The sequence below is a fragment of the Pseudomonas sp. D(2018) genome (assembly GCF_005502555.1).
In the GTDB taxonomy this organism is placed as follows: Bacteria; Pseudomonadota; Gammaproteobacteria; order Pseudomonadales; family Pseudomonadaceae; genus Metapseudomonas; species Metapseudomonas resinovorans.
The window spans coordinates 1-49,049 of record NZ_SCOK01000042.1; the positions used below are offsets into that span (position 1 = coordinate 1).

The following is a 49,049-nucleotide window of genomic DNA, read 5'->3' on the forward strand; positions in this document are numbered from 1 at the left end:
GACGGCAAGTTCAGCTACGGCACCCACACCATCTTCATCGGCCGGATTGTGGCGATCCACAACAGCGCGGAGATCAGCCCGCTGGTCTACCTCGACGGCGCCTACACCACCACCGCGCCGGCCTTGGCCGCTGCTTGCTGAGGACGTGATCAACGTCAGCGAGCGGCGTATCGACAACTGAGGTTCCCGGACTGACAACCGGGAGCTGCTGCCCGACTGGGCGGGTTTGAGCGAAATTGTCTGTGCCTTTTGACCCGGCTTCGGCCGGGTTTTTTCGTTGCACGCCCCCAACCGCTATTGGCCCGATTCCCCGCTCATGCCAGGGACGCGACGCTGTTGAGCAGGGTCTTCACCAGTTGTGCCTGGCGGGTTGCACCGGTCTTGGCGAAGACACCGCGCAGGTGGGCGCGTACGGTGTTGCGCGAGACGCCCAGGCGCTCGGCGCTCTCGTCCAGGGTCAGTCCGTCCATCATCAGCAGGGCCACCTCGGTTTCCGTGCGGGTCAGATGGAACAGGCTGCGCAGCAAGCGTCGCGAGGCCTGGGGCGAGTCGCCGGGATTGCGGATGAACACCGCGACAGCTGGTCGCCGGGTGTTGCCCTGGCCCTCGTAATTGAGCGCGATGGGGCGCAGCAGCACATTCAGCGGCACTTCCCCGGTGGGGCGTGCCAGGGTGAGCACTTCAATGCAGTCGGCTCGGCCGAGTTGGTGCTGCTGGAGCACCGCCAGTATGGCCTTCTGCAGGTTGCGATTGTCCTTGCCGGCGAAGGCCAGCAGTTTCTCCTGTCGGCATTCGAGGCCGTCGTGGGTGGCGAACAGCCGCTGTGCCGCCTGGTTGCTGCGCATCACCTTGCCTGATTCGTCGAGGATCACCGTGCCCACGAGCAGGCGGTCGATGGTGGCTGCATAAAGGAGCCGCTCCGAATCCAGCTCGTCGGCTGCCGAATGCAGGTCGACGGCTTGTTGCAGGTGGGGGCGAAGCAGGCGGATCAGGGCAATTTCGTCGGTGTCGAAGTCCTTGCCGCCGTGCCCGCGGCAGGCGAACAAGGCGCAGTCCATGCCGGAAGCGGTGCGCATGTTAGCCACCAGGACATAGCGCAGGTCCAGCGGCTTCAGGTAGTTGCGGTAGAAGTCGTGGGCCTGCCAGGTGTCGCTGCCCATGACTTCGTCAGCACTGGCAACCTGATCGGCCGGCCAGTGGAGGAAGGGGCAGATCGCGTAGTAGTGCTCGCTGTAGGATGGTTCGCCCGGCAGGTGTGGGCCGTGGATCGAGGCGTTGACGATCAACCCCGGCCGTTCGTGAGCCGGATTGCGCAGGACCAGGGTAAGGAAACTGGCGTCCAGGCGCAGTCGCAGCGCTTCCAGCAAGCCGGCCCAGGGCGTGGGCTCCAGCGGGCCACGATAGGTCAGCGCCAGCAGTTCGCTCAGTTCGCGGGCGCCGATGCCCGCCAGGTCGTCGGCGTGTTCGAGGATGTGCATCCGCGCCTCGCTTGTTGTGGTTGTCGGGCTGGATGGGGCGAGTATTGGCCGCACGAGCTGTGGATAAATCGTCCGTTCGGCCTAGGCTCCGGGACCGTCGGCCCGCTCCCCGGATGACATCCTGGGATGGGGCCGACGGCTGCCGGAGTTGCCGGTCAGAGTGCCAGCAGGTACGCGACGATGCGCTCGGCGGCTTCTTCTGCCGATTCGCGGCGGGTGTCGATGTGAAGGTCCGGCGCCAGCGGCGGCTCATAGGGTGAGTCGATGCCGGTGAAGTTCTTCAGCTCGCCACGCCGGGCCTTCTGATAAAGGCCCTTGGGGTCGCGCCGTTCCGCCAGTTCCAGCGGCGTGTCGATGAAGATCTCCAGGAACGCGTTTTCCCCGGCCCGGCTGCGGGCCAGTTCCCGCTCGGCGCGGAATGGCGAAATGAAGGACACCAAGGTGATCAGTCCGGCATCCAGCATCAGCCGCGCCACCTCGGCCACCCGACGAATGTTCTCCACCCGGTCTGCCTCGCTGAAACCCAGGTCGCGGTTCAATCCATGGCGCACGTTGTCGCCGTCGAGCAGGTAGGTGTGTCGGCCCAGTGCGTGCAGCCTGCGCTCCACCAGATTGGCGATGGTCGACTTGCCGGCTCCGGACAGCCCGGTAAACCAGAGGACGCGAGGCGTCTGGCCCTTGAGCTCGGCCCGCGCCCGCGCGTCGATATCGATGGCCTGCCAGTGCACGTTCTGCGCCCGGCGCAGGGCGAAGTGCAGCATGCCGGCGCCCACGGTCTGGTTGGTCAACCGGTCGATGACGATGAAACCGCCGGTGTCACGGTTGTTCGTGTAGGGATCGAAGGCGATCGGTTGGTCCAGCCCGAGGTTGCACACGCCGATCTCGTTCAGCTCCAGGGTCCTGGCCGCCAATTGCTCCAGGCTGTTGATGTCGACCTTGTGCTTGAGGTTGGCGCAGCTCATGCCCAGCGTGCGGCAACCGATTTTCATCAGGTAGGGGCGACCGGGCAGCAGCGGTTCCTCGGCCATCCAGACCAGGGTGGCCTCGAACTGGTCGGCCACCTCCGCCGCAGCATCGGCGAGGGTAATCAGGTCGCCGCGACTGATGTCGATCTCGTCTTCCAGGGTCAGGGTCACGGCCTGGCCACAGGCCGCTTCCTGCTGCGGGCCCGCCAGGCCGAAGATGCCGCTCACCCGGCTCTGCTTGCCCGCGGGCAGCACGCGGATGCGTTCGCCGACGCGGATGCTGCCGGCGGCCACGTTGCCGGCATAGCCGCGAAAGTCGAGATTCGGACGGTTCACCCATTGCACCGGCAGGCGGAAGGGCAAGTGGCTGGCGCGGTCGTGATCCAGGGGAACGCTTTCCAGATGCTGCAGCAGGCTGGGTCCCTGGTACCAGGGCATGTCGGCGCTACGCTCGAGCAGGTTGTCGCCCTTGAGCGCCGAGAGTGGGATGCACTGGATATCGGTCAGGCCGAGCTTTTCGGCGAAGGTGCGGTAGTCGGCTTCGATGCGTCGGAAGACTGCTTCCGAATAGTCCATCAGGTCCATCTTGTTCACCGCCACCAGCACCTTTCGGATACCCAGCAGGGACACGAGGAAGCTGTGCCGGCGTGTCTGCGGCAGCAGGCCCTGGCGGGCGTCGATGAGGATCACCGCCAGGTCAGCGGTGGAGGCGCCGGTGACCATGTTGCGGGTGTACTGCTCGTGGCCGGGGGTGTCGGCGACGATGAACTTGCGCTTGTCGGTGGCGAAGAATCGGTAGGCGACGTCGATGGTGATGCCTTGCTCGCGCTCGGCGGCCAGGCCGTCCACCAGCAGGGCGAAGTCCAGGTCACCGCCCTGGGTACCGAGCTTCTTCGAGTCCGTTTCCAGTTGGCCGAGCTGGTCTTCAAAGAGCACCTTGGTCTCGTAGAGCAGGCGCCCGATCAGGGTGCTCTTGCCGTCGTCGACGCTGCCGCAGGTGATGAAGCGCAGCAGGTCCTTGCGCTGTTGCTGCTGCAGGTATTGGTCCAGGTTGGGGATGGCGCTCATCAGAAGTACCCTTCTTGCTTCTTTTTCTCCATGGAACCGGCCGAATCGGAGTCGATCAGCCGGCCCTGGCGTTCCGAGGTTCGGCTCACCAGCATTTCCTGGATGATTGCCGTGAGGCTGTTGGCCTCGCTGTCGATGGCGCCGGTCAGGGGATAGCAACCCAGGGTGCGGAAGCGCACTTTGCGCAGTTCGGGCATTTCGCCGGGGCGCAGCGGCAGGCGCTCGTCGTCCACCATGATCAGGGTGCCGTCGCGCTGCACCACCGGGCGCTCGCGGGCGAAGTATAGCGACACGATGGGGACCTGCTCCAGGTAGATGTATTGCCAGATGTCCAGCTCGGTCCAGTTCGACAGCGGGAACACCCGCAGGCTCTCGCCCTTGCGCTTGCGCGTGTTGTACAGGCGCCAGAGCTCCGGGCGCTGCTGCTTGGGGTCCCAGCGGTGTTGCTCGGAACGGATCGAGAACACCCGTTCCTTGGCGCGCGACTTCTCTTCGTCGCGCCGCGCGCCGCCGAACGCCGCGTCGAAACCGTGGAGGTCCAGCGCCTGCTTGAGGCCCTGGGTTTTCCAGATGTCAGTGTGCAGGGCCGAGCCATGGGTGAAGGGGTTGATGCCGCGCTCGACGCCTTCCGGGTTGACGTGCACCAGCAACTCCAAGCCCAGGCGTTGGGCGGTCTGGTCGCGGAAGGCGATCATCTCGCGGAACTTCCAGGTGGTGTCCACGTGGAGCAGGGGAAAGGGCGGTTTGCCCGGAGCGAAAGCCTTCATCGCCAGGTGCAGCATCACCGCGCTGTCCTTGCCGATGGAGTAGAGCATCACCGGGTTTTCACACTCGGCGACCACTTCGCGGATGATCTGGACGCTTTCCGCTTCCAGCCGTTCTAGGTGAGTGAGCATTGCTTGCCTCCGTTGGATGGAGCCGGCGCCGCATGGTGCGGGCCGGCTTTTTTCCACGGTAGGGAATGCGTTGCTGCGGGTTCTTCGTCCAACCGGACAAGGTTTCAGCGGTTGGCGGCGAACAGGGCTTCGGCCCGTGCCTTCACCGCCAGTGCGACGGCATCGAAACCCTGCTTGACCCAGGGACCGTGCAGCGCCATCACCTGATCGGCAGTGGGACCGAGGAACAGGTCGGTGGTGTGGTAGCGGCAACTGTCCGTTCCGGTGGCTTCGATGATCTGCTCGCGGCGCGCGGCGTCCGGGTTGTCGGCGCTGGCGTGCATCTCCCAGGCCAGCAGGCGGGGCGGCTCGAAGCTGGCCAGTTGCTCGACCACGTGCACCCGCTCGCCCGGGCGGGCCGGGTCGGGCAGGTACAGGTTAACCGGCTCGCCCAGGCGCAGGCTGGACTCCACCTTCACGGTGAAGGGGTTCCATTCGGGATAGCGCGCCAGGTCCACCAGCACTGACCAGACCAGTTCGGCAGGGGCGGCGATGTCCACGGTCAGCGACCGCACCAGGTTCTTCTCTTCAGGCATCGGGGACTCCTCGAGTCTCAGGCGGTGCCGCACTGCGCGGCGCCGGTGCGGCTGATGCTCCCAGCGTACTGGTCCGGACTCCTCGTCCGGGCGGACTAGGTAGCGGTCCAACCGGCGGACGTCTGACCGCTTCCCGTCGAACGTCGAGCCGATTATTAGTCCGCCCAGACGAAGAATCGGTCATGCCGCTCTCCCTAAGGTTTGTGCAGCGGCGGGCATTCCGCCGGACCCGAGGAGACCGACATGGCGACAGATGGAATCGAACAGCAGGTGCTGACCGGGCAGGTCTGGAACGACTTCTGCGACAGGCTCAGGCACGCCGGTGAACAGATACTGCGGGACGAGGCGCCCGTCGACGCGCAGACCCGCGCCGAGGGCTTCCGCTACCTCACCCGCTTGCTGCGCATCGCCCTGGAAATGCACCTGGAGTTCGCCGACCCGGACTTCCCCGGCTTCTTCTCGCCGTCCCACGAGACGGCCAAGATCGGCGCCGACAACCCGGACAATCTTTACCAGTACGCGCGCCTCAACGGCCAGCGGTCGTACCGCGTCAGCGGCCGGCGCGGCAGCGTGGCGTACCTCAGTTTCGGTACTCAGAAGGGTGGCTACGAAAGCGACGGCAAAATGATCCAGACCGGTTTCATTGATGCCAGCCAGTTGCAGCTGGAGGCCGACGGCAGCTTCGAACTCATCCTCAGCCAGGAACGCCCCGCCAGCGGCAACTGGCTGCGTCTGGAGGCGCAGAGCAATGCGCTGATCGTGCGCCAGACCTTCCTTGACCGCACCCGTGAGCAGCCCGCGCAGTTGCACATCGAGCGCCTGGACCGCCGCCAGCAGCCGGAACCCCTGAGTGCCGCGCGTCTGCACCAGAGCCTGGGGCGTGCGGCGAGCTTCGTCGAGAACACCGCGCGGCTCTTTGCAGACTGGGCACAGGGTTACCAGGCGCGGCCCAACCGGTTGCCGCTGGCGGATCAGGCCCTGTGCCAGGCCGTGGGCGGTGATCCGAACATCATCTACTACCACGGCTACTGGGCCCTGGCAGACGACGAGGCGCTGCTGATCGAGGTCGAGCAGGTGCCCGACTGCAACTTCTGGAATCTGCAGATCAACAACTACTGGATGGAGTCGCTGGACTACCGCTACCACCGCATCTGCCTGAACAAGCACTCGGCGCGCCTGGACGGCAGAGGGGGCGTGCGCCTGGTGCTCAGCCATCGCGATCCCGGTCTGCCGAACTGGCTGGAAACCGCCGGGCATGCCGAGGGCACCTATTGCCTGCGCTGGGTAGGCGCTGAGTGTCCGGTCCATCCCACCACCCGCGTGGTCAAGCTCGACCACCTCAAGGAGCTGCAATGAGCGACCCGATGATTGCGACCGACGCCTTCGCACCCAACAGCCTGCTGGCCGAAGCCAGTGCCCGCGCCGGCGGCCTCGACGACTTCGGCCCCGGTGACTTCCGCGAGGCGCTTCGGGTCCTGCAGCGTGCCTTGCACGACGAAGCGTGCCTCTCCGCGCAAGGCCGAGCCCTGCTCAGGGAGAAGCTGGTAGCGCAGTTGGTCAACCGCCTGGTGATCGAGGACCACTGCAGGCGTTTTCCGGAAATTCTCCAGCAACCGATCGACGATCCGCTGGTGATCGTCGGCCTGCCGCGCACCGGTACCACCCTGTTGCAGCGTCTGCTGGCGGTGGACCCGCAATTCAGCAAGGCGCAGTGGTGGGAAACCCGCTACCCCGCGCCGCTACCCGGGGAGCTGCTGGAACAGCCCGCCGAGCGGATCGGCAGGGCGAGGGCGGAGGTTTGCGCGATGGTCGAGTTCGTGCCGCAGATCCTCGCCATCCACCCGCTGGACGCCGAGCAGCCGGACGAGGAGTTCATGCTCATGGAGCATTCCTTCCTGTGTGCCATGGACTCCTACGTCAATGTGCCGGCCTACACGGCCTGGCTCGATCGCCAGGACCAGACCCAGGTGTATGCCTACCTGAAGAAGATGCTGCAGTTCCTGCAATGGCAGCAGACGCGTCGCGGCATCGCGCCTGGGCGCCGCTGGCTGCTGAAGAGCCCGCAGCACCTGCACACCCTCGAACTGCTGTTCAAGGTCTTCCCGCGCGCTCAGGTGGTCCTTACCCATCGCGAACCGGGCAAGACCATCCCCTCGCTCGCCAGCTTCATCTACACGCTCTGGCAGATCTACAGCGACCAGGCCGATCCGGCGCAGGTGGGCGAACAGTGGAACGGCCGCATGGCCCGTGCCCTGCGGCACAGCCTGGAGGTCCGCGACGGGCTGCCGGACGAGGCCTTTCTGGACGTGTACTTCGAGGACACGGTGAGCGATCCGCTGGCGGTAGTGGCGCGCATCTACCGTTTCGCCGGGCTGGAACTGGCGCCCGGCGTCCGCGCGGCCATGGCGGATTGGCTGGTGGACAACGGCCGCGACAAGCGTGCCGTGCACCAGTACGACGCGGCTGCCTTCGGCCTCGACGAGGCTCGCCTGCTACGCGACTACGCCCAGTACCGTGCCCGCTACCTGGCGGGCTGATGCATCCCGAACGACAACAAGAACAAGAGGACAGGAACATGTTGCTGAATGACAAGGTGGTGATGATTTCCGGCATTGGCCCCGGCATGGGGATCAAGCTGGCCCTGGAGGCGGCCCGAGCAGGGGCTCGCGCGGTGGCCATCTGCGCCCGCAACGAGGCGCGTCTGCGCCAGGCCGAGGCGAGCATCCAGGCGCTGGGCACTGACTGCCAGGTGCTGTGGAAGTCCACCGATGTGAGTGATGCAGCGGCATGCCGGGCCTTCGCCGAAGCCACGGTGGAGCGCTTCGGGCGCATCGACGCGCTGATCAACAGCGCCTACGCCCACGGTGGTTTCGACACACTTGAAAGCTGTAGCGATGCCAATCTGCAGGAGGCGCTGGACGTCAATTTGTTCGGTTCGCTGAACCTGACGCGCGCTGTGCTGCCACGGATGAAGGCCCAGGGCTCCGGTGCCATCGTCATGGTCAGCACCCTGGGCGTGCACCAGCCCTACGCCGGCGGTGGTGCCTACGCGATCTCCAAGGGCAGTTTGGCGGCGGCGGTGCGATACCTGGCCCACGAGCTGGCCGGGTATGGCCTGCGGGTCAACGGCCTGGCCTGTGGCTGGATGTGGGGCGAGCCGGTGCAGGCGCATGTACGTGATGCCGCTGCCGCGCGGGGTGTCAGTGAGGAGCAGGTGCGTGCGGAGTTCAGTGCGGGTATTCCCGGTGGGCGTATGCCGGGCGACGAGGAATGCGCCCGTGCGGCGTTGTTCCTGGCATCCGATTTCGCCAGCGCCATCAACGGCGCACAACTGGACGCCAACGGCGGTGAACTGATGCGCTGAGCGCGGGGGAGACGGACATGCTTGATCACTGTGCCTTCAATGGCGATGCCGACGGCCTCTGCGCCCTGCAGCAGCTGCGTCTGGGTGGGGAGTTGGCGGCGGACGTGCGCCTGGTCAGCGGAGTGAAGCGCGACATCGACCTGCTGCGGCGGGTGCAGGCCGGGCCCGGTGAACGGGTGACGGTGCTCGACATTTCCTTTGATCAGAACCGCGCCGATGCGGCGCGGCTTCTCACGGCGGGCGCCGGGCTGCGTTACTTCGATCACCACTTTGCCGGCGATCTGCCGGAGCACCCGGCATTCGAGCCCTTCATCGATGTGGCGGCGGATGTCTGCACTAGCTTGCTGGTGGATCGTTTCCTCCAGGGGCGCTTCCACCGCTGGGCGGTGGCTGCGGCCTTCGGTGACGGCATGCCAGGGCCGGCGCGGGCCTTGGCCGAACGTCATGGGGTGGCGCAAGAGGATCTGGCGGCGCTTGAAGAGCTGGGCCTGCTGCTGAACTACAACGCCTATGGCGACCATCTTGCCGACCTTCATTTCGATCCGGTGGCGCTGGCGGCGGAGCTGCTGCCCTATGACGATCCACTGGCGTTCGTCCGGCTCAGCCCCAGCTTCGCCCGTTTACGCGAAGGCCACGCCGCCGATATGGCGGCAGCGGCCAGCCTGGAACCGTGGCGCGTGGGGGAGGGGGCGTCGCTATACCGGCTGCCTGCGAAGCCCTGGGCGCGGCGGGTCAGCGGCGTGCTGGCCAACCAGCTCGCTGCTCGCGATCCGCAACGCGCACTCGGTCTGCTGAGCGCCAGGGCCGATGGCGACTGGACCTTCAGCCTGCGTGTGCCGGCCAACGCCAGCCTGGAGGCGGATGCCTTCTGCCGGGGCTTTGCAACGGGGGGAGGGCGCAAGCGCGCGGCTGGCATCAACCGCTTGCCGGGGCAGGCGCTGGAAGGCTTTGCCAGGCGGCTGCTCGACAGTTATCCACACGCCGCTCCCTAGGTTGGCGCTGCTTCGCAAGAGGGCGTGCCCTGCATGGAACTGGGTCTCGCGCTGACGGGCCTCTCTCAGGCGGGCATTGGCGTGGAAATCAGCGCAGGCTCACATGCCGGCTGATCAAGGCGCGCAACGCGGCCGGCTTGACCGGCTTGGCCAGGTAGTCCAGGCCGGCGGCGTGGATTTCGGCCACCAGTTCGGCGCGGCCGTCGGCACTGATCACCACGCCGGGCAGCGGCTCGCCAAGGCGGGTCCGCAGCCAGGCCATGAGCTCGGTACCGGTTTCCCCTTCGTCCAGGTGGTAGTCCACCAGTGCCAACTGCGGGCGCACGTCCTCGGATAGCAGGTGCTCGCATTCCAGGCGGTTGCGAGCGGTCCAGACCTGGCAGCCCCAGCGTGACAACAGGCTGTGCATGCCGGTGAGGATGCTGTCTTCGTTGTCGATGCACAGCACCTGGGTGCCGTTGAGGGCCTGGCCATTGGCTTCGGCCTGCTTCTGCACCACCGGCGAGGGTTGCTGGACGCGGGCCAGCGGCACGGTGACGCTGAACACGCTGCCCTTGCCGGGCCAGGAACGCACTTCCAGGGTGTGGCCGAGTACGCGGCACAGTCCATCGGCAATGGCCAGGCCGAGCCCGAGGCCTTTCTCGGCGCGGGTCTGGTGGCTGTCGAGGCGCTTGAACTCTTCGAATATCACCTTGCGCTTGTCTTCCGGGATGCCCGGGCCGCGGTCCCAGACTTCCAGCCTCAGGCTGTCGCCGTCGCGCCGCACCCCCAGCAGCACACGCCCCCTGGCATAGCGGAAGGCGTTGGTGAGGAAGTTCTGCAGCACCCGACGCAGCAGCTTCATGTCGCTTTCCACCCGCAGTTTGCTGCCGCGCAGGCGGAAGTCCATGCCCTGTTCCTGAGCCTGCGCCTTGAATTCGGCGCCGAGGGTGTCGAACAGCGAGGCCAGGGGGAAGGCCGTGCGGTCGGGGGTGACGCGGCCGCTTTCCAGGCGCGAGATGTCGAGCAGGTCGGTGATCAGGTCTTCGGCCGAACGCAGCGAGCTGTCGAGGTGGTTGACCAGCTCGCGGGCTTCACGGGGCAGGGCGTCCTGCTGGTGGCCGAGGGCGGCGGAGAACAGGCGCGCGGCGTTCAGCGGCTGCATCAGGTCGTGGCTGACGGCGGCGAGGAAGCGCGTCTTGGACTGGTTGGCCGACTCTGCCGTGCCCTTGGCCTCGATCAGCGCCTGGTTGAGCTGGGAGAGTTCCAGGGTCCGCTCGGTGACCCGCTGTTCCAGGCCTTCGTTGGCATCCTTGAGGGCCTGTGCAGCCTGGCGATAGGCGGTGATGTCGGTGAAGCTCATGACGAAGCCGCCGCCGGGCATAGGATTGCCGATCAGCTCGATGACCCGGCCGTTGGGGAACAGGCGCTCGGAGGTGTGCGGCGTGCCCTGGCGCATCCAGAACAGACGGCGGGCGACATGCGACTCCACTTCGCCCGGCCCACACAGGCCGCGTTCTGCGTTGTAGCGGATGATGTCGGCGATCGGCCGGCCGACGCTGATCAGGCCGTCCGGATAGTCGAACAGCTCCAGGTAGCGGCGGTTCCAGGCCACCAGGCGCAAGGACTGGTCCACCACGCTGATGCCCTGGGTGATGTTCTCGATGGCGCCTTGCAGCAGGGCGCGGTTGAACTGCAGCACCTCGGAGGCTTCGTCGGCGATGCGCACCACGTCCTCCACCTGCATTTCGCGGCCTTCGATGGCCGCCTTCACCACCGCCCGCGCTGAAGAGGCGCCCAGCACGCCGGCGAGCAGGCGCTCGGTGTGGGTGATCCAGTCCTGGTTGGCGTTCTGCGCCGGGTTGAAGCTGATGCCCAGGCGATAGGCGAAGCGGATAAAGCTTTGCCGCGCGCGTTCTTCGCCGACGAAGCGCGACGCCAGCATCAGCAAGTCGTCGACCTGCACCGCCAGCAGGGTGCGCGAGGCAGCGCGTGCGGAGACTTGCTGGCCGACGAAGCGGCTGGCCTGCCAGTGTTCGGAGACGCGGGTACGGGAGAACACGGACACCCAGGCGAAGAGGAGCCAGTTGCCGGCCAGTGACAGCACCACGCCCTGGGTCAGGGGCTCGATGGGCAGATCCAGTGGATTGGCCATCAGCCAGGCGAGGCCGGGGAAGTTCTCCAGCGGCCAGCCCAGGCCACGGGCAATCACCGGCAGCACCAGGGTATAGGCCCAGAGTGCGGCGCCGGCGGCGAGGCCGGCGAACACGCCGCGACGGTTGGCCTGCTTCCAGAACAGTGCGCCGATCATCGCCGGGCCAAGCTGGGCGATGGAGGCGAAGGCGATCTGGCCGATGGTTGCCAGGCTGGCGGTGGAGCCCAGCAGGCGGTAGCTGACGTAACCCAGCAGGATGATCACGACGATGCTGACCCGGCGTACCGAGAGCATCCAGTGGCGGAACACCTCGAAGGGGCGTTCTGCGTTCTGCCGGCGCAACAGCCAGGGCAGCAGCATGTCGTTGGAGACCATGGTCGAGAGCGCTACGGCTTCGACGATCACCATGCCGGTGGCGGCCGAGGCACCGCCGATGAAGGCCAGTAGCGCCAGGGCCGGATGGGCCTCGGCGAGCGGCAGGCTGATGACGAAGGAGTCCGGGATCACGCCGCTGGGCAGCAGCATCTGTCCGGCCAGGGCGATGGGCACCACGAACAGCGCAGCCAGGGCCAGGTAGATGGGGAAGACCCAGCGCGCCTGGCGCAGGTCGCGTGGTTCGATGTTTTCGACCACGGTGACGTGGAACTGCCGGGGCAGGCAGATGATCGCGAGCATGGCGACCCCGGTCTGCACCAGCAGCGAGGACCAGTCCATGGATTGCGACCAGTAGTGCTCCAGTTGCGGGGCACTGCGGGCGCGGGTGAACAGGTCGTCGAAACCGTCGAACAGGCCGAAAGTGACGTAGGCGCCCACCGCAAGGAAGGCCAGCAACTTGACCAGGGACTCGAAGGCGATCGCCAGCACCATGCCGCGGTGGTGCTCGGTGGCGTCGAGGTTGCGGGTGCCGAAGAGGATGGTGAACAGCGCCAGGACCAGCGACACGATCAGCGCTGTGTCCTGGGCACGGGTGCCGGAGGATTCGGCGCCTGAGCCGATCAGCAGGTTCACCCCGAGGACGATGCCCTTGAGCTGCAGGGCGATGTAGGGCAACACGCTGACCAGGCAGATCAGCGCCACCACCACCGCCAGGGCCTGGGATTTGCCGTAGCGCGCGGCGATGAAGTCGGCGATGGAGGTGATGTTCTCCTGCTTGCTGATCAGCACCATCTTCTGCACCACCCAGGGCGCCACCAGCAGGAGCAGGATGGGGCCGAGGTAGATGGGCAGGAAGTTCCAGACTTGTCCGGCGGCCTGGCCGACGGCGCCGAAGAAGGTCCAGCTGGTGCAGTAGACCGCCAGGGACAGGCTGTAGACCCAGGCGCGCATGCGCGGCGACAGTGGCGCGCTGCGGCGGTCGCCATAGAACGCGATGGCGAAGAGGACGGCCATGTAGAGAAAGGCGACCGTGGCGATCAGCCCGCTGGACAGCGACATTGCAACTCCGGAGGGTACGGTGGCGGTGAGGACCCGCCGTAATTCGACTTCCAGCAGTTTCGCACCAAAGCCGGCAATTCGTCAGGCCGCTGCGACCAAGGTCGCAGGCGCTCTTGAGCCCCCGTCCGGGGGCTGCTAGCGTGCTCTATTGCCCGCGCTGTTTCGTTTGTCTGGCGCGGGCCCCTGCATGGCACTTCCGCTTGGCGTGACGTTCTCATCCGGCAGGGTTCTTTCGCCTGAGGAGGCGCAGATGTTCAATCCACAACCGGTCACCCTGCAGCGCGGCGCCCTGCGCCTCGATCCGCTGACGGAGGCCGATGTCCCGGCGCTGGTGACCCTGGCTGACGCAAACCGCGAAGCCCTCGTCTATATGAATGGTCCACTCCGTCCGGACTGGTATCGCCAGGGCTTGGCCGCCCAACGGGAAGGGCAGGCGGTGGTTTTCGCCATCCGCCTGGGCGACAACCTGGTGGGCACCACCCGCTTTGCCGACTTCATGCCCAATCTGCCGGCCGCCGAAATTGGTTGGACCTGGCTCGCTGCCGGCGAGCACGGCAAGGGGCTGAACGCGTCGATCAAGTACCTGATGCTGCGCCACGCCTTCGAGGAGTGGCGGCTGGTGCGGGTGCAACTGAAGACCGCTGCCAGCAATCTGCGCTCGCAGGGTGCCATCGAGAAACTCGGTGCCCAGCGCGAGGGAGTGCTGCGCAATCATCGCCGCCTGGCGGACGGCCGTCTCGACGACAGCGTGCTCTATAGCATCACCGACCACGACTGGCCGGAGGTGAAGCAACGACTGGAGGCGCTGTTCAGCGCATAGGCCATGGGCGAACAGCGGGAAGACGCGCATTTCTGGCAGGCGGGCCATCTGGAGGGCTTGGAGCTGCTGTCCGCGCGATACATCGACCATCGCTTCGCTCCCCATGTGCATGACGGCTATGTAATCGCCGTGGTCGAGGCGGGTGCCGAGCGCTACCGCTACCGTGGCGCCGACCACCTGGCCGGCGCTGGGAGCCTGGCGTTGATCAATCCGGATGAGGTGCATACCGGCTCCAAGGGGCATGACGAGGGTTGGCGCTATCGGGTGTTCTACCCTGATGTTGCCCTGGTCCGCAGCGCGCTGGACGAGCTCGAGCTGCCGCTGGCGGGAATGCCGGCCTTTATCGGCAGCGTGCACCAGGACCCTGACCTGGTGCGGATGTTCACTCATCTGCATCAACTGCTTGAAAGCGATGCCAGTGCCCTGCAGCAACAGACCTCCTGGCGCGAGGCTCTGCTGGCGCTGTTCCGTCGTCATGCCAGGTTGCCAGAGCCCGGTACACCCGGACGCGAACCCCAGGCCGTGCTGCGGGCCAAGAACCTGCTGCGCGAGCGCCTGGCCGAGCCGCCCTCCCTGGAGGAGCTGGCCGCCGAGGTCCGGCTCTCGCCCTTCCATTTCGCTCGAACCTTCCGCCGCGCCACCGGCATGCCGCCGCATGCCTGGCTCAAACAGCAGCGCCTGGACCATGCCCGTGCCTTGCTCAAGGCGGGCTGCGCGCCGGCTGGCGTTGCGGCGCAACTGGGCTTCTCCGACCAGAGTCACCTGACCCGCCAGTTCAAGCAGGCTTATGGCGTAGGCCCCGGCGAATATCGCAACGCCTGCGCAAGATCGTTCAAGACCCATTGATGGCCTGGCGCTAATCTCCCGGGACAAGGAGGCCCCATGTCCCGTACCACTGAGTTCATCCACGGCGCCCGAGACATCGTCCCGATGATCGTTGGCGCCATTCCGTTCGGCATCATCTTCGGCACCCTCGCCGCTGGCGCCGGCCTGTCCGCCTGGCAGACGCTGGGCATGTCGCTGCTAGTGTTCGCCGGTTCGTCCCAATTCATCGCGATTACCCTGCTCAGCGGCGGCGCCGGGGCGGCGGTGGTGCTGTTGACGACCTTCGTGGTCAACCTGCGCCACGCCCTCTACAGCGCCACCCTGCAGCCCTTCGTGCGCCACCTGCCGGCCCGCTGGCGGATGCCGCTGGCCTTCTGGCTGACGGACGAAGCCTTTGCCGTGGTTCAACACCGCTATGCCGAGCAGGACGCGTCGCCGCACAAGCACTGGTACTTCCTGGGGGCGGCCCTGGCCATGTACCTGAACTGGCAGCTCTGCACTTTGGTAGGCGTGCTCTTCGGCCAGGCGGTGCCCAACCTCGCGGCATGGGGGCTGGACTTCGCAATGCTCGCCACCTTCATCGGCATCGTCGTGCCCATGCTGCGCAACAAGCCGCAAGTCGCTGCCGCGCTGGTAGCGGGCGCGGTGGCGCTGGCCTGCCAGGGCCTGCCCTACAAGCTGGGCCTGATGGCCGCCGCCCTCAGTGGCATTGCCGTGGGTGTGGTGCTGGAGCGTCGCTATCGACTCGATCTGATGGGGGAGGGCATCTCATGCAAACCTGGAGCTTGATCCTTGGCATGGCGGCGATCACTTTCGCCATCCGCTACAGCCTGTTCGCCTGGCCAAACCTGAGCTTCCCGCCTCTGGTGCGCCAGGGCCTGCACTACGTGCCGACCGCCGTGCTCACCGCCATCGTGGTGCCGGGCATGCTGATGCCCGACGGCCAGCACTTCCACCTTGCCCTGGACAACGCCTACCTGCTGGCGGGCCTGGGGGCGATATTGATCGCCGCCCTGAGTCGCCACCTGCTGGCGACCATCCTCGGTGGCCTGGTGCTGTTCTTCCTGCTGCGCTGGGCGCTGGGGCAACTGCCGATCTGAATCGCACGTAGGATGCGGGAACGGACCTACCGGCTTCGTGCGCTGGCTTTCGCGGAAATGGTGCAAACATCTTTCTGGTGAATGTGGCTTTCGGCCAGTGTCTTGCTGTCCAATCAGCGACGTGTGCCTTGAGCGCACGAGGCTATTCCACTGCCAACCACCAGGTACCAAGGAAGATGAGCCAACACTCGCAATTCGCCCTGCTGGGCACACGGCGGTTCCTGCCGTTCTTCGTGACCCAGCTGCTCGGCGCCTTCAATGACAACATCTTCAAGCAGTCGCTGATCCTCGCGATCCTCTACAAACTCGCCATTTCCGGCGACAAGAGCGTTTTCACAAACCTCTGCACGCTGCTGTTCATCCTGCCGTTCTTCCTCTTCTCTGCCCTCGGTGGCCAGTTCGGCGAGAAGTTCGCCAAGGATGCACTGATTCGCGCCATCAAGCTGGCCGAGGTGGCCATCATGGCGGTGGGCGCCCTGGGGTTTTTCTTCGACAGCTTGCCGCTGCTGTTCCTGGCGCTGTTCGCGATGGGCACCCATTCGGCGCTGTTCGGCCCGGTGAAGTATTCGATCCTGCCGCAGGTGCTGCGAGAGGATGAGCTGGTGGGGGGCAACGCCCTGGTGGAAATGGGCACTTTCCTGGCCATCCTCGCCGGTACCATCAGCGCTGGCCTCATGATGTCCGCCGAGCGCTACGAGCCGATCGTCGCCTGCGCCATCGTCCTTACCGCGAGCCTGGGATACCTGGCCAGCCGCGGAATTCCCCGGGCGGCGGCAGCCCTGCCGGGACTTGCGCTTGACTGGAACATCTTCCGCCAGTCCTGGCAGATCATGCGCCTGGGTCTTGGTCAGCGGCCGTCGGTATCGCGCTCGCTGGTGGGCAACTCCTGGTTCTGGTTCCTTGGTGCCGTTTACCTGACGCAGATTCCGGCCTATTCCAAGGAGTTGCTGCACGGTGACGAGAGCGTCGTGACCCTGATCCTCACCGTATTCTCGGTGGGCATTGCGCTGGGCTCGATGCTCTGTGAGCGGCTTTCGGGCGGAAAGGTGGAAATCGGTCTGGTGCCCTTCGGCTCCATCGGCCTGACCCTGTTCGGCTTGCTGCTCTGGTGGCATTCCGGCGAGTTCCCGCAGGGCGCAGTCCCCCATGACTGGCTGGCGCTGCTGGGCCACGGCCAGGCCTGGCTGATCCTCGCCGACATCCTCGGCATCGGCCTGTTCGGAGGTTTCTACATCGTGCCGCTATATGCGTTGATCCAGTCGCGTACGGCGGAGAACGAGCGGGCACGGGTGATTGCCGCGAACAACATCCTCAATGCGCTGTTCATGGTGGTCTCGGCCATCGCCTCGATCCTTTTCCTCAGCGTCGCCGGGCTGTCGATCCCGGAGCTGTTCCTGGTGGTGTCGCTGATGAACATCGCGGTGAATAGCTACATCTTCAAGATCGTGCCGGAGTTCACCATGCGCTTCCTGGTCTGGCTGCTCGGCCATTCCATGTACCGCGTGGAGCACAAGGGCCTGGAGGCGATCCCGGAGGAAGGTCCGGCGGTGCTGGTGTGCAATCACGTGTCCTTCGTCGATGCCCTGCTGATCGGCGGGGCGGTGCGGCGGCCGGTGCGCTTTGTCATGTATTACAAGATCTACCAGCTGCCGGTGCTGAATTTCGTTTTCCGCACCGCTGGCACCGTGCCCATCGCTGCGCGGCATGAAGACCTGCTGGTCTACGACGCAGCCTTCAAGCGCATCGCCGAGTACCTGCGCAACGGCGAGGTGGTGTGCATCTTCCCCGAAGGCAAACTGACCTCCGACGGTGAGCTGAATGAGTTCAAGAGCGGCATAGAGCGCATTCTGGAAGAGAACCCGGTGCCGGTGATTCCCATGGCGTTGCAGGGGCTTTGGGGCAGCTTCTTCAGCCGCGACCCGGCCAAGGGTTTGTTCCGGCGTTTCTGGTCACGCATTTGCTTGGTGGCGGGTGCCCCGTTGTCACCGGAGCGGGTCGACCGCCAGACCCTGCAGCTGCAGGTGGCCGAGCTCCGAGGTGATGCCCGGTGAATAGAAAAAGCCGCGCATTGCGCGGCTTTTTCATTTCGGGTGTCAGTGGCTGAGCTTGAGGCCGATCAAGCCACAAACGATCAGCGCGACGCTGAGCAGACGCACCAGCGCCATGGACTCGCCGAACAGGATGACACCGGCGATCACGGTGCCAACTGCGCCGACGCCGGTCCAGATGGCATAGGCCGTGCCCAGGGGCAGTTCTTTCATGGCCAGGCCGAGAAGGCCCAGGCTGACGAGCATCGCGGCAACAGTGAGGGCTGTGGGAAGAGGCTTGCTGAAACCGTCGGTGTACTTCAGGCCGACGGCCCAACCCACCTCGAACAGGCCGGCGAAGAAGAGAATGATCCAGGACATGTGACCTCCAGAGAGACGACAGATTGAGCTGGGGCCGTCCCCGGTGAGCACTCGCAGAGTGGTAAGGTCGTCCTTACGCTGCGCAATATTTTGCACATCCTGGCCGACCGGACAAGTCCGGTCGGCGGAGTGGCTCGGGAATTACTGCTGATCGGCCCGGGAGCCGTCGTCCATGCGCCGATAGATCGCGGCGAGCAGGGAGCCTGAGAGGTTGTGCCAGACACTGAACAGTGCGCTGGGGACCGCCGCCAGGGGCGAGAAGTGTGCACTGGCCAGCGCAGCGCCAAGGCCGGAGTTCTGCATGCCGACTTCGATGGAAAGCGTCTTGCGCTGGGCCAGCGGCAGTCCGAATACACGCCCGGCCAGGTAACCCAGGGTCAGGCCGAGGCCGTTGTGCAGGACCACCACTGCCATGATCAGCAGGCCGGATTCGGCGATCTTCGCCTGGCTGGCGGCCACTACCGCAGCAACGATGGCGACAATGCTGACCACCGATACCAGTGGCAGCACTTCGACTGCAGCACGCACACGCTCGCCCAGCAGGCGCTGGGCTACCAGGCCGAGGGCGATGGGCAGCAGTACAACCTGCAGGATGGACATGAACAGGGCGCTGAACTGCACCGGCAACCAGGCCGAGGCCAGCAGCCAGATCAGGGCGGGCGTCACCAGGGGGGCGAGGAGGGTGGTCACCGCAGTGATCGCCACCGACAGCGCAACGTCCCCGCGGGAGAACCAGGTCATCACGTTGGAGGCGGTACCGCCCGGGCAGCAACCCACTAGGATGACTCCGACGGCAATCTCCGGCGGTAACTGCAGCAGTTTGCAGAGTAGCCAGGCCAGGCCCGGCATGATGATGAACTGGGCGACCACACCGATCATCACCCGCATCGGACGCCGCGCCACTTCGCGGAAGTCTTCGGTCTTCAGGGTCAGGCCCATGCCAAACATGATCAGCCCGAGCAGGGGGACGATCCACGAGGTCAACGGCAGGAACCAGGCCGGCAGGTAGAAGGCCAGCACGGCAAACAGCAGAATCCACAGGGCAAATGTGTTGCCGACAAAGCGGCTGAGGGCAGCGAGGACGCGCATGGTCATTCCTTGGCCTTATCGTGGAAGCGCCGGCTCGGGGCCGGCGCTCGGGAGGGTCAGACGCCCTGCGGAATCTCTTCGCCGCCCAGGGCCTCGAAGAGCTGGGGGATGAACTCCACCAGGGTCAGCATCATCAGGGTGAAGCTTGCGTCGAGCTGGCTGAGTGCGTCGTCGCCGCCGTCCTGTTCGGCCTTCTCCTGCAGCAGGTCCTCGAAGCGCAGGCGCTTGATCACCAGTTTGTCGTCGAGGATGAAGGACAGCTTGTCCTGCCAGGCCAGGGACAGTTGGGTGACCAGCTTGCCGGAGGTCAGGTGCAGCTGGATCTCGTCGCTGGTCAGGTCCTGGCGCTTGCAGCGCACCACACCGCCTTCTTCGTCGGTGTCGCGCAGTTCGCACTCGTCCAGTACGTAGAAATCGCTGGCGGCTTCCTGGGTCTTGACCCAAGTGGTGAGCGTGGCGGTGGGGGCGATCTTCACCGAAGCCGGACGCACGGGCAGCGAGCCGATGGCTTCACGCAGGGTGGATAGCAGGTCTTCGGCGCGCTTCGGGCTGGAGGCGTCGACCAGGATCAGGCCCTGGGCCGGGGCTATGGCGGCAAAAGTGGCCGACTTGCGGATGAAGGCACGCGGCAGGAACGTCTGGACGATCTCGTCTTTCAGTTGATCGCGCTCCTTCTTGTAGACCTTGCGCATCTGCTCGGTCTCGATCTGGTCGACCTTTTCTTTCAGCGCATCGCGCACCACGCTGCCGGGGAGAATGCGCTCTTCCTTGCGCGCGGCCACCAAGAGGAAGCCTTCGCTGACATGAACCAGCGGCGCATCCGCGCCTTTGCCGAAGGGCGCCACGAATCCGTAGGTGGTCAGCTCCTGGCTGGCACATGGCCGGGCCGGCTTGGTAGCCAGCGCGGCTTCCAGCGCCTCGGCATCAATATTCAGATCCTGGGTGAGGCGATAGACAAGCAGGTTGCGAAACCACATAGGGGAAAACCTCTGGACACAAAGGGCGCATTATTCTCATCGGGAGGCGTTGGGCTCAACCCTGAGCTAAGCCTTTGGAAGGCCTGAGAATTTTTTTTCAAAAGGGACTTGCCAGGGTCCCGATACCTCTCTAGAATGCGCCCCACTTCGAGAGTGAAGGGTGATTAGCTCAGCCGGGAGAGCATCTGCCTTACAAGCAGAGGGTCGGCGGTTCGATCCCGTCATCACCCACCATCTCGCAGTTACGCGCAGCGGTAGTTCAGTCGGTTAGAATACCGGCCTGTCACGCCGGGGGTCGCGGGTTCGAGTCCCGTCCGCTGCGCCATATTCAAAGCCCTCAGGTGACACCTGGGGGCTTTTCATTTAGTGTGCGGACCCTCGTGGGACGTATCCGGGTGATTAGCTCAGCCGGGAGAGCATCTGCCTTACAAGCAGAGGGTCGGCGGTTCGATCCCGTCATCACCCACCATTTTTGTGGTTACGCGCAGCGGTAGTTCAGTCGGTTAGAATACCGGCCTGTCACGCCGGGGGTCGCGGGTTCGAGTCCCGTCCGCTGCGCCATATAAAAGCCCTCAGGTAGCAATGCCTGGGGGCTTTTTCTTTGTCTGGTCGAAAGGTCCTACAGCACTGTCATCATTGCTTACGTGACGCGGCGCAAGACGCTGAACTTATTGCCAAACCCCTGTTCTCATTGCCCATAGCCACTCCTCGCGGCGGCCTGCTAAGCTCGCCGCTCCATCGTATTGCCATCACGGCGACAGACAAGGATTCAGCATGAAACAACATCGGTTGGCGGCCGCTGTGGCCCTGGTGGGCCTGGTTCTCGCGGGCTGCGATTCGCAGACCAGCGTTGAACTCAAGACTCCGGCCCAGAAAGCCTCCTACGGTATCGGCCTGAACATGGGCAAGAGCCTGGCTCAGGAAGGCATGGATGACCTTGATCCCAAGGCCGTTGCGCAAGGTATCGAAGACGCCATCGGCAAGAAGGAGCAGCGCCTGAAGGACGAAGAGCTGGTTGAAGCCTTTGCCTTCCTGCAGAAGCGTGCCGAAGAGCGCATGACTGCGCTGAATGCCGAGAACGCCAAAGCCGGCAAGAAATTCCTCGAAGACAACGGCAAGCGCGAAGGCGTGGTGACCACCGCTTCTGGCCTGCAGTACGAGATCGTGAAGAAGGCCGAAGGTGCGCAGCCCAAAGCCACCGACGTAGTGACCGTTCACTACGAAGGCAAGCTGACCGATGGCACCGTATTCGACAGCTCCGTCCAGCGTGGCAGCCCCATCGACCTGCCGGTCAACGGCGTGATCCCGGGTTGGGTCGAAGGCCTGCAACTGATGCATGTGGGCGAAAAGGTCAAACTCTTTATCCCCAGCGAGCTGGCCTACGGCGAGCAGAGCCCGAGCCCGGCCATTCCGGCCAACTCGGTGCTGGTGTTCGACCTGGAACTAATCAGTATCAAGGATCCGGCTGCCGCCGAGCAGCAGTAAGCGGCAGTTGGTTCCCTAGAAACGCCCCGTCTCGACGGGGCGTTTTCGCTTCCGTCGCCGGTCCCGCTCGAACCGAGAGCCGACCTTTCGGTCACAACGGGAGTGGGGTGGTGGGAAAGTGTTACGGTTATGCACATGACCGGGTAACCATGCCCGTACCGAGTGCGACCTGCGGTCGCATTGCGGACCGCCAGGTCAAATGCTTGATTTTGCTGGTCTTTTGGCACTGGGTAAAATTTGCCCGATCTGTCGCGGAGCCGCATGATATGGGCGTTTTCCCCTCTCTGTGGAAAACTGTTCACAAGGTTATCCACAGATTTCGTGGATAACCGCGCCAAGCCCTCTAGGCCAAGCTTCTGCCGAGGAGTACCGATGAAAGCACCTTGGAATTTCCAGCGTTACCTGACCCTGGCACAACGTTTCCTGGCCGGTGGGCGATTGCCGTCACTGCTGTTGGCTGCATCCCGCAAGAGCTCGAGCCAGAGCGGTCGTCTTGGCGCGGTGAAAGATGACTTGCGACTGTTACTGTCCCTGGCCAATGCCTGGCTGCGTGGTGAGTACCGGCAGATCAACCCCAAGGCATTCCTCGCGGTGGTGGGGGCATTGCTCTACTTTGTCACGCCTCTCGATGCGCTTCCGGACTGGCTGGTTGGCATGGGCTTCGTCGACGACCTGGCGGTGCTGGCCTGGGTCCTGAAGACCTGGGGTGGCGAGTTGGACGCCTTCCGGGCATGGCGCGAGAAGCAGTCACCGGAAGTGCAGGCGGTCCTGGAGCGATTGCCGGCCCCGGACTCTCAGCGGTCCTGAAGCCCGGCGCGCTGCTGTTCGCCTTGCAGCAGTGATTCGAGTTCGCCGCTGTCCCGCAGGCTCCGCAGCGCAGCATCCAAGTGTTCGGCTGCTACTGGCAGCTGGTTGCCATAGGCGCAATGCAAACGATAGCGCTCCACTACCCAGGGGCTGAACACCAGCGGTACGTCAGGGCGCGCGGCCAATTCATAGGCGAGGGCACGGCGCATGTCGATGACGGCATCCAGCCGCTTGTGGCTCAGCAGGTTCAGGCGAGTGTCCAGGTCGCGCACGTCCTTGCGTTCCACGTCGTGGTTCGCGAAGGCTTCCATCAACGGCATGCTGTAGGCGTAACCCAAGCTGGTGCCCAGCACCTTGCCCTTGAGATCGGTCAGACCGTTGATCGCTGGGCTGTCGCGGTGCTGGAGAAGGACGTCTTCTTCTTCGAACAACGGTGGCGACCAGTGATAGGCCGGAGCGTCGACCATCCACTCGGGGTTGGAGTTGCAGATCAGATGGATGCGCCCGTTCTTCAGGGATTCCTCGATGCGTTTGTTCGGTGTTTCGACGAAGCTCACCGAAACAGACAGATCCTCGGCAATTCGTTCGCCGAGGCGACGGATGAAGCCGCCGAGCAGGACATGTTCGCTCACCTGAACGTAAGGCATGCCATCAGCCGGGCCGAAGCCCCAGCGCAGCTCTTCGGCCCGCAGCAGGCCGGGCCAGAGGCTGGCGAGTATCCAGAAAACCACATGAAAATGCCGCGTCACGTACCTTCCCCCGCCTGGTGGACGCAGTATAGTTCACCCTCTGCGGGCCCTTGGCCTGATAATATGGCCGCCTGCATGGAGGTGCTGAAGCAGTCGGCACTGCGTTCCACGGGGAGCTTCAATGAGTGTGCAAGTGATCATGCGTGACGGCCAGGCGGAGTACGCAGTACTGCCCTGGGCCGAGTACCAGGCGCTACTGCGCGCCGCCGGCCAGGCCACCACTGAAACGGCCGCCGAGCCTGCCAGGACGGCGATCGGCCAAATGAAGTCGCTGCGCGAAGCCCAGGGACAGAGCCTGGAGCAACTGGCCCGTGCGGTGGGCATCAGCCCCCACTACCTCGGGCTGATCGAGAGCGGCGAGCGTGAGCCTGATGAAGCCATCAAGCGCGGTCTGGCGCGTGCCCTCGGGGTTTCCGGCTGGGAGTCCGGATCTTGAGTCTGCGAATCAGCCGCCAGCACTGGCAAGCCCTGTTGAATGAACTGGAAGACGCACGCCGTCAGCGGCATCTGCTGACCTACCGGGCGTTGATCGAACGTCTGCAATTGCCGTCCCCGGCCATGCAGACCCTCACTGCGGCCCTTGAGCATCTGGCTGCCCTCGATGCCCGCGCCGAGCGTCCGCTGCGTAGTTCCCTGGTCATCAGCCAGGGTGCCAGCCGCTTGCCGCGCACCGGCTTCTTCGAGTGCGTCGAGCGCCTGGGGCGCTTCGCCGGTCCTCCGGATGGCATCGCAGCGGCCTCCTGGCATGCCTCCGAAGTGGCTCGGGTGTTCGAGTTCAGCTACCCCGAGGAACAGTGATGTTCTGGAAGCTGAGAGCGCGGATTGGCTATCAGGCGGCGCGCTGGCTGATACGCTTTCCGAAACTGGCCGCCCAACCCCGTGCCTGGCAGTGGATGCAGGGCCAGTACGCACGAATGGCTGCCTTGGGCGATGTGCCTGCGCAGAGCTTCTACGGTCACTTGCTGCTGCACCGTGGGCATGGTTTCGGTGCGCGGGAGGAGGGTATTCGCCTACTGCGCCAGGCGGCTCAGGCTGGTGATGGCAAGTCCGCCTACCAACTGGGCGTGCTGAGCCTGGCTGGTGACGCCCGCCAGGCACCGGATGCCGCCGACGCCGCGCGCTGGTGGGGCCTGGCCGCCGATGCCGGCCATCCTCTGGCCGCGCGCAAACTGGCCGATCTCTATCGCGATGGCGGACCGGGTCTCGAGCCGGATTCCGACGCTGCCCAGCGTGCCGCCCGGCGCGCGGGTGAACTTGGCCTCTGACTTGCCGCCGAGCTGAGCCACACCGGCAGCATCCCTGGACCCTTCAAACCGCTTCGATGATGTGCAGGCTGTAGCCGGGCATGGCCTTGGCGTGGCGTTTGGCTTCCGACGCGAGCCCCGCCAGCTGCGAGGCGTCCAGTTGGTTGCAATCCTCGGGTTTGAGGGTCACCACACCGATGGATAGCGACAGCAGGGGAAATTCTTCGCGCTGGCCTTGGCGGTTGTGGGCGACGAAGCACCCCGCCTGCAAGTGGTCGTTGCGGTAGAAACGTCGGCACTGGCCCTGGAAGTCTTCCAGCAAGTAACTGAGTCGGACGCGCCAGTCGTCCGACCCCAGTACCAGCAAGAAGTCATCGCCGCCTATATGGCCGACGAAATCCCGCGCCGGGTCCACCCGTTCGCTCAGGCACTGGGCCAGGCAAAGCAGCACTTCGTCACCCTTGGCGTAACCGTAGAGGTCGTTGAAGGGTTTGAAACTGTCGATGTCCACGTAGCAGATCACCGCTTGGCGGCGTTGCTGCAGCAACCGCGTCAGGCACTGCTGGATGGGTACGTTACCCGGCAGCAAGGTGAGCGGGTTGGCATGTCGGGCCTGCTGGATCTTCAGCTCAGTGATCAGTTTGAGCACATCGATAACTCGTCCCAGCCCCCGATAGCGGCCGTCGAGGATGAGGATGAAGTCTTCTTCAATGCGCTGTCTGGCACGGCTGGTGATCAGGCGACTGACCTGTTGCAGGGATTGCCCCATTTCCACTGCGAGGAAATCCGTGCTCATCAGCCGGTTCACGGATTTGCGGGTGAACAGGTCGGTGGCGAAGGGGCGGAGCAAGGCTTCCGAAAGCAGGTGGCGATGGACGATTCCGACCGGTCGCTGATGGGCGTCGAGCACCGCGAGCGAGTTGAGATTGGCCTGGGCACGAAAGGCTTCGAGCACCTCGTGGATGGGGGTCTCCTCGTGCACAGCCGGTTGCTCGTTGAGCAGGGCGGAAAGGTCGCTGCTCTCCTCGTTCATGTTGCCGGTCGATTCCAGCGGTGGCAGCAGGACGCGCGCATCACGAGAGGGATGTTCCTGGGGGCGTCCGAGAAGATAGCCCTGGACCAGGTCGATACCCATTTCCGCGAGCACCGCCAGCTCTTCCGCCAGTTCGATGCCTTCGGCTATGACCTGGGCGCGGGAAGCCTTGGCCATTTTCAGGATGGATTCGACGAACTCGCGCTTCACCGCATCCTGGTGGATGCCGTCGATGAAGTGGCGGTCGATCTTCACGTAATCCGGACGCAGCTCGGACCACAGGCGCAGGCTGGAATAGCCCGCGCCCAGGTCGTCCAGGGCGATGGAGAAGCCCATGGCGCGGTAGTGGTGCAGGGCGGTATCGAGCAGGTTGAAGTCTTCGGTCGGCGTCTGCTCGGTGAGTTCGATGACCACCTGACTGGGGGGGATGCCGAAGGCTTGCAGCATTTGCAGGGTACGCCCCGGCTGGTGTGCTGGGTCCAGCAACGACTCCGGGGAAACGTTGAGGAACAGCAGGCCGTCGAGCTTGAGCTCCTTGAAGCGGCGGCAGGCGCTCTTGCGACATGTCATTTCCAGGTCGCTCAGACGTCCTGCGTGGCGCGCCACTGCGAACAGGGTCATTGGCGAGTGCAGCGGGCTGTTGGATGGGCCGCGGGTCAGGGCTTCGTAGCCGATGATGCGCCGTTCAGACAGCGACAGGATTGGCTGGAACAGGCTGTGCAAGTCGCCGTGAGCGAGGATCAGGCCCAGCGCGCTCAACTGCTCGGTGACGGTCATGCTGTTACTCGTGAAAAAGAAAGGGGCCGCGATTGCGGCCCCCGAATTTCACGACAGATATATGACAGCGTTATGACATCATTTCAATGTTTCGCCACGGATGCGTTCAGGCCCAGGTAATCCAACAGGATCTGTCCGGTTTCAGTCAGGTAGGCGTCATCTTCCGGTTTGGTCTTTTCCTCTTCTACCGGCACGGCGTCTTCGTCTTCCGGCTTGAGCTCCTTCAGAAGCTCTTCGCCCTTGGCCTTGCGACGGGTGTTCTCCATCGCCAACTGTTTGGCCTCGATGTCAGTCTGTTCGGCGCGGCGCTTGGTCTCGTTGAGGCTGACCACGGTGTCCTTCATCAGCTTCTGTGCCAGAGCCAGGCGCTCTCGGCTGTAGACGAAGTCCGGATTCTGCGCTGTGCGCGAATCGTGGCGGGCCTTCAGCTCGGCCAGGAACGGCTTGAAGGGGTCCAGCTCGGGCTTGATGGCCGGGCGGATGCTGTCCCAGGGCATGGCTTCGGGCAGGGCGCTTTCACCGATCTGCTTGGTGTCTACCACCGAGGGGTACTCGATGTCCGGCAGCACGCCCTGGTGCTGGGTGCTCTGGCCGGACACGCGGTAGAACTTGGCCAGGGTCAGCTTGAGCTCGCCATGGTTCAACGGCTGGATGGTCTGCACGGTGCCCTTGCCGAAGGTCTGGCCACCGATGATCAGCGCGCGGTGGTAGTCCTGCATGGCGCCGGCGAAGATCTCCGAGGCCGACGCGGACAGGCGGTTGACCAGCACGGCCATCGGGCCGGTGTAGTAAGTGCCGGTATTCTCGTCGGCCAGCACATCGACGCGGCCGTCGCTGTTGCGAACCAGTACGGTCGGCCCCTGGTCGATGAACAGGCCGGTCAGCTCGGTGGCTTCCTGCAGGGAGCCGCCGCCGTTGTTGCGCAGGTCGATGACCACGCCGTCGACTTTCTCCTTCTGCAGCTCGCCGAGGAGTTTCTTCACGTCACGGGTGGTGCTCTTGTACTCGGGATCACCGGCTCGGAAGGCCTTGAAGTCCAGGTAGAAGGCCGGTACCTCGATCACGCCAAGCTTGAACTTGCTGCCTTCATGCTCGAGGTTGATGACGGATTTCTTCGCGGCCTGTTCTTCCAGCTTCACGGCTTCGCGGGTGATGGCGACTACCTTGCTGGTCTGGTCGTTCGGGGCGTTGCTGGCCGGAATCACTTCCAGGCGCACCACGGAGCCTTTCGGGCCGCGGATCAGCTTGACCACCTCGTCCAGGCGCCAGCCGATCACATCGACCATTTCGCCGTTGCCCTGGGCAACGCCAACAATCTTGTCCGCCGGTGCGACCTGCTTGCTCTTCTCGGCAGGCCCCGCCGGTACGAGGCGCACCACCTTCACGTACTCGTTGTCGCTCTGCAACACGGCGCCGATGCCCTCGAGGGACAGGCTCATGTTGATGTCGAAGTTTTCCGCGTTATCCGGGGAGAGGTACTGGGTGTGCGGGTCGTAAGTCTGGGCAAAGGCGTTGATGTAGGCCTGGAATACGTCCTCGCCACGAGTCTGGTCGAGGCGGGAAAGCTGATTCTTGTAGCGTTTGATCAGCAGCTCCTGGATGGCCTTGGGGTCCTTCTTGGCGATCTTCAGGCGCAGTACTTCATCTTTCACGCGCTTGCGCCAGAGGTCATCAAGGGCCGCGCGGTCCTTGGCCCAGGGGGCTTTCTCGCGGTCGGTTTCCAGGTTTTCGTCGACGGTGAAATCGATCTTGTCGACGCCCTTGTCGAGCATCGCAAGGGCGAAGTCCAAGCGTTCCTTGAGGCGGTCAAGGTGGCGCTTGTAGATGACGAAGCCGGGCTCCAGGTCACCGCTTTTCAGCAGGTCGTCGAAGCGCGTGCGCCACTTGTCGAATTCCGCGATATCGGCAGCGGTGAAGTACATTCGCGCCGGGTCGAGGAGCTTGAGGTAGCCCTCGTAGATCTTCACCGAGCGCTCATCGTTGAGCGGCGGCTTGTTGTAGTGGTGGCGCTTGAGCAGCTCCACTACGTTGAGGCTGGCGATCACCTGTTCGCGGTCGGGCTGAATGGCATCCCAACTGTTCGGGGCTGTGGGGGCGGCATGCAGCGGCAGGATGCTGACGCTGAGGGCCAAGGCAAGTGCAGAACTGATCAGGGAGCGCTTCATGCTGATTCGACGTCGGGACAGGTGATAACGCATATTAGGCCGTATTTGAGGGCGCCGGGTTCCATTGGCGCAATGCGAAGGCCCGGCTACTCGCCGGGCCAGGTCCAAGCTCACTATGGAGGCACCGTGAAGGCATTGCAAGGCGTCGAAGGGCGCGTGGAGTGGGGGGAGCGGGCCAGTCCGGCCTGTGACGTGGGGCAAGTGCGGATTCGCGTGGCGGCTGCCGGCCTGAACCGGGCCGACCTGTTGCAGCGCGCCGGGCTTTATCCGCCGCCGCCGGGAGCCAGCGACATTCTTGGCCTGGAAGCCTCCGGAGTGATTGCCGAGGTGGGGGCCGGCAGTGGTGCCTGGCGGGTGGGTGACCGTGTCTGCTGTCTGCTTGCCGGCGGCGGCATGGCCGAGGAAGTGGTGGTGGATGCCCGCCATGTGCTGCCCGTGCCGGAAGGCTTGTCCCTGGCTGAGGCTGCCGCGTTGCCGGAGGTTTACGCCACGGCCTGGCTCAACCTGTTCCAACTGGCCGGCATCAAGCCTGGCGAGAAAGTGCTGCTGCACGCCGGGGCCAGTGGTGTCGGCTCGGCAGCCATCCAGCTGTGCAAGGCCTTCGGCAATCCCTGCTGGGTCAGTGTGGGCTCGGCGGAGCGCCTGGCCTATTGCGAATCCCTCGGTGCCCAAGGCGGCGCGCTGCGCGGCGAGAGTCTGGAAAGCCTGCGTGATTTCGGCCCCTTCGACGTGATTCTCGACCCGGTAGGCGGCAACTACGCCAGTCTCAACTTGGCCCTGGCCGCCACCGACGGGCGCTGGGTGAACATTGGCCTGATGGGCGGGCGCAAGGCCGAGCTGGACATGGCCCTGCTGCTGGGCAAGCGGGTGCAGTTGATCGGCTCTACCCTGCGCAGCCGCGACGAGCAGTTCAAGGCTGACCTCATCAGCGAGTTGCGCCAGCAGGTCTGGCCGCTGTTCGAGGAAGGCCGCCTGCAATCACGCCTGGAAAAAGCCTATTCGGCCAAAGACGCCGAGGCTGCCTTCGAGGCGCTGGCCAGCAACCAGGTGGAAGGAAAGCTGGTGCTTCTGCTCGACGAAAGCCTCGTCTGATGCGCGGCTCTCCGGCGCTCCAGGCCACGCGTGGCGGGGTGTCGGGGAGTTGCATTGAAGTAATCAATCGTTCTGATGGGGTCAATCAATATGATCTTTTTGGAATAACCCAATACTCTTCGTCGGGTAAATTTCCTAACCCAACGAGGACGTTGCGATGTCTCTGATCAATACCGAAGTCAAACCGTTCAAAGCCACCGCCTACCATCAGGGCAAGTTCGTCGAACTGACCGAAGCCAGCCTGAAGGGCAAGTGGTCCGTATTCTTCTTCTACCCGGCTGACTTCACCTTCGTTTGCCCGACCGAACTGGGCGACCTGGCCGACAACTACGCCGAGTTCCAGAAACTGGGCGTGGAAATCTACGGTGTGTCCACTGACACCCACTTCACCCACAAGGCCTGGCACGACACCTCCGACACCATCGGCAAGATCCAGTACCCGCTGATTGGCGACCCGACCTGGGTTCTGTCGAAGAACTTCGAAGTTCTGATCGAAGAAGCCGGTCTGGCTGACCGTGGCACCTTCGTGATCGATCCGGAAGGCAAGATTCAGATCGTCGAAGTCAACGCCGGCGGCATCGGCCGTGACGCCCAGGAACTGCTGCGCAAGGTCAAGGCTGCCCAGTACGTGGCTGCCCATCCGGGCGAAGTCTGCCCGGCCAAGTGGAAGGAAGGCGAAGCCACTCTGGCCCCGTCTCTGGATCTGGTAGGCAAGATCTAAAAACGGTCGGGAAGCTGTTGCGCTTGCTCTCGACGCTTCCCACTCCGTTTTACTCCCTGTAAAGGCGAGCGGAGGGCCTTTCGGCAATCCGCTCGTATCACACCCCTCATCCCGTTTCGGGCGGCCGGCGACGGCCGTCGAGGGGTGACTCATGCCCGAAATAAAGGAAATCGCACATGTTGGACGCCAATCTTAAAACCCAGTTGAAGGCCTACCTCGAAAAGGTCACCCAGCCGTTCGAGATCGTCGCGTCCCTCGATGACAGCGACAAATCCCGCGAATTGCTCGGGCTGCTGCAAGACATCGTCGGCCTGACCGACAAGATCACCCTGAAGACCGATGGCAGCGACGCCCGTCGCCCGTCGTTCTCCCTGAATCGCCCCGGTGCCGATATCGCCCTGCGTTTTGCCGGTATCCCCATGGGCCACGAGTTCACTTCGCTGGTGCTGGCCTTGCTGCAAGTGGGTGGTCACCCATCCAAGCTTGCCGCTGATGTGATCGAGCAGATCAAGTCGATCGAAGGCGAGTTCAGCTTCGAAACCTATTTCTCGCTGTCCTGCCAGAACTGCCCCGACGTGGTGCAGGCGCTGAACCTGATGGCCGTGCTCAACCCGAACATTCGCCACGTCGCCATCGACGGCGCGCTGTTCCAGGACGAAGTCGAGCAGCGCCAGATCATGTCTGTGCCGAGCATCTACCTGAACGGCGAGCTGTTTGGCCAGGGCCGCATGGGCGTGGAAGAAATCCTCGCCAAGATCGACACCGGCGCCGCTGCCCGCGATGCCGAGAAGCTCAATGCCAAGGCCGCCTTCGACGTGCTGGTCATCGGCGGTGGCCCGGCTGGCGCATCCGCAGCTATCTATGCCGCACGCAAAGGCATTCGCACTGGCGTCGCTGCCGAGCGCTTCGGTGGCCAGGTGCTGGATACCATGGCCATCGAGAACTTCATCTCCGTGCAGGAGACCGAAGGCCCGAAACTGGCCCGCGCCCTGGAAGAGCACGTCAAGCAATACGACGTCGACATCATGAACCTGCAGCGCGCCTCCGCACTGGTCCCTGCCAAGGCCGAGGGCGAGTTGCATGAAGTACGCTTCGAGAGCGGTGCATCGCTTAAAGCCAAGACCGTGATCCTTTCCACCGGCGCCCGCTGGCGTGAGATGAACGTACCCGGCGAGCAGGAATATCGTGGCCGCGGCGTAGCCTATTGCCCGCACTGCGATGGCCCGCTGTTCAAGGGCAAGCGCGTTGCCGTGATCGGCGGTGGCAACTCCGGCGTCGAGGCCGCCATCGACCTGGCCGGCATCGTCGCCCATGTCACCCTGATCGAGTTCGACGACAAGCTGCGTGCAGACGCGGTGCTGCAGAAAAAGCTGGCCAGCCTGCCCAACATCAACGTCATCAAGAGCGCGCTGACCACTGAAGTGAAAGGCGATGGCCAGAAGGTCAACGGTCTGGTCTACAAGGACCGCAACACCGATGAACTGCGTACGCTGGAGCTGGAAGGCATCTTCGTGCAGATCGGCCTGCTGCCCAACAGCGAATGGCTGAAGGGTGTGGTGGAGCTTACCCCGCGCGGCGAGATCATCGTCGACGCCAAGGGCCAGACCAACATCCCCGGCGTGTTCGCTGCCGGTGACGTCACCACCGTTCCGTACAAGCAGATCGTGATCGCCGTGGGCGAGGGCGCCAAGGCGTCGCTGGGTGCCTTCGATCACCTGATCCGTACGACCTGATTTACTCAGCGTGGTGTGCTGAAGTGGCGGAGGCCTGCAAGGGCTCTCCGCTTTTTTTATGTCCGCGCGGCTTCCCTGTATCCTTCGCGCTTTCGTTCCTCATGCGACAGGGCTCATCTCGTGAAACAGCAACTTATCGAATTGATTACGGCCATCAGCTCCGGATGCATGGCCGAGGATGAGATCGAGCGCGTCGCCGACGAAGCCTCACAGGCCTACGCCGATCCGGACGCATTCCTCGCGGCCAATCCCGACATCAACTATGACGAAAGCTTCCCTATCCCATTGGGCGAATGGGTCGTGGTGGGCAGCTTGCCGGACACCGTATTGTTCCAGGCGGATAGCTACGACCAGCTGTTCCAGCAGGTCGTGGACTCCTTCGGCCCCAGCGTCAATTTCGTGCTCAGACCCAAGCAACTGGTGAAGGTGGAGCCCCTCAAGGCCCTTAACCGCATCCAGGTGCAGATGGGCAGCCTGTACCCGGAGAAGGGCGGCTACGTGCTGGTGGACTTCAGCGAACCGCTGGATGACGAACTGCAGTGCGTGCTGGTCTACAAGAATGACCTGGAGAAGGTCATGCAACTGGCCGTGGAGATCGGTATCTACACCGCGCCGGCCTATGAGGCGCTCAAGGCCGCCATGGAAGAGGGCGACGACTGAGTCGCCGCCGACAGGCTCCCCTCTCCCTCTGGGAGAGGGGCCGGGGTGAGGGAGCTTTACCCCGCGCCGTCGTTACAGCGCATACCCGTAAGACTTGATCACTTCCCCGGCCTTCGGCCCCTTCAGGTAATCCACCAGCGCCTTGGCGGCCGGGTTGGCTTCACCTTTCTTCAATATCAACGCGTCCTGCCTGATCGGCTCATGCATTTCGGCGGGAACGATCCAGGCCGAACCGCTGGTGATCTTGCCGTCCTTGTACACCTGGGACAGGGCGACGAAGCCCAGCTCGGCATTGCCACTGGAAACGAACTGCAGCGCCTGGGTGATGTTCTGGCCTTCCACCAACTTGGGCGCCACGGTCTCGGTCAGCCCCAGCTTCTCCAGCACCTGGGTGGCCGCCTGGCCGTACGGTGCGGTCTTTGGGTTGGCGATGGACAGGTGCTTGTACTGGCCGGACTTCAGCACGTCGCCCTTGTCGTCCACATAGCCGTCCCGTGCCGACCAGAGCACCAGGGTGCCGATGGCGTAGGTGAAGCGCGAGCCAGGCACGCTTTCACCTTCCTTCTCCAGCTTGGCCGGGGTGGTGTCATCGGCTGAGAGGAAGACCTCGAAGGGCGCGCCGTTCTTGATCTGGGTATAGAACTGGCCGGTGGCGCCATAGGCAGCGACCAGCTTGTGGCCGGTGTCCTTCTCGAAATCCTTGGCGATGGCCTTTATCGGGGCCGTGAAGTTGGCGGCGACGGCGACTTGGACTTCCCCGGCGAAAGCCGTTGCAAGGCTACAGCAGGTGACCTGGAGAGTTAGGGCACGAGCAAGGAGATGGCGCATGGAGAGGCTCCCGGTTCCGAAGTTACGACTATCGCTGTGTATGTAGGTATATAGCGGTTGGCGGCATTCTCCGAACGGCTTGACTTGAAAGTCAAGGGGCGACCGGTAGGGGGCTCCTCTCTCTTCTCCAGGGAAAGGAGGAGGGAAGGGCTGCTCAGCGCCAGTCGAGAATCGGCCAGCCCACCTGTTCAGCATGGGAGCGCAGGATCGGGTCGGGGTTGACCGTGTGGGGTCTGGCCACCAGCGAGAGCAGGGGCAGGTCGTTGCGCGAGTCGGAATAAAAGGCGGCGCCTTCCAGGCTCTCGCCTTGCTCTTTCATCCAGGCATTCAGGCGGGTCACCTTGCCGTCACGGTAGGTGAGCACGCCCCGGGTGTGGCCGCTGTAGCAGCCGTGCTGCTCTTCCAGATCGATGGCCAGGACCTCTTCCACGCCCAGGCGTTCGGCGATGGCGCTGACCAGGAAGTGCGCCGAGGCGGAGATGATCAGGATGCGGTCACCGGCGGCGCGGTGCTGCGCCAGGCAGCGCATGGCATCGGAGTGGATCAGCGGTTCGACCACATCCTCGACGAAGGGCTCGACCACGAAGTCCACTTCTTCAGCGGTGCGCCCCACCAACGGCGACAGGCTGAAGGCCATGTAGTCTTCCATCGCCAACTTGCCTTCGGCGTAGAGCGCCATGAGTTCCTGGTCCTTGCGGATGAAGGACTCCTCGTCGACCCAACCCAGTTCGGCCATGTGTGCACTCCACAGGCTGGCGCAGTCGCCGTCTATCAGGGTGTCGTCGAGGTCGAAGATTGCCAGGGCCATCAGGCCACCTCCCGGATTGCGTGATCGTCTATGCGCAGACCGACGCGTTGGCCTTTGCGGTGCAGATCTTCGGCGGAGCGATTGAGCACGTCCACTACCAACTGAACGCCGCGGGCTTCGACCCGATAGCGCACGACGTTGCCCAGCAGGCTGTGGCTGCGCACTTCGGCCTCGATGCCACCTTCGGCGCTCAGGGCGATGGCCTCCGGGCGTATGGCGATGCGGCCGTTCACCGGGCGCTGCAACAGGCGGCTGGCCGCGTCGGCGTCGAGCAGGTTGTAGTTGCCGATGAAGCCGGCGGCGAAGGCGTCCACCGGCGCGGTGTAGAGGGTTTCCGCATCGCCACTCTGGACGATACGCCCAGCATTCATCAGGAAGATGCGGTCGGAGAGGGTCAGCGCTTCTTCCTGGTCATGGGTGACGAAAATGGTGGTCAGTCCCAGTTCCTGCTGGATGGAGCGGATCTGTTCACGCAGATGCTTGCGGATGCGCGCGTCCAGCGCCGAGAGCGGTTCGTCCAGCAGCAGCAGGCGCGGCCGGGTGACCAGCGAGCGGGCGAGGGCCACGCGCTGGCACTGGCCACCGGAAAGCTGGTGCGGATAACGCGCGGCAAAATCCTGCAACTCCACCATGGCCAGGGCCTCATCCACCCGGCGCTTGCTGTCGGAGCCTTCGACCTTTTGCATACGCAGGCCGAAGGCGACGTTCTGCTGCACGGTCATGTTGGGGAACAGTGCATAGCTCTGGAACACCATGCCGATGCCACGCTTCTGCGGCGATACCGGCACCAGGTCCTGGCCGTCCAGCAGAATCTGCCCGCCGTTGACTTCGGTGAGGCCGGCGATGCAGCGCAGCAGGGTGGACTTGCCGCAGCCCGAAGGGCCGAGCAGGGTGACGAACTCGCCCTTGCCGATCTCGCAGTGGATGTCACTGAAGATGGGGGTCTGGCCATAGCTCTTATGCAGGCCGCGGATGGAAAGAAAGCTCATGCCTTGTCCTTGTTCAGACGGTTGGCTGCCCAGGTGAACAGCAGCACGAAGAAGAAGTAGGAGATCACCAGGGCGCTGTTGAAGTGGCCGCTGCTGTTGCGCATGTTGTTCAGGTACACCTGCAGGGTTTCGTAGCGGGTACCTACCAGCAGGTTGGCGAAGACGAACTCGCCGAAGAGGAAGGAGAACGACAGGAACAGCGACACCATCAGGCCCTTGCGCAGGTTCGGCAGCACCACCAGGAATGCGGCTTTCCAGGTGCTGGCGCCGAGCAGTTGGGCGGCGTCCATCAGGTCACGCAGGTTGATTGCCTGCAGGTTGTTGGTGATGGCGCGGTACATGAAGGGCAGGGCGATGGTGAAGAAGCAGCCGATCAGGATCCAGGGCGTGCCCACCATGGCCAGCGGTCCGGATCCGTAGATCTGCAATAGCCCCACGGAGGACACCACCGGCGGTACTGCGAAGGGCAACAGGATGAGAATGTTCATCAGCCCGTCGAGCTTCGGGAAGTGGTAATGCACCACGAACAGCAGCGGCAGGATCAGCACTACTGACAGCGCCAGCGCGCCGAAGCACACCAGCAGCGACTGGCCGAAGGCGGTGAGGAAACGGGCATCGCTCCACAGTGCGAAGTACCACTTGAGGGTCAGCCCGTCCGGGAGGATGGTCGCCGACCAACTGGTGGAAACGGAGTAGAGCAGGGTGCCGGCCAGCGGCAGCAGCAGGATCAGGAACAGCAACCAGACCACCACGCGATGGTAGAGGCCGCCGTTGCGGGATTCAGCGCGCGACATGGTAGCTCCTCTTCAGTAGCCACTGGTGCACCACCGTGATCAGTGCCATCAGCCCGACCAGAACCATCGCCAGGGCGCTGGCCAGGTTGGGGTTGAGCGCGATGTCGCCAGCGACCATGGCGGCGATGCGGATGGTCAACACGTTGAAGTTCCCGGTGGTCAGGGCATAGACGGTGGCGTAGGCGCCAAGTGCATTGGCCAGCAGGATGACGAAGGTGCCCAGCAAGGCGGGCGTCAGCACGGGCAGGCCGATGTGTCGCCAGAACTGCCAGGGGCCGGCGCCGAGCAGGGCTGCGGATTCGCGCCAGTCTTCGCGCAGGGCGTCGAAGGCCGGGTAGAGCAGCAAGACGCCCAGGGGAATCTGGAAGTAGGTGTAGAGCACGATCAGCCCGGTCTTGGAGTAGAGGTTGAAATCCTCGATCACGCCGGACTGCTTGAGCAGGATGGTCAGGGCGCCGTTGAAGCCAAGCAGGATGATGAAGGCGAAGGCCAGCGGTACGCCGGCGAAGTTGCTGGTCATGTTGGAGAAGGCCATGACGAAATCGCGCAGCTTCGAATCCACCTTGCGCAGTGAATAGGCGCCGATCACGGCAATGACGATGCCGAACAGGCTCGACCAGAAGGCGATCTGCAGGCTGTGCTTGATGGCCTGCAGGTAGAACTTCGAGCTGAACATCTTGGCGTAGTTGCTAAGGCCCCAGCCTTCCGGCGTGTTCAGGCTGTGGATGGCGACCCAGGCCAGTGGCGCAATCTGGAACAGGATGAAAAATACGGCAAAGGGCAGCAGGCAGAGCAGTGCCAGCCATTTTCCCCGGTTGGTGGCATTCACTTCAGCAGCTCCTGGCAGGCAACCTTGTCGTGGGATGCGCCCAGCAGCTCGCAAACGGTGCCGCACAGTTCGGTCTGCTTCGGCTGCGCCGTGGCGTCCAGGCTGAAGGCATCGCCCAGGACGAACAGCGGGACCTCGCGCTCTTCGGCCAGCAGGCCGTTGTGGGAGCGATCGTTGTTCATGCCGTGGTCGGCGGTCACCAGCACCTGGTAGCCGGCGTCCAGCCAACGTTGCAGGTACTCGGCCAGGAGGATATCGGCGACCCGTGCGCTGTTGCGGTACTGGGGCGAATCCAGGCCGTGCTTGTGGCCCGCGTCATCCACATTCATCGGGTGCACCAGGAGAAAGTCCGGGTTGTGGCGCTGGCGCAGGCTCTCGGCGTCGGCAAACAGGTGCGAGTCCGGATAGTGGTCGGCGTAATAGAAGTGCCCGTGCTGGATCGGCAACTCCGGTGCATCGGTATGACGGTCGCGGGCGGCTTCGAAAGGCGAGCGGTTATAGAGCTCGCTGACCCAGTGATAGGCAGCCGCGGCGGTCTTGAGCCCGGCGGCGCTGGCGTAGTGGAAGATGCTGCGCTCTCGGGAAAGGCGCGATACATCGTTGTGGACGATTCCGCTCTTGATTGGCGGCACGCCGGTGAGGATGCATTCGTAGAGCGGGCGGGACAGTGCCGGCAGCTCGCACTGGAGCTTGTACAGGGCGGCGCGACCGGCCCCGCAGTAGGCCTGCAGGTGGCCCAGCGCATGCCGGGCCACCTCGTAGTTCAGGCCATCCAGCAGGACGAGGATGACTTTGTTCTTCATTCGATTCGCCTCGAAAGTCGCCCAATCGCCCGGAGGCGATCGGGCGGACCCTTACTCCATTTCGATGATCACGTGCTCTTGCCACAGCTGCGGCAGGGCTTTCGAGGTTTCTTCCCAGGCCTTGGCATCCTTGATCGGCTGGACCTTGGCGTACTGCTCGTTGGGCAGCAGCTTGGCCTTCACCTCGGCCGGCAGGGTCAGGTGCTCGGCACGGATCGGACGGGCGTTGCCCTTGGCCAGGTTGATCTGGCCGGCGTCGCTGAGGATGTACTCGCGGGTCAGCTTCGCGGCGTTCGGGTTCTTCGCGTACTTGTTGATGATGGTGGTGTAGCCGGAGATCACCGAGCCATCGGAGGGGATCAGCACTTCGAAGCGGCTGGGGTCGATCTGGTCGCGGTAGGACAGGCCGTTGAAGTCCCAGACGATGCCCACTTCCACCTCGCCCTTCTCCAGGGTCTGGATGGTCGGGTTGGAGAGCGAGAGGCGACCCTGTTTGGCGATCTCGGCGAAGAAGTCCAGGCCAGGCTGGATGTTCTTCTCGTTGCCGCCGTTGGCGATGGAGGCTGCCAGCACGCCATTGACCGCCTGCGCGGCGGCGCTGACGTCACCGATGGCGATCTTGTACTTGCCCTGCTTCAGGTCGGCCCAGGACTTGGGCGCTTCCTTCACCAGTTGCTTGTTGACGATGAAGGCGATGGAGCCGGTATAGGCCAGCATCCAGTGGCCGTCGGCATCTTTGGCCCAGTCCGGAATTTGCGCCCAGGTGCTGGGCTTGTAGGGCTGGGTCACGCCTTGCTGGACGGCGATGGGGCCGAAGGCCGCGCCCACATCGCCGATGTCGGCGGTGGCGTTGTCTTTCTCGGCGGCGAACTTGGCGATTTCCTGAGCCGAGCTCATGTCGGTATCGACGTGCTTCAGGCCATACAGCTTGTTGAGGTCAGCCCAGGTGTCCTTCCAGTTGGCCCAGCTGTCGGGCATGCCCACGCTGTTCACCGCGCCTTCCTTGCGAGCGGCTTGTTCGAGACTCTTCAGATCTGCGTCGCTCGCCATCGCCTGGGTTCCCAGGGCGATGGTCGTTCCCATCAGTGAAGCCAGCAACAGGCGTTTCATGTGAAGCTCCTTAGCAGGTTTGGAGGTTGGTCTAGATCAGCAAGACCCAGGCCAAATCTAAAAGCCTTGGATGACGGTTTGATTGCAGGGTTGCCACCCGGTCCGGCAGTGGCAGACGCCTGGAAAGCGTAGACCATGGCTAAGTGACTGATTCGGGAGGCTGTCGCGATTGGCGATGGCATGGCGCATGCAGGTGTGCCTGGCTGTCATCCCACAGTCATCTAGGCTGCCTAGGATGGCCGGCAAACCCGGCCATGACGCACCTCGATGGTGCTGGTCTATTCCAGATTGGAGTTTTTCGATGCGCGATGAGGCGCCCCGCACCCTGACCGCCATCTGCAGTGCGCTGCAGGAGCAGATCGACCACGGCCTGCTGCCCCAGGGCAGCAAGCTGCCGGCCGAGCGCAAGCTGAGCGAGCTGTTCGACACCACACGCATCACCTTGCGTGAAGCGTTGGGGCAGTTGGAGGCCCAGGGGCTGATCTATCGCGAGGAGCGCCGCGGCTGGTTCGTCTCGCCGCCCCGGCTGCTCTACAACCCGCTGGTGCGCAGCCACTTCCACGCCATGGTGGCCGGGCAGGGGCGCACGCCTGCCACCGAGGTGCTGGGGGCGCGATTGATTCCGGCCAGCGTGGAAATCTGCGAGTTGCTGGAGCTGCCGGCGCTGTCCAGCGTCTATCAGATCCGCCGGGTGCGCCGCGTCGATGGGCGTCTGGTGCTCTATGTGGAGCATTACCTGAACCCGGCTTTCTTCCCCGGCATCATCGACTTCGACCTGACCCGCTCGCTGACCGAGCTGTACGACAGCCAGTACGGCATTCGCTACGGCCGGGTGCGATTCGACATGGTGCCCACCGCCCTGCACCCGGAGGCGGCCGCACCGCTGAAGGTGTCACCTGGCAGTCCGGCGCTGAAAATCACCCGTATCAATCGCGATCAGCATGGCCGACTGATCGATTGTGACCTGGAGTTCTGGCGGCATGACGCGATTCATGTGAGCGTCGAGGTGCCGGAGTAGGGCGCAATGCCTCCCTTGCCCGCTTGGGGCGGTGTCGAGGGTTGCAGCCCACGCGGGCATCCGTCGGTGGGCTGAAGCCCACCCTACAAGGCCGACGAATGCCCGTCAGGCGTAGTTTTCCGGACTCAGTTTGCGCTCGACCAGTTCGATCAGGATGTGCAGCACCTTGATATGCAGCTCCTGCACGCGGTCGGCGAAGTCGCCGCCGGGAGCACAGATGCAGACATCGGCCAGGGCTTCCAGGGCGGAACCGGGCTTGCCGGTCAGGGCCACGACCTTCACGCCCAGGGCGCGGGCCGCTTCGGCTGCCTTGATCACGTTGGGGCTCTTGCCGCTGGTGCTGATGGCGATCAGCACGTCGCCCGCACGGCCGTGGGATTCGACGTAGCGGGAGAAGATGTAGTCGTAGCCGAAGTCATTGGCGACGCAGCTGATATGGCTGGCATCGCTGATGGACACGGCGGCGATGCCGGGCCGGTTCTTGCGGTAGCGGCCGGTCAGCTCCTCGGCGAAGTGCATGGCGTCGCACATGGAGCCGCCGTTACCGCAGGAAAACGCCTTGCCCTTGTTCTCGAAACTCTCGACCAGGAGCTCAGCCGCACGCTCAATGCTTTTCAGCGCTTGCTCGTTGGCGATGAAGTTGTCCAGGGCGGTCCTGGCTTCCTCCAGGCTGTTGCGGATATGGCTGAGCATGCGGGTTTACCTGTTCGGGTGAGTGGTCAGGGCAGGTCGTGGCTGGAGTAGAAGGCGGCCAGCACCTTCACCAGGTGAGCCAGGTCATGGCTGCCGGCCAGTTCGCGAATGGAGTGCATGGCGAAGGTTGGCAGGCCGATGTCCACGGTACGTACGCCGAGCTGGCTGGCGGTGATCGGGCCGATGGTGGACCCGCAACCCATGTCGCTGCGGGTCACGAAGCTCTGCACCGGCACTTCGTTCTCCAGACACAAGTGGCGGAAGAAACCGGCGGTTTCGCTGTTGGTGGCGTAGCGCTGGTTGCTGTTGACCTTGATAACCGGGCCGGCGTTGAGTTTCGGGCCGTGGTTGCCATCGTGCTTGTCGGCGTAGTTGGGGTGTACGCCGTGGGCGTTGTCGGCGGAAACCAGCAGGGAACGCTGGATGACGCGGGCGAAGGCGTCGCCTTCCGGCAGCACACGGCGCAGCACCTGTTCCAGCATCGGACCATCGGCGCCGCAGGCTGAGCAGGAGCCGACTTCTTCGTGGTCGGTGCAGACCAGTACGCAGCTTTCGTCAGCCTCGGCGGCCAGCAGGGCCTGCAGGCCGGCGTAGCAGGACAGCAGATTGTCCAGGCGCGCGCCAGCGATGAAGTCGCCGCCCAGGCCGATGACCGCGGCGCTCTGGGTGTCATAGAAGGACAGTTCGTAATCCAGCACCGCGTCGGCGACCACGCCATGTTCCAGGGTCAGTTGCTCGGCCAGCAGGTCGCGGAACTCGCGGGCCTCGCCGGCGGCCAGTTGCGCCAGGATCGGCGGCAGTTCGGTCTGGGCATTGATCGCCCAGCCCTGGTTGGCTTCGCGGTTGAGGTGAATGGCCAGGTTGGGAATCACGGCGATGGGCGCCTGGAAATCCACCAACTGGCTTTCCACCATGCCGGCGGCACGGTAAGTGACGCGACCCGCCAGGGACAGGTCGCGGTCGAACCAGGGGGCCAGCAACGCACCGCCGTAGACTTCCACACCCAGTTGCCAGAAGCCGTGCTTGTGCAGCTCGGGATTCGGCTTGACGCGCAGGCAGGGGCTGTCGGTGTGGGCGCCAACGAGGCGCAGGCCGCCTTCGAGTACCGGGCGCTTGCCCAGCTTGATGGCGATGATGGAGGAGTCGTTGCGGGTGACGTAATAACGGCCACCGCTTTCGATACGCCAGGCCTCGCGTTCATCGAGGCGCACATACCCGGCGGCCTCGAGGCGCTTGGCCAGGCTGCGGGTGGCGTGGAAAGGGGTGGGGGAGGCCTTGAGGAAATCGATCAGGCCCTGGTTCAACTCTTCGCGCATTGGGAGACTCCAGACAGCAGTGGCGGGAGTTTATCCCATAGCCCCCAGGGAAATGGAGGGCGACCCGCGGTGAATTTTCGCTAAGACCTCGATAGGGGTTGGCTTCGAGAGATTGCAATGTTGCCCTTATCCCAGGCGTCGGGCCACCACCGAGAACAAGTGCCAGTGCTTGTTGCGGCCCTTGGCGGTGATGCCGTCTTCTTCCTTTTCTTCCAGCATCAGCACGTCCCAGCCAGACAGCAGTTCTTCCAATTGTCGGCGGCGCAGGATGGTGATGCCGTTGTTGGCCCAGTCGTCTCGCTCGCCGAACAGGTGGCCGGCGAAGAGGCCGCCCTCCGGAAGGGAGGAGTAGATGGCCTGCCAGAGGGTGGGAAAGGCGACGGGTGGGCAGAGGGGCAGGGCGAAGCTGGAGTTGACCAGGTTCGCCGATGGCAACGGCATGGATTCAAAGCGGCAGCAGCGGCTTTGCAGTCGCAGGCGTTTTTCCTCGTCCACCTGGGCTTCAAGACGGGCCAGGGCTTCGGGTTCGGCGTCCACCGCCAGCACTTTCCAGCCGCGCCTGAGCAGTTCGAGGGTGTCACGGCCGGCGCCACAGCCCAAGTCGAGGGCGTGGCCGGGTGGCCCGTCCCAGAGCTCCAGGGCAGTCAACAGGGTGACGCGGGCGGGTTGGCCCTCGGTGGCGTTGTAGAACTCGGTGAAGCTCATGATTTGCCCGAATCGCAGCCTTTTTCTTGAGCCTAGGTCAGAACGGCGCCGGGCACTCGAATCTCAGGCGTTCGCCCGTCTGGGGGTGGGTCAGGCAGAGCAGGCTGGCGTGCAGGCACAGGCGATCATGGGCGGCCAGGGCTTCGGGGTTGGCGTAGAGGCGGTCGCCGAGCAACGGATGGCCGATGGAGAGCATGTGCACGCGCAACTGGTGCGAGCGACCGGTGATGGGGGTCAGTTCGACCCGGCTGTAATGGCCGCAGCGCTCGATCACCTGCCAGAAGGTGAGAGCGTGACGGCCCTGCTCGAAGTCCACCACGTGGCGCGGCTTGGTCGGCGGGTCATAGCGCAAGGGCAGCTCGATGCGGCCGCTGTCCAGTTCCGGCTCGCCCCAGCAGAGCGCGGTGTAAGCCTTCTCGGTTTCGCGGTCATGGAACTGGCGGGATAACTCGCGGTGGCTGTCAGCATCGCGGGCCAGCACGATCAGACCGGAAGTTTCCCAGTCCAGGCGGTGGACGATTCGTGCCTCCGGGTAACCGTTCTCCTGCAGGCGGGTGATCAGGCAGTCCTTGTTGTCCTCGGCACGGCCGGGTACGGACAGCAGGAGGGTGGGCTTGTTGACCACCAGCAGGGCGTCGTCCTGGTGGATGAATTCAATCTGGGAAAGCGGCATGGGAATTCCGAAAACGCCGACGGCGGCCGAAGCCGCCGTCATTGCACAACCACTCGATCAACGATCGGGCAGGGTGATGTTCAACTCGAGAATCGAGCAACTGCCCTGATTCTCCAGCAGGACCTGAACCTGCTCCTCGTCGATGTCGACATATTTGCGGATCACGTCCACCAGGTCTTTCTGCAGAGCCGGCAGGTAGTCCGGCTGGCTGCGTTGACCACGTTCGTGGGCAACGATGATTTGGAGTCGTTCCTTAGCGATCGAAGCGCTGTTCTGCTTCTTCCGCTCGCGAAAGAAGTCGAAAATGTTCATTCACGGCCTCCGAACAGGCGTTGTAAGAGTCCTTTCTTCTGCACGTCGAGGAAGCGGTGAGGCAGCTCCTTGCCGAGCAGGCGATCGACGGCATCGCTGTACGCCTGGCCGGCGTCGCTCTGGTCGTCGAGGATGACCGGGATACCCTGGTTGGAGGCCTTGAGCACCGCCTGGGATTCCGGGATGACACCGAGCAGGTTGATGGCGAGGATTTCCTCGACGTCTTCGACGCCGAGCATTTCGCCCTTGGTTACGCGCTCGGGGTTGTAGCGGGTCAGCAACAGGCGCTCCTTGATCGGATCTTCGCCTTTCTCTGCACGACGGGACTTGCTGGCCAGCAGGCCGAGCATGCGGTCGGAGTCGCGCACGGAAGAGACTTCCGGGTTGGTCACGACGATCGCCTCATCGGCGTAGTACATGGCCAGGTGGGCGCCTTTCTCGATACCGGCCGGCGAATCGCAGACCACGTACTCGAAGTTCTTCGCCAGTTCCTCGATGACCTTGCCCACGCCTTCGAGGGTCAGGGCATCCTTGTCGCGAGTCTGGCTGGCGGCCAGGACGTAGAGGTTTTCCAGGCGCTTGTCTTTGATCAGGGCCTGGGTGAGGGACGCTTCGCCATTGATGACGTTGACGAAGTCGTACACCACGCGGCGTTCGCAACCCATGATCAGGTCCAGGTTACGCAGGCCGACGTCGAAGTCGACGATGACAGTCTTGTGACCGCGCAGTGCGAGACCGGTACCGATGGCGGCGCTGGTGGTGGTTTTACCCACTCCACCCTTGCCGGACGTGACAACGAGGATCTTGGCCAAGGTGATTCACCCCAAATGATAAGAAAAGCGGGAAGTTATGAGCTCTTTCGAACCGTCCGTCTTCCCTTTCAGGTCCCTGAAAATTCGCGGCAGTATCCGTTAAAGACGGGTGATGTTCAACACGTCTCCCGACAGGCTGACTTGTACCTGTTGACCCCACAGCGGATCGCGTCGCAGGTCGTCGGAAACCTTGTACTGACCGGCCACTGAGACCAGTTCGGCAGCCAGTTGGCGGCAGAATATCCGCGCCTTGGTATCGCCCTTGATGCCCGCCAGGGCACGGCCGCGCATGGGACCGTAAACATGGATGTTGCCGTCTGCGAGAAGTTCCGCACCGGGGCTGACCGCGGCCAGAACTACCAGGTCGCCGCCTGGAGCATACACCTGCTGGCCACCACGCACCGGAGTCGTGATGATCTTTGTCGGTTGCACCTCGGGTTTGGGCGGCTCGGCGGGCTTTTCGACCTTCTTCTTCGCTTCGGGTTCTACCGGATTGATGGCGCGCTCGCGGGCGCCGGACGGCGGCAGCACTGGAATGTCCAGGGCGTCGGCGGCAGCGATATGCTCTTCGCGGCTGGCGCGGATGGCCAGGGTGCGCAGGCCGTGACGGCGGCAGATGTCCAGCAGGGCGGGGAGGTCGAGGACGGGTTCGCCGTCGGGCAACTTGTCCAGCGCCATGACCAGTGGGGTGTTCTGGAAGAAGTTGGGGGCCTGGGCGACTTTCTCGTCCAGTTGCCTGTCGAGGCGTTCGAGGTCGTTGTGTGCCAGTTCCATCACGGTGATGGCGAGCATGCTGCCCTTGAGCTGGAACACGGGTTCTTGGTCGAGAAGGTCGGCTTGGCTCATGGTCTGCCTGCAGTCGTGAATGGCGAGGACTTATAGCGAGATCGTCCGGCGCTAGCAAGCCGGAAGGGGGCGGCGCATTTGGAGTAGAATGCGCGATTTTCTCGCTCAAGCGGATTCAGAGATGGATAGACCTCAATTTCGCCCACAGTTCCTCCACCCGCGCTTTTGGGCGCTGTGGCTGGGCCTAGGCCTGCTGTGGCTGATCACCCTGCTGCCCTACCGGGTGCAACTGGGCATGGGGCGTATTCTGGGCGCGGCGATGCTGCGGGTGGCCGGTTCGCGGCGCAAGATCGCCCGGCGCAACCTGGAACTGTGCTTTCCGGAGCTGTCCAGCAGCGAGCGTGAACAACTGCTGCGGGAGAACTTCGCTTCCACCGGTATCGCTTTCTTCGAGATGGCCATGAGTTGGTGGTGGCCCAAGCCGCATCTGGCGAAGTTGTCCCATATAGAGGGCCTGGAGCACCTGCAGAAGGCCCAGGCAGAAGGTCAGGGGGTGATTCTCATGGCCCTGCATTTCACGACCCTCGAGATCGGCGCCGCATTGCTTGGCCAGGTGCATACCATCGACGGCATGTACCGCGAGCACAAGAACGCCGTGTTCGACTTCATCCAGCGCCGTGGCCGCGAGCGCCACAACCAGGACGCTACCGCCATCGAGCGGGAGGACGTGCGCGCCATGCTCAAGGTGCTGCGCGCCGGCCGCGCCATCTGGTATGCGCCGGATCAGGACTACGGACGCAAGCAGAGCCTGTTCGTGCCGCTGTTCGGCATCGAGGCCGCCACAGTTACCGCCACGACCAAGTTCGCCCGCCTGGGCCGCGCTATCGTGCTGCCCTTCACCCAGCGCCGCCTGGAAGACGGTTCCGGTTACAAGCTGGTGATCCACCCGCCGCTGTCCGACTTCCCTGGCGAAACCGAAGAGGCCGACTGCCTGCGTATCAACCAGTGGGTGGAGGGCGCGGTGCGCGAATGCCCCGAGCAATACCTCTGGGCCCACCGCCGCTTCAAGACCCGGCCGGAAGGCGCCCCCAAGCTTTACTGAAACCTATACTCGGAAAATCCCGCCCGGAGAGCAGTCCATGGATGCCAGCGCCGCCACCAAGAAGCCCGTGACCGGGCTGATTCTTTCCGGCGGTGGTTCGCGGGCGGCTTATCAGGTGGGGGTGCTGGGCGCGATCGCCGACCTGTTGCCAGACGCCGCCTGCAATCCTTTTCCGGTAATCGTCGGTACGTCCGCCGGCGCGGTGAACGCCGTTGGCCTGGCCTGCGGCGCGCTGCATTTCAGCCAGGCCGTTCGCCGCCTCAACGATGTCTGGCAGGCCTTCCGTTGTGGGCAGATCTACCGCAGCGACTGGCCCGGCGTGATCCGCCAGAGCTCGCGTTTCCTCGGCCACAGCCTGCTAGGCCTTGGCCGTGATATCCCCGTGGCGCTGTTGGACAACGCGCCCCTGCGCGAACTGCTGACGAGCGAACTCGACTTCACCGGCATCTCCGCTGCCGTCCGCACCCGCCAGTTGCGCGCCGTGGCCGTGACAGCGTTCGGCTATGAAACCGGACAGGCGGTGACCTTCTACCAGGGGCGCGCGACCATTGATCCCTGGTATCGCCATCGCCGCGTAGGCGTACCAACCCGCCTCAGCGTCGAACACCTGATGGCCAGTGCGGCGATTCCCCTGCTGTTTCCGCCAGTGCGCCTGGGTCGTGAATACTTCGGCGATGGCGCGGTACGCCAGACCGCGCCGATCAGCCCGGCGCTGCACCTGGGCGCCAGTCGGGTGCTGGTGGTGGGGGTGAGTGGCAACCCGCAAGGCATGAACCCCGGCCAGGAAATGGCGCAGCCGCAGGCTGGCCGTCCGCCGACCCTGGCGCAGATCAGCGGACACCTGCTGAACAGCACCTTCATCGACAACCTGGAAAGCGATATCGAACTGCTGGAACGGATCAACCGCATGAGCCAGGCCATGCCGCCTGAGTCGCGGCCACGCAATCTCAGTTCAGAGCACGTTGAAGTGTTGGTGATTTCGCCGAGCCGAGCGATGGATGAGATCGCTGCCCGTCACCGTCGCGAGATGCCGCGCGCCATCCGCACCTTCTTGCGCGGGCCAGGGGCGACCCGGGCGAGTGGGGCCGGGGTACTCAGTTACCTGCTGTTCGAACCCGGCTACTGCAACGAACTGATCGAGCTGGGCTACCAGGACGCCATGGCCAAGCGCACCGAACTGCAGCGTTTCCTGGGCCTGGAGATGGCGCCGGTTCACCCGCAGGTGATTCCGGCGCTCTAACCCCTGCGTCACTGACCGAAGACGCCGTCTCGGTAGTCCCGCAGGGCCTGCTCGATTTCCTCGCGGCTGTTCATCACGAAGGGACCGTACTGGACGATGGGCTCGCCCAGGGGACGTCCAGCCAGCAGCAGGACCTTTGCCCCAGCGTCGGTGGCGATCTCCAGCGCACCTTTCTCGGAGAGACGCGCCAGGCGCCCTTTGCCAATGGCCTGGCCATTGACGTGTACATCGCCCTCGTAGACGTAAAGCAGCACCCGCAGGCCGTCGGCCAGGCGTGGTGACACCCGGCTGTGGGCGGGGAGGTCGAGGTCGAAGATATGCGGTTCGGAATGCGGACGTTGCACGGCGCCCTCTTGGCTGATCTCGCCATCGTCGAAGCGGCCGGCGATCACCCGTGCCTCGACGCCTTCAGCCGCGCGTACCCGCGGAATCTCCACCGGATCGAAGTCGCGGTAGCCAGGGTCGCCCATCTTGTCCTTGCCCGGCAGGTTGAGCCAGATCTGGAAGCCGCGCATCACGCCTTCTTCCTGCTCCGGCATCTCGCTGTGGATGATCCCGCGCGCGGCGGTCATCCATTGCACGCCGCCGTTTTGCAGCAGGCCGCTATTGCCCAGATGGTCTTCATGGCGCATGCGCCCTTCGAGCATGTAGGTGATGGTCTCGAAGCCTCGGTGCGGGTGCGGCGGGAAGCCGGCGACATAGTCGTCCGGGTTGGCCGAGCCAAACTCGTCGAGCATCAGGAAGGGGTCGAAGCGGGGCACGCCCTGCTCGGCAAAAACGCGCGTCAGGTTGACCCCGGCGCCGTCCGACGCCGGTTGGCCGGGACGTTGTTCGAGAATCTGGCGATAGCTCATCTGGACCTCCTCAAGGTTGGAATGAGCGCGATCCTACGCCTATGAATTGGATCAATGGTGCGTGATTTTGCTTGGTTTGTATCGAATTAGCGGATCTTTCTGGCGCTATCTGTAGATCCTATGCAAAGGCCGCCCGCACGCCGATTCTTAATCCGGGGGATAGAAGGTTTGGCCCAGAGGAGGAATCGACATGCGAACGGCCTACGTTGAACAGCATAGTGCGAATGAACCGGTCCTGGCAGTGGCGCTGGAGTTGGCCAAGGCCAGTTGGAAAGTGGCGCTGAGCGATGCCCGGCGCAACCCCCGGCTGAAGACAGTCGACGCACCGCAGCCCCTGGCGCGCCTGGAGCAGGTGGTGCAAACGATCGCGGAGACGCGCGCGCTCTGGGCGTTGCCGGCGTCCGCCAGAGTGGTCGTGGTGTATGAAGCGGGCCAGGATGGTTTCTGGCTACAGCGCGCCTTGCAGGCGCGTGCGCTGGAGGTCCTGGTGATCGATCCGGCGAGCCTGCTGATGGCGCGGCGGAGGCGTCTGGCCAAGACTGACCGGCTGGACGCCTTGCGCCTGGTGGAGGCCCTGCTGGCCTGGCTGCGCGGCGAGCAGCGGCGTTTTCAGGTGGTGTGCGCGCCCAGCGTCGAGGACGAGGATCGCCGGCACTGGGGGCGCGAGCGCCAGCAGTTGCAGCGCGAGCTGCAGCAGCACCGCAACCGGATCGAGAAGCTGCTGGCGACGGTGGGCTGCTGGACCCGGCTGGATCGTGCCGGCCGCCAACAACTGGCCGAGGGCAC

At 64.1% G+C, this 49,049-nt stretch carries 49 protein-coding genes and 4 tRNA genes; 27 read left to right on the forward strand and 26 right to left on the reverse strand.

Annotated features, from left to right (window positions below):
- Nucleotides 1-141 (forward strand): flavin reductase family protein (locus FFS60_RS21700; RefSeq protein WP_137823119.1); only part of this gene is annotated, 141 nt, incomplete at its 5' end.
- A 173-nt stretch (nt 142-314) separates the two neighbouring features.
- Here the strand turns inward: FFS60_RS21700 and FFS60_RS21705 are convergent.
- The 4 genes from FFS60_RS21705 to FFS60_RS21720 form a co-directional block, all read right to left on the reverse strand.
- The gene (locus FFS60_RS21705; RefSeq protein WP_137823120.1) at nt 315-1,478 is read right to left on the reverse strand and encodes a helix-turn-helix transcriptional regulator; all 1,164 of its coding nucleotides are present in this window, start codon (nt 1,476-1,478) and stop codon (nt 315-317) included.
- Between the two features lie 155 nt (nt 1,479-1,633).
- Nucleotides 1,634-3,511, reverse strand: a complete 1,878-nt coding sequence (gene cysN / locus FFS60_RS21710; protein WP_051246562.1) for a sulfate adenylyltransferase subunit CysN — start codon at nt 3,509-3,511, stop codon at nt 1,634-1,636.
- Nucleotides 3,511-4,425: a sulfate adenylyltransferase subunit CysD gene (cysD, locus tag FFS60_RS21715; protein ID WP_211228792.1), complete on the reverse strand. Its 915-nt coding sequence runs from the start codon at nt 4,423-4,425 to the stop codon at nt 3,511-3,513. Before cysD ends, cysN begins: the two co-directional genes overlap by 1 nt.
- 86 nt (nt 4,426-4,511) lie before the next feature.
- A complete protein-coding gene (locus tag FFS60_RS21720) occupies nt 4,512-4,982 on the reverse strand; it encodes an SRPBCC domain-containing protein (protein ID WP_137823121.1) in 471 nt (156 codons plus the stop codon).
- A 243-nt stretch (nt 4,983-5,225) separates the two neighbouring features.
- Here FFS60_RS21720 and FFS60_RS21725 point away from each other — a divergent pair, with 243 nt between their 5' ends.
- The 4 genes from FFS60_RS21725 to FFS60_RS21740 are packed head-to-tail and all read left to right on the forward strand — an operon-like array spanning nt 5,226 to nt 9,338.
- Entirely contained in the window at nt 5,226-6,338 is a 1,113-nt protein-coding gene (locus FFS60_RS21725; RefSeq protein ID WP_137823122.1) for a DUF1214 domain-containing protein, read from the forward strand.
- Complete coding sequence (locus tag FFS60_RS21730) at nt 6,335-7,519, forward strand: sulfotransferase (RefSeq protein ID WP_137823123.1); 1,185 nt, start codon at nt 6,335-6,337, stop codon at nt 7,517-7,519. Before FFS60_RS21725 ends, FFS60_RS21730 begins: the two co-directional genes overlap by 4 nt.
- A gap of 38 nt (nt 7,520-7,557) precedes the next feature.
- The gene (locus FFS60_RS21735; protein WP_028628241.1) at nt 7,558-8,346 is read left to right on the forward strand and encodes an SDR family oxidoreductase; all 789 of its coding nucleotides are present in this window, start codon (nt 7,558-7,560) and stop codon (nt 8,344-8,346) included.
- A 17-nt stretch (nt 8,347-8,363) separates the two neighbouring features.
- Entirely contained in the window at nt 8,364-9,338 is a 975-nt protein-coding gene (locus tag FFS60_RS21740; RefSeq protein WP_137823124.1) for an acetyltransferase, read from the forward strand.
- Nucleotides 9,339-9,426: 88 nt separating this feature from the next.
- Here FFS60_RS21740 and FFS60_RS21745 read toward each other — a convergent pair whose 3' ends face one another.
- Entirely contained in the window at nt 9,427-12,906 is a 3,480-nt protein-coding gene (locus FFS60_RS21745; RefSeq protein ID WP_137823125.1) for a PAS domain-containing hybrid sensor histidine kinase/response regulator, read from the reverse strand.
- A gap of 250 nt (nt 12,907-13,156) precedes the next feature.
- On the opposite strand from FFS60_RS21745, the gene FFS60_RS21750 reads away from it, so the two are divergent.
- The 5 genes from FFS60_RS21750 to FFS60_RS21770 all read left to right on the forward strand — a co-directional run bounded on the left by FFS60_RS21750 (nt 13,157) and on the right by FFS60_RS21770 (nt 17,702).
- Nucleotides 13,157-13,726 carry a GNAT family N-acetyltransferase gene (locus FFS60_RS21750; RefSeq protein WP_028628238.1) on the forward strand — a complete coding sequence of 190 codons (570 nt, stop codon included), beginning with the start codon at nt 13,157-13,159 and terminating at the stop codon, nt 13,724-13,726.
- 3 nt (nt 13,727-13,729) lie between these two features.
- Nucleotides 13,730-14,572: an AraC family transcriptional regulator gene (locus FFS60_RS21755; RefSeq protein ID WP_137823126.1), complete on the forward strand. Its 843-nt coding sequence runs from the start codon at nt 13,730-13,732 to the stop codon at nt 14,570-14,572.
- A 36-nt stretch (nt 14,573-14,608) separates the two neighbouring features.
- Nucleotides 14,609-15,340, forward strand: coding sequence for an AzlC family ABC transporter permease (locus FFS60_RS21760; protein ID WP_028628236.1), 732 nt, complete (start codon nt 14,609-14,611; stop codon nt 15,338-15,340).
- Nucleotides 15,322-15,651 (forward strand): AzlD domain-containing protein, encoded by a 330-nt coding sequence (locus FFS60_RS21765; RefSeq protein ID WP_028628235.1) that lies wholly within the window; start codon nt 15,322-15,324, stop codon nt 15,649-15,651. Before FFS60_RS21760 ends, FFS60_RS21765 begins: the two co-directional genes overlap by 19 nt.
- A gap of 176 nt (nt 15,652-15,827) precedes the next feature.
- Nucleotides 15,828-17,702 (forward strand): MFS transporter, encoded by a 1,875-nt coding sequence (locus FFS60_RS21770; protein WP_137823127.1) that lies wholly within the window; start codon nt 15,828-15,830, stop codon nt 17,700-17,702.
- A gap of 42 nt (nt 17,703-17,744) precedes the next feature.
- Here the strand turns inward: FFS60_RS21770 and sugE are convergent, their stop codons facing one another.
- From sugE to rdgC, 3 genes are all read right to left on the reverse strand, one after another.
- Complete coding sequence (sugE, locus tag FFS60_RS21775; protein WP_028628233.1) at nt 17,745-18,059, reverse strand: quaternary ammonium compound efflux SMR transporter SugE; 315 nt, start codon at nt 18,057-18,059, stop codon at nt 17,745-17,747.
- Between the two features lie 141 nt (nt 18,060-18,200).
- Nucleotides 18,201-19,148: a bile acid:sodium symporter family protein gene (locus FFS60_RS21780; RefSeq protein ID WP_137823128.1), complete on the reverse strand. Its 948-nt coding sequence runs from the start codon at nt 19,146-19,148 to the stop codon at nt 18,201-18,203.
- Nucleotides 19,149-19,204: 56 nt separating this feature from the next.
- Nucleotides 19,205-20,125, reverse strand: a complete 921-nt coding sequence (rdgC, locus tag FFS60_RS21785) for a recombination-associated protein RdgC (RefSeq protein ID WP_028628231.1) — start codon at nt 20,123-20,125, stop codon at nt 19,205-19,207.
- 158 nt (nt 20,126-20,283) lie between these two features.
- On the opposite strand from rdgC, the gene FFS60_RS21790 reads away from it, so the two are divergent.
- The 6 genes from FFS60_RS21790 (at nt 20,284) to FFS60_RS21815 (ending at nt 22,417) form a co-directional block, all read left to right on the forward strand.
- A tRNA-Val gene (locus FFS60_RS21790) sits at nt 20,284-20,359 on the forward strand.
- A 14-nt stretch (nt 20,360-20,373) separates the two neighbouring features.
- Nucleotides 20,374-20,450, forward strand: a tRNA-Asp gene (locus tag FFS60_RS21795).
- 68 nt (nt 20,451-20,518) lie between these two features.
- Nucleotides 20,519-20,594 (forward strand) — tRNA-Val (locus tag FFS60_RS21800).
- Between the two features lie 15 nt (nt 20,595-20,609).
- Nucleotides 20,610-20,686: transfer RNA gene (locus FFS60_RS21805), tRNA-Asp, on the forward strand.
- A 213-nt stretch (nt 20,687-20,899) separates the two neighbouring features.
- Nucleotides 20,900-21,610 (forward strand): FKBP-type peptidyl-prolyl cis-trans isomerase, encoded by a 711-nt coding sequence (locus FFS60_RS21810; protein WP_028628230.1) that lies wholly within the window; start codon nt 20,900-20,902, stop codon nt 21,608-21,610.
- Between the two features lie 372 nt (nt 21,611-21,982).
- Nucleotides 21,983-22,417: a YkvA family protein gene (locus FFS60_RS21815; RefSeq protein ID WP_028628229.1), complete on the forward strand. Its 435-nt coding sequence runs from the start codon at nt 21,983-21,985 to the stop codon at nt 22,415-22,417.
- Here FFS60_RS21815 and FFS60_RS21820 read toward each other — a convergent pair.
- The gene (locus FFS60_RS21820; protein ID WP_371926471.1) at nt 22,405-23,136 is read right to left on the reverse strand and encodes a substrate-binding periplasmic protein; all 732 of its coding nucleotides are present in this window, start codon (nt 23,134-23,136) and stop codon (nt 22,405-22,407) included. The genes FFS60_RS21815 and FFS60_RS21820 overlap by 13 nt on opposite strands.
- A 151-nt stretch (nt 23,137-23,287) precedes the next feature.
- Here FFS60_RS21820 and FFS60_RS21825 point away from each other — a divergent pair, with 151 nt between their 5' ends.
- Genes FFS60_RS21825 through FFS60_RS21835 form a run of 3 tightly spaced genes read left to right on the forward strand, consistent with a single transcriptional unit; the run spans nt 23,288 to nt 24,431 of the window.
- A complete protein-coding gene (locus tag FFS60_RS21825; RefSeq protein ID WP_137823129.1) occupies nt 23,288-23,602 on the forward strand; it encodes a helix-turn-helix domain-containing protein in 315 nt (104 codons plus the stop codon).
- Nucleotides 23,599-23,964: a hypothetical protein gene (locus tag FFS60_RS21830; protein WP_028628226.1), complete on the forward strand. Its 366-nt coding sequence runs from the start codon at nt 23,599-23,601 to the stop codon at nt 23,962-23,964. Before FFS60_RS21825 ends, FFS60_RS21830 begins: the two co-directional genes overlap by 4 nt.
- Nucleotides 23,964-24,431 carry a sel1 repeat family protein gene (locus tag FFS60_RS21835; protein WP_137823130.1) on the forward strand — a complete coding sequence of 156 codons (468 nt, stop codon included), beginning with the start codon at nt 23,964-23,966 and terminating at the stop codon, nt 24,429-24,431. Before FFS60_RS21830 ends, FFS60_RS21835 begins: the two co-directional genes overlap by 1 nt.
- Before the next feature lie 43 nt (nt 24,432-24,474).
- Here the strand turns inward: FFS60_RS21835 and FFS60_RS21840 are convergent, their stop codons facing one another.
- Complete coding sequence (locus FFS60_RS21840; RefSeq protein WP_137823131.1) at nt 24,475-26,220, reverse strand: bifunctional diguanylate cyclase/phosphodiesterase; 1,746 nt, start codon at nt 26,218-26,220, stop codon at nt 24,475-24,477.
- Between the two features lie 83 nt (nt 26,221-26,303).
- Nucleotides 26,304-28,385: a carboxy terminal-processing peptidase gene (locus tag FFS60_RS21845; protein ID WP_028628223.1), complete on the reverse strand. Its 2,082-nt coding sequence runs from the start codon at nt 28,383-28,385 to the stop codon at nt 26,304-26,306.
- 126 nt (nt 28,386-28,511) lie between these two features.
- Here FFS60_RS21845 and FFS60_RS21850 point away from each other — a divergent pair, with 126 nt between their 5' ends.
- From FFS60_RS21850 to FFS60_RS21865, 4 genes are all read left to right on the forward strand, one after another.
- The gene (locus FFS60_RS21850; RefSeq protein WP_137823132.1) at nt 28,512-29,477 is read left to right on the forward strand and encodes an NAD(P)H-quinone oxidoreductase; all 966 of its coding nucleotides are present in this window, start codon (nt 28,512-28,514) and stop codon (nt 29,475-29,477) included.
- A 157-nt stretch (nt 29,478-29,634) separates the two neighbouring features.
- Entirely contained in the window at nt 29,635-30,198 is a 564-nt protein-coding gene (gene ahpC, locus FFS60_RS21855; protein ID WP_028628221.1) for an alkyl hydroperoxide reductase subunit C, read from the forward strand.
- A 176-nt stretch (nt 30,199-30,374) separates the two neighbouring features.
- Complete coding sequence (gene ahpF / locus FFS60_RS21860) at nt 30,375-31,931, forward strand: alkyl hydroperoxide reductase subunit F (protein ID WP_137823133.1); 1,557 nt, start codon at nt 30,375-30,377, stop codon at nt 31,929-31,931.
- A 120-nt stretch (nt 31,932-32,051) separates the two neighbouring features.
- On the forward strand, nt 32,052-32,591 hold the full coding sequence (locus tag FFS60_RS21865) for a hypothetical protein (protein WP_028628219.1): 540 nt from the start codon (nt 32,052-32,054) through the stop codon (nt 32,589-32,591).
- Between the two features lie 72 nt (nt 32,592-32,663).
- Here the strand turns inward: FFS60_RS21865 and modA are convergent, their stop codons facing one another.
- The 7 genes from modA to FFS60_RS21900 form a co-directional block, all read right to left on the reverse strand.
- Nucleotides 32,664-33,419, reverse strand: a complete 756-nt coding sequence (modA, locus tag FFS60_RS21870) for a molybdate ABC transporter substrate-binding protein (protein WP_028628218.1) — start codon at nt 33,417-33,419, stop codon at nt 32,664-32,666.
- A 154-nt stretch (nt 33,420-33,573) separates the two neighbouring features.
- Entirely contained in the window at nt 33,574-34,227 is a 654-nt protein-coding gene (locus FFS60_RS21875) for an HAD family phosphatase (RefSeq protein WP_137823134.1), read from the reverse strand.
- Nucleotides 34,227-35,216: an ABC transporter ATP-binding protein gene (locus FFS60_RS21880; RefSeq protein WP_137823135.1), complete on the reverse strand. Its 990-nt coding sequence runs from the start codon at nt 35,214-35,216 to the stop codon at nt 34,227-34,229. The genes FFS60_RS21875 and FFS60_RS21880 overlap by 1 nt, the downstream gene beginning before the upstream one ends.
- Nucleotides 35,213-36,010 carry an ABC transporter permease gene (locus FFS60_RS21885; RefSeq protein WP_028628215.1) on the reverse strand — a complete coding sequence of 266 codons (798 nt, stop codon included), beginning with the start codon at nt 36,008-36,010 and terminating at the stop codon, nt 35,213-35,215. The genes FFS60_RS21880 and FFS60_RS21885 overlap by 4 nt, the downstream gene beginning before the upstream one ends.
- Entirely contained in the window at nt 35,997-36,839 is an 843-nt protein-coding gene (locus FFS60_RS21890) for an ABC transporter permease subunit (protein WP_028628214.1), read from the reverse strand. Before FFS60_RS21890 ends, FFS60_RS21885 begins: the two co-directional genes overlap by 14 nt.
- Nucleotides 36,836-37,642: an alkaline phosphatase family protein gene (locus FFS60_RS21895; RefSeq protein ID WP_137823136.1), complete on the reverse strand. Its 807-nt coding sequence runs from the start codon at nt 37,640-37,642 to the stop codon at nt 36,836-36,838. Before FFS60_RS21895 ends, FFS60_RS21890 begins: the two co-directional genes overlap by 4 nt.
- 51 nt (nt 37,643-37,693) lie before the next feature.
- Nucleotides 37,694-38,752 carry an ABC transporter substrate-binding protein gene (locus tag FFS60_RS21900; protein ID WP_137823137.1) on the reverse strand — a complete coding sequence of 353 codons (1,059 nt, stop codon included), beginning with the start codon at nt 38,750-38,752 and terminating at the stop codon, nt 37,694-37,696.
- 301 nt (nt 38,753-39,053) lie between these two features.
- Between FFS60_RS21900 and FFS60_RS21905 the strand changes: the two genes are divergently transcribed.
- On the forward strand, nt 39,054-39,770 hold the full coding sequence (locus FFS60_RS21905) for a UTRA domain-containing protein (RefSeq protein ID WP_028628211.1): 717 nt from the start codon (nt 39,054-39,056) through the stop codon (nt 39,768-39,770).
- A 105-nt stretch (nt 39,771-39,875) separates the two neighbouring features.
- Here the strand turns inward: FFS60_RS21905 and lpcA are convergent, their stop codons facing one another.
- The 7 genes from lpcA to minC form a co-directional block, all read right to left on the reverse strand.
- Nucleotides 39,876-40,463 carry a D-sedoheptulose 7-phosphate isomerase gene (lpcA, locus tag FFS60_RS21910; RefSeq protein WP_028628210.1) on the reverse strand — a complete coding sequence of 196 codons (588 nt, stop codon included), beginning with the start codon at nt 40,461-40,463 and terminating at the stop codon, nt 39,876-39,878.
- Nucleotides 40,464-40,489: 26 nt separating this feature from the next.
- Nucleotides 40,490-41,779 (reverse strand): M18 family aminopeptidase, encoded by a 1,290-nt coding sequence (locus tag FFS60_RS21915; protein ID WP_028628209.1) that lies wholly within the window; start codon nt 41,777-41,779, stop codon nt 40,490-40,492.
- 126 nt (nt 41,780-41,905) lie between these two features.
- A complete protein-coding gene (locus FFS60_RS21920) occupies nt 41,906-42,484 on the reverse strand; it encodes a trans-aconitate 2-methyltransferase (protein ID WP_028628208.1) in 579 nt (192 codons plus the stop codon).
- A gap of 37 nt (nt 42,485-42,521) precedes the next feature.
- Nucleotides 42,522-43,157, reverse strand: a complete 636-nt coding sequence (locus FFS60_RS21925; protein ID WP_028628207.1) for an RluA family pseudouridine synthase — start codon at nt 43,155-43,157, stop codon at nt 42,522-42,524.
- A gap of 57 nt (nt 43,158-43,214) precedes the next feature.
- Nucleotides 43,215-43,469: a cell division topological specificity factor MinE gene (minE, locus tag FFS60_RS21930; protein ID WP_016491219.1), complete on the reverse strand. Its 255-nt coding sequence runs from the start codon at nt 43,467-43,469 to the stop codon at nt 43,215-43,217.
- Nucleotides 43,466-44,281: a septum site-determining protein MinD gene (gene minD / locus FFS60_RS21935; protein WP_028628206.1), complete on the reverse strand. Its 816-nt coding sequence runs from the start codon at nt 44,279-44,281 to the stop codon at nt 43,466-43,468. The genes minE and minD overlap by 4 nt, the downstream gene beginning before the upstream one ends.
- Before the next feature lie 99 nt (nt 44,282-44,380).
- Nucleotides 44,381-45,127 carry a septum site-determining protein MinC gene (minC, locus tag FFS60_RS21940; RefSeq protein ID WP_137823138.1) on the reverse strand — a complete coding sequence of 249 codons (747 nt, stop codon included), beginning with the start codon at nt 45,125-45,127 and terminating at the stop codon, nt 44,381-44,383.
- Between the two features lie 121 nt (nt 45,128-45,248).
- Here minC and FFS60_RS21945 point away from each other — a divergent pair, with 121 nt between their 5' ends.
- Together FFS60_RS21945 and FFS60_RS21950 are read left to right on the forward strand one after the other, a co-directional pair.
- Nucleotides 45,249-46,169 carry a lipid A biosynthesis lauroyl acyltransferase gene (locus FFS60_RS21945; protein ID WP_137823139.1) on the forward strand — a complete coding sequence of 307 codons (921 nt, stop codon included), beginning with the start codon at nt 45,249-45,251 and terminating at the stop codon, nt 46,167-46,169.
- A gap of 37 nt (nt 46,170-46,206) precedes the next feature.
- Complete coding sequence (locus FFS60_RS21950) at nt 46,207-47,409, forward strand: patatin-like phospholipase family protein (protein WP_028628203.1); 1,203 nt, start codon at nt 46,207-46,209, stop codon at nt 47,407-47,409.
- A gap of 8 nt (nt 47,410-47,417) precedes the next feature.
- Here FFS60_RS21950 and FFS60_RS21955 read toward each other — a convergent pair whose 3' ends face one another.
- Nucleotides 47,418-48,263 carry a pirin family protein gene (locus tag FFS60_RS21955; protein ID WP_137823140.1) on the reverse strand — a complete coding sequence of 282 codons (846 nt, stop codon included), beginning with the start codon at nt 48,261-48,263 and terminating at the stop codon, nt 47,418-47,420.
- 190 nt (nt 48,264-48,453) lie between these two features.
- On the opposite strand from FFS60_RS21955, the gene FFS60_RS21960 reads away from it, so the two are divergent.
- Nucleotides 48,454-49,049, forward strand: a 596-nt coding sequence (locus FFS60_RS21960) for a transposase (RefSeq protein ID WP_137823141.1), incomplete at its 3' end; no start/stop codon positions are given.

Bases quoted from the DNA above. Each gene is read 5' to 3' on its own strand.
- FFS60_RS21705 (WP_137823120.1), bottom strand. From the start codon at position 1,478: ATGCACATCCTCGAACACGCCGACGACCTGGCGGGCATCGGCGCCCGC.
- cysN (WP_051246562.1), bottom strand. From the start codon at position 3,511: ATGAGCGCCATCCCCAACCTGGACCAATACCTGCAGCAGCAACAGCGC.
- FFS60_RS21720 (WP_137823121.1), bottom strand. From the start codon at position 4,982: ATGCCTGAAGAGAAGAACCTGGTGCGGTCGCTGACCGTGGACATCGCC.
- FFS60_RS21725 (WP_137823122.1), top strand. From the start codon at position 5,226: ATGGCGACAGATGGAATCGAACAGCAGGTGCTGACCGGGCAGGTCTGG.
- FFS60_RS21730 (WP_137823123.1), top strand. From the start codon at position 6,335: ATGAGCGACCCGATGATTGCGACCGACGCCTTCGCACCCAACAGCCTG.
- FFS60_RS21735 (WP_028628241.1), top strand. From the start codon at position 7,558: ATGTTGCTGAATGACAAGGTGGTGATGATTTCCGGCATTGGCCCCGGC.
- FFS60_RS21740 (WP_137823124.1), top strand. From the start codon at position 8,364: ATGCTTGATCACTGTGCCTTCAATGGCGATGCCGACGGCCTCTGCGCC.
- FFS60_RS21745 (WP_137823125.1), bottom strand. From the start codon at position 12,906: ATGTCGCTGTCCAGCGGGCTGATCGCCACGGTCGCCTTTCTCTACATG.
- FFS60_RS21750 (WP_028628238.1), top strand. From the start codon at position 13,157: ATGTTCAATCCACAACCGGTCACCCTGCAGCGCGGCGCCCTGCGCCTC.
- FFS60_RS21755 (WP_137823126.1), top strand. From the start codon at position 13,730: ATGGGCGAACAGCGGGAAGACGCGCATTTCTGGCAGGCGGGCCATCTG.
- FFS60_RS21760 (WP_028628236.1), top strand. From the start codon at position 14,609: ATGTCCCGTACCACTGAGTTCATCCACGGCGCCCGAGACATCGTCCCG.
- FFS60_RS21765 (WP_028628235.1), top strand. From the start codon at position 15,322: ATGCAAACCTGGAGCTTGATCCTTGGCATGGCGGCGATCACTTTCGCC.
- FFS60_RS21770 (WP_137823127.1), top strand. From the start codon at position 15,828: ATGAGCCAACACTCGCAATTCGCCCTGCTGGGCACACGGCGGTTCCTG.
- sugE (WP_028628233.1), bottom strand. From the start codon at position 18,059: ATGTCCTGGATCATTCTCTTCTTCGCCGGCCTGTTCGAGGTGGGTTGG.
- FFS60_RS21780 (WP_137823128.1), bottom strand. From the start codon at position 19,148: ATGCGCGTCCTCGCTGCCCTCAGCCGCTTTGTCGGCAACACATTTGCC.
- rdgC (WP_028628231.1), bottom strand. From the start codon at position 20,125: ATGTGGTTTCGCAACCTGCTTGTCTATCGCCTCACCCAGGATCTGAAT.
- FFS60_RS21810 (WP_028628230.1), top strand. From the start codon at position 20,900: ATGAAACAACATCGGTTGGCGGCCGCTGTGGCCCTGGTGGGCCTGGTT.
- FFS60_RS21815 (WP_028628229.1), top strand. From the start codon at position 21,983: ATGAAAGCACCTTGGAATTTCCAGCGTTACCTGACCCTGGCACAACGT.
- FFS60_RS21825 (WP_137823129.1), top strand. From the start codon at position 23,288: ATGAGTGTGCAAGTGATCATGCGTGACGGCCAGGCGGAGTACGCAGTA.
- FFS60_RS21835 (WP_137823130.1), top strand. From the start codon at position 23,964: ATGTTCTGGAAGCTGAGAGCGCGGATTGGCTATCAGGCGGCGCGCTGG.
- FFS60_RS21840 (WP_137823131.1), bottom strand. From the start codon at position 26,220: ATGACCGTCACCGAGCAGTTGAGCGCGCTGGGCCTGATCCTCGCTCAC.
- FFS60_RS21845 (WP_028628223.1), bottom strand. From the start codon at position 28,385: ATGAAGCGCTCCCTGATCAGTTCTGCACTTGCCTTGGCCCTCAGCGTC.
- ahpC (WP_028628221.1), top strand. From the start codon at position 29,635: ATGTCTCTGATCAATACCGAAGTCAAACCGTTCAAAGCCACCGCCTAC.
- ahpF (WP_137823133.1), top strand. From the start codon at position 30,375: ATGTTGGACGCCAATCTTAAAACCCAGTTGAAGGCCTACCTCGAAAAG.
- modA (WP_028628218.1), bottom strand. From the start codon at position 33,419: ATGCGCCATCTCCTTGCTCGTGCCCTAACTCTCCAGGTCACCTGCTGT.
- FFS60_RS21875 (WP_137823134.1), bottom strand. From the start codon at position 34,227: ATGGCCCTGGCAATCTTCGACCTCGACGACACCCTGATAGACGGCGAC.
- FFS60_RS21880 (WP_137823135.1), bottom strand. From the start codon at position 35,216: ATGAGCTTTCTTTCCATCCGCGGCCTGCATAAGAGCTATGGCCAGACC.
- FFS60_RS21885 (WP_028628215.1), bottom strand. From the start codon at position 36,010: ATGTCGCGCGCTGAATCCCGCAACGGCGGCCTCTACCATCGCGTGGTG.
- FFS60_RS21895 (WP_137823136.1), bottom strand. From the start codon at position 37,642: ATGAAGAACAAAGTCATCCTCGTCCTGCTGGATGGCCTGAACTACGAG.
- FFS60_RS21900 (WP_137823137.1), bottom strand. From the start codon at position 38,752: ATGAAACGCCTGTTGCTGGCTTCACTGATGGGAACGACCATCGCCCTG.
- FFS60_RS21905 (WP_028628211.1), top strand. From the start codon at position 39,054: ATGCGCGATGAGGCGCCCCGCACCCTGACCGCCATCTGCAGTGCGCTG.
- lpcA (WP_028628210.1), bottom strand. From the start codon at position 40,463: ATGCTCAGCCATATCCGCAACAGCCTGGAGGAAGCCAGGACCGCCCTG.
- FFS60_RS21915 (WP_028628209.1), bottom strand. From the start codon at position 41,779: ATGCGCGAAGAGTTGAACCAGGGCCTGATCGATTTCCTCAAGGCCTCC.
- FFS60_RS21920 (WP_028628208.1), bottom strand. From the start codon at position 42,484: ATGAGCTTCACCGAGTTCTACAACGCCACCGAGGGCCAACCCGCCCGC.
- FFS60_RS21925 (WP_028628207.1), bottom strand. From the start codon at position 43,157: ATGCCGCTTTCCCAGATTGAATTCATCCACCAGGACGACGCCCTGCTG.
- minE (WP_016491219.1), bottom strand. From the start codon at position 43,469: ATGAACATTTTCGACTTCTTTCGCGAGCGGAAGAAGCAGAACAGCGCT.
- minC (WP_137823138.1), bottom strand. From the start codon at position 45,127: ATGAGCCAAGCCGACCTTCTCGACCAAGAACCCGTGTTCCAGCTCAAG.
- FFS60_RS21945 (WP_137823139.1), top strand. From the start codon at position 45,249: ATGGATAGACCTCAATTTCGCCCACAGTTCCTCCACCCGCGCTTTTGG.
- FFS60_RS21950 (WP_028628203.1), top strand. From the start codon at position 46,207: ATGGATGCCAGCGCCGCCACCAAGAAGCCCGTGACCGGGCTGATTCTT.
- FFS60_RS21955 (WP_137823140.1), bottom strand. From the start codon at position 48,263: ATGAGCTATCGCCAGATTCTCGAACAACGTCCCGGCCAACCGGCGTCG.